Raw genomic sequence first — 45,711 nt, 5'->3', positions numbered from 1 at the left:
CTTTCATAACTCAATTCTACCGCTCGTAATTTAAATGAAGCATCGTAATGATTTTTTATTCCTTTCATAATTGTAAGATAAGTATTATATACCTTTTCTTACTCTGGAACTTTCGTTAGGATATCCAGCTTGTTTTTGGTTTGTTATGGAATGTGTTGTAAAAGAAGTAACCTTTTTTTGTTGCGAAAATTGTCAAGCCTGTAATTAAAACAATTCCGCTAATTAAAACAGGTAATGGATATGATTCTTGAATATTTTTAACAACTTCGTACGTATAAATTAAATAATCGACCGCAATAAAATTGAATCGACTTTTGAATTCGTCCCAAAATGTAATTTCGGCAAAAAATGTGAAATAAATGATTACCAAATACAATGTATAAACGAAATACACGAAAATTCGATCAAATAATGAATTGACGAATTTGTTGGGTAAAATCATAAAATAAAATGACAAGAATAACGTGAAACAGCTTACAACGCTAATATCGTACACTAATCCATAAAAAATAGTGTGCAATAACGAGCCAATATTCCAATCGAAATCACCTTTTACCCAAACCGCAAAAATTAGGCGTAAAATAAATGAAATTAGAATAAATAACGAACTGAAAAATAGTAAAATACTGTAACGTCCTTTTAAATTATTTGTAAACATTTTGCTTTTAAATTATTGTTCAAATGTCTTGATATTTAGTAAACTGTTGATGTGGTAAAGTGAATCTTAAGCGAATCTTAAGTTTGAGAATCTTGAATGAAAGATAGAAGCTGAAAACGTTAATAATTCGTGAAAAAATGGTTTTGATTAGAAATAGTTGTAAATTTGTATTTGGTTTATAAAGTAGGTATAATGGAAGAGATATTAATCAATGAAAAAGAAGAAAAGTTTTTAACATATTGGGAGAAAAGATTCTCTACAATTTTTAAAGACAATACAATTTGGACAACTTTGTTTATGACAGTTAACAAAGCTACTTTTCCAGATTCATTAAATATAGAAACATTTTGTAAAAAGTTTATGCAAGATTTTAATATGAAATTATCATATAAATATGATGAATCAGATAACGAATACGATTTGACAATTACAAGATAATTACGGAAAACGAAAAATCCTTATCAATTTTGATAAGGATTTTTTTTGTTGTAAAATGGGACATTTGATTGATAATCATGCTTAAATTTTAAGAAAAATATTTAACCAAAAAATTAAATAAAATATTGTTGATTTAGATTTGATTTTACTAATTAAAATGTTTAATTTTGCAGTTCACTTTTAAAGGTGATTTAGTTTTTAAAGTTTACAACATTTGTATAGCTCATAATAAGGTTGAGCGTCTCTACGGCAGACCATAAAAAATTGCCACTACAAATGAATTTTTTTTCTACAAAATGAGTCTTGAACCACTCTCGTTAGAAAATAGTTTGTTTGTTGATGTAGATGTAGATGATACAAATGGTTTAAACACATTAAACCAAATAGTACAGCAAACAATACAATGAACCAAAGACTTTTCATTCAGAAGAAATCGAATTTTGACGTTATCAGTCAGAAGACTACAATAGAACTCAAAAACCTTGTACCTACAATTGTGTGCAAGGTTTTTGTTATTTATGATCTATTTAATATAGAAGAAAGCCAATTACAAGAGGTTCAAAATAAGGTGTTTGTCGATCCTGTGACAGACGTTGTTTTCAAATACGTAGAAGACGCAGTTAACGAAAGCATTCCTTATACGAAAAACTATTTTGCAACCGAATTTTTACCTGGTCAATACAATCAACGCGATGATTCTTCGGAACAATGTTTAGTGTTGATGAATGTTGAAAATGTAACCGTAAAATCTGGTTTATTATATGTTTTCAATGATGATTTGTCTGCGGAAGATTTAAAGAAAGTAAAAGATTACTTAATCAATCCAATTGAGTCGCGCGAGAAAGATCTTTCGAAAATGGAAATTCCAGCAAATCCAGAAGCTACTGAAGTTCCAATTATTGAAGGTTTTATTTCTGCTGACGAAAATAAACTACAAGACATTTACAACCAATTTGGATTATCGTTAGAAATGGATGATTTAGTTTTTATTCAAGACTATTTCAAATCAATCAATCGTAATCCAACCGAAACTGAGTTAAAAGTTTTAGATACTTATTGGTCTGATCACTGTCGTCATACAACTTTTGAGACGGAGATTACAGATGTTCAATTTAATTCTAAATTTAACGAAACACTTCAAAAAACATTCGATTATTACCAACAAGTTCGTCAAGAATTAGGAACTACAAAACCAATTCGTTTGATGGATTTAGCAACTGTGATGGGGAAATATCTTTCTCGTACAGGAGTTGTAAAAAATATTGATGTTTCAGAAGAAATCAATGCATGTTCTATTGTCGTTCCAATCGATGTAGATGGTGTTGAAGAAGAATGGTTATTACAATTCAAAAACGAAACACATAATCACCCAACAGAAGTGGAACCATTTGGTGGAGCTTCGACATGTGTTGGTGGAGCAATTCGCGACCCTTTGAGTGGACGTTCTTATGTTTTCCAAGCGATGCGTATTACAGGAGCTGCAAATCCTTTAGAGAAAATTGAAGAAACGTTACCAGGTAAATTACCACAACGTAAAATCTCGAAAGAAGCAGCAAATGGATACAGTTCGTACGGAAATCAAATTGGTTTAGCGACAACTTTTGTGAAAGAAATTTATGACGAAGGGTACAAAGCAAAACGCATGGAAGTTGGTTTTGTGGCTGGAGCTGTAAAAAAAGAATATGTTCGCCGTGAAGAACCAGTTGCAGGTGACCAAATTATTTTATTAGGTGGAGCAACAGGTCGTGATGGAGTAGGAGGAGCTTCTGGTTCATCTAAAACACACGATGGTCTTAAATTAGACGATTTATCAGCAGAAGTTCAAAAAGGAAATGCAATTGTTGAACGTAAAATTCAACGTTTATTCCGTAATCCAGACGTTTTAGCATTAATCAAAAAATGTAATGACTTTGGAGCAGGAGGTGTTTCTGTTGCAATTGGTGAAATTGCACGCGGAATTAATGTTAATTTAGATTTAGTTCCATTGAAATATGCTGGATTAAACGGAACAGAATTAGCGATTTCTGAATCTCAGGAACGTATGGCTGTTGCGGTTGAGGCTAAAGATGTGGAAACATTTATCTCATTAGCAAAAGAAGAAAATCTTGATGCGACTTGTGTTGCAGAGGTAACGGGAGATGATACAATGACTTTGGTTTGGAAAGGAACAAAGATTGTTGAATTAGACCGTAAATTTTTAGATACAAATGGCGTTCGTAAACAAGCTAAAATCGAAGTTACGGACGAAGAATATACAAATCCTTTTGAGAATAAAGCCTTCAATAAAGAAGCGTTTATTGCAATGATGCAAGAGTTAAATCATGCGTCGCAAAAAGGTATGGTAGAAATGTTTGACAATAACGTTGGACGTTCTACTATTTTGAATGCTTTTGGTGGACAAACAATGGATACACCAGAAGATATTTCGGTACAAAAATTCCCGGCTGACGGATTTACAAATGCGGTTTCAATTGCTTCATTTGGTTACAATCCTACAATTTCGCGTTGGTCAAATTATCACGGAGCTTATTTTGCGGTAATTGATTCGATGACAAAAATTGTTGCTGCTGGTGGAAATTATGCTGATATTCGTTTAACTTTTCAAGAATATTTTGAAAAATTACGTGATGAGGCTACGCGTTGGGGAAAACCATTTGCGGCTTTATTAGGAACGATTGAAGCACAAAAACAGTTCGGAATTCCTGCAATTGGAGGTAAAGATTCGATGTCTGGTTCTTACCAAGATATTGATGTTCCGCCAACGTTGATTTCTTTTGCAGTTGCGCCTTCTTTGGCTGAAAAAATTGTACAAGGAACTTTAGTTGAAAAGAATTCTAAACTTTCAGTTTTTATTCCAACATTAACAGAAGATTATTTAATCGACGAAGCAAATACAAAAGCTATTTTTGATTTTATCGGAACAATTAATGCTGATGTAAAATCAATGATGACGGTTAAATTTGGTGGAATTGCAGAAACTGTAGCGAATATGGCTTTTGGTAATGAAATCGGATTTGAAATCAAAACTGATTTAGATGTAGCAAAATATTATCCAGCTTCGATTGTAATTGAACATTCAGATGATTTAAATATTCCTGCTGAAATCGCTCAAAATTATCATGTTTTAGGTCAGACAAATGATTCAACTTCGTTCAACTTTAATGGAGAAGAAATTAATTTGATTGAATTAAAACAACAATGGAAAGAAACATTCAATTCATTGTTTCCATATAAATCAACTACTGAAACTGTTGTTGAGGAAAAAGATTTAAAAGCAGAACAAATTTGTTTTGCCTTCGCCGATCATAAAGTAGAAAACCCAAAAGTTTTCATTCCAATTTTCCCAGGAACAAATTCAGAATATGATTCAGCAAAAGCGTTCCGTAGAGAAGGAGCAATCGTTTCGACTTTGCCTTTCCGTAATTTAACACAACAAGATGTTGAAGAATCAGTTGATGCTTTTGTAAATGAAATCAATCAAGCCAATATTTTCTTTGTACCAGGAGGTTTTTCAGCTGCTGATGAGCCAGATGGATCAGGTAAATTTATTGCAACGGTTTTACGCAATGAGAAAATCAAAAATGCAATTCACAATTTATTAGAGCGCGATGGTTTGGTTTTAGGAATCTGTAATGGTTTTCAAGCGTTGATTAAATCAGGATTATTGCCTTATGGACGTATTCAAGATTTAGAAGAAGATACACCAACATTAACGTTCAATGAAATTGGTCGTCACATTACACAATTAGCGAAAGTGAGAGTGAATAAATCGCACTCACCTTGGTTAAAAGGAATGGAAGGTCAAGAATTCTGGATTCCATTTTCGCATGGAGAAGGTCGTTTCGTAGCAAATGAGGTTGAATTAGAAAAGTTAATTGATAAAGGACAAATCGCAACTCAGTTTGTAGATTTGGATGGAAAATTAGCTGGAAAAATGCCTTATAATCCAAATGGATCTACGTTTGCGGTAGAAGGAATTGTATCGCCTTGTGGAAAAGTTTACGGGCGAATGGGACATCCAGAGCGTTACGAAGAAGGATTATTCAAGAACATTCCAGGAAATGGATATATGAATATCTTCAAAAATGCGGTGGAGTATTTTAGAGGGTAGATTATAGATATGAGATATTAGAAGTTAGATATGAGAAAATTTAACTTCTAAAAATTAAATAAAAAATGTCATTTAGAGTTTGTTGAGGAATCTAAAAAGATTTTTCATTACGCCAAGGCTTCATTCAGAATGACAATTGAAGAATAAAGTTTGAGTCATCCTGAACTTGTTTCAGGAACTCATCTTAAAAAAGTGAGAAGCTGAACTGAATTCAGCTTGACATTGAAAATAAAATAAGGAATTTTGAAGTTAGAAATAAGGTAGAAGAAAAAAAATCTAAATATTAAATATCTAACATCTAAATACTAAAAAAAGAAACAAACAACAAACTAATACCAATTTCGATCCTGAACCAATCGAAATTAATCTCGAAAGTTAACCTTGAACAAGTTAATTTTCAAAACAAACAACAAACACGAAGTGGACTTTTTCATTTCAAACAAAACAAAAAAACGATGTAATGAAGTTAGAAATAAGAAACTAGAAGTTAGATGAATTTTAACTTTGAATTTCGAAAATCGAGCTTCGAAAAAACAAACAACAACGATGAGCTTAACAAAAAAAGACTTCATTTACGAAGGGAAAGCAAAACAAGTTTACTCAACAGAGGAGGCAGACAAAGTAATTGTGTATTACAAAGATGACGCGACTGCATTTAATGCACAAAAGCGTGGAACTGTTGAGGACAAAGGAGAAATGAACAACAAAATTTCGACTTTAATTTTCAACTATTTGATTGAAAAAGGAGTTAAAACTCATTTCATCGAGCAGTTGAATGATCGTGAGCAATTGGTGAAAAAAGTATCAATTATTCCAATTGAAATGGTTGTGCGCAACTATGTAGCTGGGTCTATGGCTCAACGTTTAGGATTAGAAGAAGGAGCGAAATCTCCAGTTACAATTTTTGATATCTGTTATAAAAAAGATGAATTAGGAGATCCATTAATCAACGATCATCATGCGGTTTTATTAGGAGCTGCAACATATGATGAGTTAGATGAAATGTACACACAAACAGAAGTAATTAACGAAGCGTTGAAAGAATTGTTCTTAAAAGCTGGATTAATTTTAGCTGATTTTAAAATTGAATTTGGTAAAGATGTTGATGGTAATATCATTTTAGCTGACGAAATTTCTCCAGATACATGTCGTTTATGGGATGTTGAAACAGGAAAAAAATTAGATAAAGACCGTTTTCGTCGTGATTTAGGTGATGTTTCAGAAGCTTATCACGAAGTATATAATCGTTTGACAGAAGTTTTAAAATAAACATTTTTTTCATTCTATAATGATTGATAAAAAATTACATAAAAGCCAATTAAAAGCTGAATATTTAACGAATTTCTACGAAAGAAATTTATTAAAAAAATATGCAGCCGATACTGTGGATAGTGTAAACGAAGAATGTGGTGTTTTTGGGGTTTATTCGCCAAATAATATCAACACATATTCTATTGCACAGTTTGGTTTATTTGCGCTTCAACACCGTGGACAGGAAGCGTGTGGTGTTTCTTTCTTGAAAGATGGAAACATTAAAACGGTGAAAAAAACAGGATTGGTATTAGACGTTTTCAAAACAATGGAAGCCGAGATTGAAGAATACCAAGGAAATGCTGCGATTGGACATACACGCTACACAACTGCTGGAGGTGGAAGTCGTCGTAACATTCAGCCACTTTACACGTACAATATTTATGGAAAACCTCATTTCTCTATTGCTCATAACGGAAATTTAATTGAAGTTGAAGCATTGAGAGCTGAATTAGAAGCAGAAGGTTTACCATTTTTAGCAACTTCGGATACGGAGGTTTTATTACGTTCTATTCAAAAATATTCGCATTTAGATATTGTAGAAGCTATACAGAAAGGTACAGAAAAGGTAAAAGGAGCTTATTCGGTTTTGTTATTAGCGAATAATCAAATGGCAGCTTTTCGCGATCCAAATGGTATTCGTCCTTTATGTTTAGGAAAATTGGACGATGCCTATGTTTTCTGTTCAGAAACATGTGCATTAGACGCTGTCGGAGCTGAATTTATCCGTGATGTAGAGCCAGGTGAATTGATTGTTGTAAATGAACAAGGTTTGAAATCTTATTCATTAAATCAACCAACGCAGCGTAATATTTGTGCTTTTGAGTACATTTATTTTGCACGTCCTGACTCGAATATCGAAGGAAATGAAATCTACGATTTACGTGTAGAATCTGGTCGAAAATTATACGAACAATCTCCTGTTGCTGCCGATATTGTAATTGGTGTTCCAGATTCTGGGATCCCGTCTGCAATTGGTTATTCAGAAGCTTCGGGTATTCCTTACGAACCAATTTTGATTAAGAATCGTTATATGTCGCGTTCGTTTATCGTTCCTTCACAAGAAATGCGTGAACGTGTGGTCAACTTAAAATTGAATCCCATCAAAAATAAAATCAAAGGAAAACGTTTGGTTGTTTTAGATGATTCGATTGTACGTGGAACAACTTCGAAACTTTTAATCAAAATCTTAAAAGAAGCAGGAGCAAAAGAAATCCATTTCCGTTCTGCTTCGCCTCCAATTATTGCGCCTTGTTATTTAGGAATTGATATGCCTTCTAAAGCAGATTTAATTTCAGGAAATAAATCAATTAAAGAGGTTGAAGATTATTTGAATGTCGATTCGTTAGATTTCTTAACAGTTGATAATCTGATTGATTTATTAGGAAGTAAAGAACATTGTTTTGGATGTTTTACAGAAAAATATCCCGTAAATTATTCTAATGAAGAATGTAAAGAGGTGAAACCTTTGCATATAGATTAATAAGTTATACGAATTTCGAATCTCGTATTTCGAAAAACTAAATCATAATTAAAATGAGCAATACATATAAACAAGCCGGAGTAGATAAGGAAGAAGGTTATCAAACGGTATCGAAAATTAAAGATGCAGTTGCAGCAACACACAATTCAAACGTGTTGAATGGAATTGGAAGTTTTGGTGCATTTTACCAATTAGGAGGTTACAAAAATCCTGTTTTGGTATCAGGAACCGATGGTGTAGGAACTAAACTACGTGTGGCTTTAGATTCTAAAGTTTACGATACAGTTGGGATTGATTGTTTCGCGATGTGTGCAAATGATATTTTGTGTCATGGAGCAAAACCATTATTTTTCTTAGATTATTTAGCTTGTGGAAAATTAGATTCTGATATCGCAGCAGAAATTGTAGGTGGAATTGCACAAGCGTGTAAAGAAACTGGAACAGCATTAATTGGTGGAGAAACAGCAGAAATGCCAGGAATGTACCAAGTTGGTGATTATGATGTTGCTGGATTTTGTGTTGGAGTAGTAGAACGAGATGAAATTATCGATGGTTCTAAAATAAAAGCTGGACAAGTAATTATTGCGTTACCATCAAGTGGTTTCCATTCGAATGGATTCTCTTTGGTTCGTAAAGTTTTCCCAGATTTTAACGAAGAATTTGAAGGTAAACCTTTGTTCGAAACATTATTAGTTCCAACAAAATTATATCAAAATGATATTTTCAAAATCAAAGATGCTGGAATCGAAATGTCTGGAATTGCTCATATTACAGGAGGTGGATTAATCGAGAATGTTCCTCGTATTATAAATGACGGATTAACTGCTGTAATAGAAAAAGCAAAAATAAATGTACCAACAGTGATGCAAGAATTAGCTAAACGCGGAGGAATTGCAGAAAACGAAATGTTTGGAACATTTAATATGGGTATTGGAATGGTTGTCATCGTTGACCAAACTGATGCTGAAAAAGTATTGAATATTATTGATGGAAGTGCGTTGATTGGAGAAATTCAAGAAGGTGCTGACAAAATTATATTGAAATAGTAGATTAAATAGTTTAAAAAAGCCGGATAAGATTTCTTATCCGGTTTTTTTATTTTTTGGGATTATTTGTTTTTGATTAAGATTGATCCTTGTTATAAAATTTTGTAGTTTTTTTCTTAAATAAAAAAGCTTAATTAAAATACAATAGCTTTTAAAGTTAATTCATTTTCTTTTTTTTAATTTATTAAGCATTTCCTCACCTCATTCAATCTTCGTATCTTTGCATTTCATTCAAAAAACTCCAAATTCACTCATAAGTTATGCAACAATCAAAGGCTTTGGCAATTCTAAAATCTGGTCGAAATGTATTTTTAACAGGTTCTGCGGGTGCCGGAAAAACTTATGTGTTAAATCAATACATTCAATATCTTAAACAACATGGCGTTCCTGTTGCTATAACGGCTTCTACGGGAATTGCTGCGACGCACATGAATGGTCAAACGATACATTCTTGGGCTGGAATTGGAATAAAAGATTATGTTTCTGATCGATATTTGGCTTCGCTTCGCGACAAGAAATATTTCCGAGATAAAATGGACAAAGTAAAAGTCTTAATTATTGATGAAATCTCGATGCTGCACCGAAATCAGTTGGATGCGGTTGATTATGTTTTGAAGTTTTTCAAACAAAACGATGAACCTTTTGGAGGTGTTCAAGTAATTTTTTCGGGTGATTTTTTCCAGTTACCGCCGATTGGTGAAGAGTGGGAAGAATCGAAAGATAAATTCTGTTTTATGTCCGATGCTTGGGTTCAAGCAAAAGTGCATATTTGTTATTTGACAGAGCAATATCGTCAAACAAATAATGCATTGAATGATATTTTGAATGAAATTCGTTCGGGGAATATTTCGCAAAAAACAGTTGATTTATTAGAAACTCGAATCGAATATTTTCCAGATGAAATAGATTCACAAACTCGTTTGTATACACATAATATGGATGTGGACCGAATTAATAAAGGTCAATTGATTAATATTGATTCATCTTCCAAAACATTTGAAGCAAAAGTTGCGGGAAATCCAGCTTTGGTTGAGGTTCTTAAAAAATCTGTTTTAGCAGAAGAAGTTTTAGAATTGAAGATAGGAGCGAAAGTGATGTTTGTTCGTAACAATTTCGAAGTTGGTTTTGTAAACGGAACGCTTGGAAATGTTTCGGGGTATACTGAAAAAGACGAGCCAATTATCAAAACATTAGATGGAGAATTTTACATTGCAAAACCAGAAACGTGGGCAATAGAGGACGAAAGCGGAAAAGCATTGGCTTCATTTACACAAGTTCCGTTGCGTTTGGCTTGGGCGATTACGATTCATAAATCACAAGGAATGACGTTAGATTCTGCGTTTATTGATTTATCAAAAGCGTTCGAAAAAGGACAAGGGTATGTTGCACTTTCACGTTTACGAGATTTAAATTCGTTGATGTTACATGGTCTTAATCAAACGGCTTTAGAAATTGATTCACTTGCAATGAAGGCTGATAGACGTTTTCAGGTTTTATCGAATGAAATGGATGAGTTTCTAGATGAAAAAGAATTGCAAAACTCTTGGGCTGCTTTTATCCGATATTCTGGTGGAACTTTGGATAAAAAACAAATTGCAAAAAATATCGAAAAGAATAAAACCAAAGAAAAAGGACAAAAGAAATCGACTTACGAAATTACATTAGAATATGTGAAAGAAGGTTTGTCTTTAGATCAAATCGCAGAGAAAAGAGGTTTAACTACTTCAGCAATTGTCGATCATATTGGTAAAATCAAAGAAAGTGAGCCTGATTTGGATTATTCAAAATTTAAACCTTCTGATAAAATTATTGATAAAGTTCGATTAGCGTATAGTGAAATCGAATTTGAAGAGAATAAAGTTTTAAAACCAATTTATGATTATTTCAATGGTGAAATTGGTTATGAAGACATCAAAAAAGCATTACTTTTTATAGATTAAATAAAAATTGTCAGTTCAAAAATCTAAATAACTGACAAAATTGGTCAAATTATTCGAAAGGAATAGTTGTTGTTAAAAGATAAGTATTAAAAATGAACGCTTTTTAAAAGCATCCATAATTTACAATTTATGTCAATAGAAAACAATAATGTAGTTTCAGTAAACTACTCATTACATACCATCGAAGCGAATGGTGAAAAAGTATTTGTAGAACAATCAAATGCAGAAGAGCCATTAACTTTTTTATTTGGAGCTGGAATGATGATTCCAAAATTTGAAGAAGAATTAAAAGAATTAACAATTGGTGATAAAAAATCATTCGTAATTACTCCAGCAGAAGGATACGGTGAAAGAGTAGAAGAAGCTGTTGCTCAATTACCTTTAGATATGTTCAAAGAATCTGGATTGCCACCAGTTGGAGCAATTTTACCTTTGACTGATGATGCAGGAAATCAATTCCGTGCTTCAGTTGTAGAAGTGACAGAAGAGGCTGTAATTGCAGATTTGAATCCTCCAATGGCAGGAAAAACATTAGAATTTGAAGTTGAAATTCTTAATGTTCGTCCAGCAACTGAGGAAGAATTATCTCACGGACACGCACATGGAGTTGACGGAACTCAAGGGCACTAAAAAATATTTTCAAAAGGCTATTTCAATTTGAGATAGCCTTTCTTGTTTTTAATTGTGAATAAATCATTAATAAATAGATTAAATCCACGTTATATTTTTCGACTTGCATCAACTAAAATCTTATCTTTGTAAAACAAACAAGATTACTTACAAACAAACATGAAAATAGCTGTATTTGTTTCCGGTGGCGGAACAAATCTTCAAAATATTATTGATGCAGTTGAAGACGGAACGTTACCAAATGTCGAGATTTCGATGGTAATGGCAGACCGAGACTGTTATGCAATAGAACGATCGTTGGATAAAGATATCCGAACGTATGTCTTAGACCGAAAAACTTTTTCGGAAGATGCTGAACATAATTTAGAAGGAGAAGAAATCGACTTAATTGTTTTGGCAGGTTTTTTAACCATATTATCTCCAGAATTTACCTCGAAATGGGGCTCGAAAATGATTAATATTCATCCTGCATTATTACCAAAATTTGGTGGAAAAGGAATGTATGGCGCAAAAGTTCACAAAGCAGTTTTAGAAGCTGGCGAAAAAACATCAGGAGCAACCGTACATTTTGTGACGGCTGGTGTAGATGAAGGGCAAATCATTTGTCAAGGAACTTTTGAGATCGAAGAAGGTGATGAAGTAGCAGATTTACAGCGTAAAGTTGCTGAGGTAGAAAGTGAAATCTACATCAAGGCAATCAAGCAAATCAGCGAAGCATAAAATATAGAATGCCTCAATGTCTTGTACATTGAGGTTTTTCATTTCCAATAAAATAGTAAACAAACAATAAACTTTAAAAACTAAACACAATGCAAAAACAAGCGCTAATCAGTGTTTCGGACAAGTCGAACTTGTTAGAATTTGCAAAATTCTTGGTTGAACAAGACTACAAAATCTTATCAACTGGAGGAACATTCAAACATTTACAAGACAACGGAATCGAAGTTACAGAAGTAAAAGATGTAACTGGTTTTCCTGAGATTTTGGATGGTCGCGTAAAATCTTTACATCCTGCAATTCATGGTGGTATTATGGCGCGTCGTTCGGACGAAAACCATATGGCAACAATTGCAGAACACGGAATTAACCCAATCGATATTGTTATTGTAAATCTTTATCCATTCTTCGAAAAGATGAACACAGGTCTTTCTGAAGCTGAAATGATTGAATTTATTGACATCGGTGGACCATCAATGTTACGTTCTTCTGCAAAGAATTTTTATGATGTAACAGTTGTGACAGATGTGAATGATTATGAAGTAGTAATGAATGAAATTCGTGAGAATGGTTCAACTTCTATCGAAACGCGTAAATTATGTGCTGGTAAAGTGTTCAACTTAACTTCTGCTTACGATGCGGCGATTTCTACTTACATTTTAGGTGAAGATTTCCCTCAATTTTTAGAGTCTTCTTACGAGAAAGTGATGGATTTACGTTACGGAGAAAATCCACATCAAAAAGCGGCTTATTATGTTGATAAAACAAAAAATGGTGCAATGAAAGATTTCGAATATTTACAAGGAAAAGAACTTTCTTTCAATAATATTCGTGATATGGATTTGGCTTATAAAGTGGTTTCAGAATTTGAGGAAACAACTTGTTGTGCAGTGAAACATTCAACACCTTGTGGAGTGGCGATTGGAGATAATGTTTTAGAAGCTTATGAAAAAGCGTATGAATGTGATCCAATGTCAATTTTCGGTGGAATCATCGCTTTCAATAGAGAAGTTGATGGAAAAACTGCAGTTGAATTAAATAAAATTTTCTTAGAAATTGTGATTGCGCCTTCATTTACAGAAGAAGCGTTTGAAATTTTTAAACAAAAGAAAAATTTACGAATCATCAAAGTGAAGAATCCTGTTTCGGATAAAGTAACTTATGTAAAAGTTGATGGAGGATTAATTGTTCAGTCTACAGATAATCAGTTTTCAACAGATTTTAAAGTTGTAACAGAAGCTCAACCGACTGATCGTCAAATGATGGATTTAGTTTTTGCTCAAAAAATTGTAAAATGGGTAAAATCTAACGCGATTGTTGTAGCGACAAATGGTCAAGCTTACGGAATTGGAGGTGGTCAAACAAACCGCATTTGGGCAGCTCAACAAGCGATTGCACGTGCAAAAGAAAAAGTGGAAGAAGATTTAGTTTTAGCTTCAGATGCATTTTTCCCTTTCCGTGATGTAGCTGATTTTGCAGCAGAAAATGGAATTAAAGCAATTATTCAACCAGGAGGATCAATCAAAGATCAAGAATCTATCGATGCTTGTAATGAACGCGAAATTCCGATGGTTTTCACAGGAATGAGACATTTTATGCACTAATAAATAATTAGTTAATATGCTAGTTTGAAAATTCGTCAATTCGAGTGTTTTCGTAGAAAATGTATCGAGAATAGAATTTTCGTTTATCATTATTCATTTTTTATTAAAAGATTAAAACAAATGACAAAAATATTAGTAATCGGTTCAGGTGGTCGTGAACACGCAATCGGATGGAAATTTGCTGAAGACTTCAAACAAAAAGGTCAAGAAGTAGAATTATTCTTTATTCCAGGAAATGCAGGAACAGCTCAAATCGGAACAAATGTTTCGGCTTCTTCGATTGAAGAAATGAAAAATTTCGCGAAAGAAAATCAAATCGATTTAACTTTTGTAGGACCAGAAGCTGAATTAGCAGAAGGTATTGTGGATATTTTTCAAAAAGAGAATTTAATTGTTTTCGGACCTCATAAAGCTGCTGCGCAATTGGAAGCTTCTAAAGCTTTTGCGAAGGATTTTATGGATAAATACGGTGTGAAAACAGCAAAATATAAGAATTTTCAAGGACCAATGTTGGCGATTGATTATTTGAAAACACAAGAGTATCCAATTGTAGTGAAAGCCTCTGGTTTAGCGGCTGGAAAAGGAGTGATTATCTGCCAAGATTTTGAAGAAGCTAAACAAGCTGTTTTAGAAATTATGGAAGATAAAACCTTTGGTGATGCAGGAAACGAAGTGGTTATCGAAGAATATTTAGAAGGTTTTGAAGCTTCTATTTTGTCTTTCTTTAACGGGAAAAAAATCGTTCCATTTGTTTCGGCAAAAGATCACAAGAAGATTGGTGAAGGTGAAACTGGTTTGAATACTGGTGGAATGGGCGTTATCGCTCCAAATCCATTGTTTACAGACGAGCATTTCAAAATGTTCGAAGAAGAAATTATGGAGCCAACAAAATGTGGTTTAATTAAGGAAAGATTAGAGTTTGCTGGTGTTATTTTCTTTGGATTGATGATTACAACAAAAGGTGTTTATTTGTTGGAATATAACCTAAGAATGGGCGATCCAGAAACGCAAACAACTTTACCTTTGTTAGAAAATGATTTGGCTGAGGTTGTAAATAAAGCAATCAAAGGAGAAGATTTTGACTTGACTTTCAAAAATCAACATGCGTGTTGTGTGGTGATGGTTTCGGGAGGATATCCAGGAAATTACGACAAAGGTTTTGAGATTCGTGGTTTAGAAAATATAACTTGTCCTAATTTTATTGCTGGTGCAAAATTATCAGGTGAACAAATTGTTACTTCTGGTGGACGCGTAATTAACATAGTTGGATTAGGAAATACATTAGAAGAAGCACGTGTAACTGCCTACGAAAACATCAAAAAAGCACATTTTGATTACGAATATTATCGAAATGATATTGGAGTAATTCAATAAAAAATACAGTTTATATTATTAAAAAATGCGTTTCATTTGAAACGCATTTTTTAATTTATTCTGAAAATTCGACGTGATAAACATCGCTTTTATTTCGATTTATTTTTCGATATTCAAATCCTCCAGCTTGTGGAATAATTTCGACTAAATCAAATGATTGACAACTTTTTGGCAAACCATTAAAAATTAAAGTGAAATTAAGAGACGAACCTTCTTCGATATACGTCCAATTTGGATACATTGTAATTCCGTCCGCAAAAACCAATTGACAACGTTTTCCTGATTGATTATCAATAATAAAAGTAGAAGGCCAAATACGTGCAGCATTTGCATATTCATCTGCCGCCATACAACAATGTATAATAACCTGACTTTCTTCTTCGATATTGGTTAAGAGCTCAGAATCAATAAAAATCTTTTCTTCAAGAATAGTTGCACTCATTATTTTGCAATTTTCTTAATGTACAATTCTTCTACTTTTGCACGTGCCCAATCTGTTTTTCGAAGAAATTTCAACGATGATTTCAAACTTGGATTATCATTAAAACATCTGATGTTAATTTGATTTCCCAAGCCTTCCCAACCGCCGTAATAAATTACTAATTCTTCGATAATATCGTCTAAACGTTTTCCGTGTAATGGATTATTTTTTTGACTTTCCATTTTGCAAATTTACGAAAATGTTTTTGGTGAATTTAGAATAGTTCAAGCTTTCTAAAATTCATATTTTTCTTCCAATTGTTCTGCTAAATGTAAAATATCATTCACTCGCGCTAATTGCTCAATCCAATTGGTCGGAATTGTTTCTGCATCATAATAAATCCCTGCAATTCCACCAGCAATACAAGCAATTGTATCGGTATCATGTCCTAAATTCACCGCTTTCAAAACACAATCTTTATACGAACTTGTATGTAGCAAACACCAAATAGAAGCTTCTAAACTATCCATGACATAACCAGTTGATTTAATTTCATCTTCTTTTAAATCAATTAGTTTTCCACTTAAAATTCGTTCGAAATATGTAAATTCATTTTTATAAATTTCATTTTCTTCTAAGAATAATTTTAACCAAAAATTTGTGTTCAGATAAGCTTCTTCTAGATTTTCGGCATCTAAAACGTTCAACGCAAATTCAATATAATAAATACACGCCAAAACAGAACGATTGTGCGCATGCGTGATAGAAGAAACTTCTTTGACGATTTCACAGCGTTCATCAATCGATAATTCTTTCGTGAAAATTGCTAAAGGAAGAATACGCATTAACGATCCATTTCCATTATCAGATTCGGATGTAGAACCAGCCTCAATTGGATTTTTTACAACTCGTAAACGATTTATTGCTTTTCGTGTAGAAATTCCAACATCAAAGACTTCTCCGTCAGCCGTCCAATAACCTTCGTGCATCCACATCTGAAATTTTTCTGCAATATCATTCACATTATAACCATTACACAACGATTCAGCCAAGCAAAACATCATCGAACTATCGTCAGAAAAAGTGCCAGGAGGCATATTGTATGTTCCATAACCCATCATATCTGTGACAGGATTTTGTTGTAAATATTGCCTACTTTTAAACTCAACTGGAACTCCTAATGCGTCACCAACCGCCGATCCAATTAATATATTTTTCGAAAAATTTTTTCTATTCATAACTTTCTTTTATAAATGAAAAATAATTGATTTTTTTGAATATATCCAAATTATTTTTGAAAATTTATGAATTAATCATAATAAATTTATCTTTTTCGGATAAAATATTAAAAGGTTTAAAATAGATAAAAAAGAATAAGTCGTATTGTCAGTTTTGAAAAAATTGGAACTGATTTTGATTAAATTACCACACAAACTTATTATTACTATGGCTTTTATAGATTATTATACAACATTAGGTCTGCAAAAGACCGCATCACAAGATGAGATAAAAAAAGCTTATCGGAAATTGGCACGTAAGTATCATCCCGATCTTAATCCAAATAACGATGAAGCTGCACAGAAATTTAAAGAATTAAATGAAGCAAACGAAGTGTTGAGCGATCCAGAAAAACGTAAAAAATACGATAAATATGGAGAAAATTGGCAACATGGTGAAGAATATGAAAAAGCTCGTCAGCAACAACAACAGCAACAATATCAATATAGTAATAGCGATTTTGATGGAGCTGAAGGTTTTGGTGATTTTGATGGCTATTCAGATTTTTTCAGTTCGATGTTTGGACGCGAAGGAAGGAGTAGATCAACAGGTTATAAAGGGCAAGATGTTAATGCCAGTTTGACACTAAATTTGACAGATACATTGACTTCGCATAAACAAACTTTTGCTGTGAATGGTAAAAATATACGAATTACAATTCCAGCTGGAGTAGAAGATGGGCAAACGATTAAGATAAAAGGTCACGGTGGAAAAGGTTATAACAATGGTCCAAATGGAGATTTGTATATCACGTTTCATATCGAAAATAATACGTCTTTTGAAGTTAATGGAGCAGATTTATCTACAATTGTTGAAATCGACTTATACGATGCAATTTTGGGTGGAGAAGCGATGATTGATACACTTTCTGGAAAAGTGAAAGTTCCAATAAAAGAAGGAACAGAGAATAATAAAAAGGTTAAATTGAAAGGAAAAGGTTTACCAATTTATAAGAAAGATGATCAATTTGGAGATTTGTATGTGACATTTTCAGTAAAAACTCCAACTAATTTATCAGCAGAAGAAAAAGAATTATTCGAGAAATTACGTTCACTTAAAAAAGCTTAAAACCATGAAAAATATAACGATATCTGTTATTCAGTTTAGTAAATATCATCAGATTGAACCTCAATTTGTGATTGATTTGTACAAAAATGATTTGGTTGTTTTGCACGAGCGTAACCAAGAATATTTTATCGAAGAAAATGATTTGAAATTAATCGAACGATTTATTGAATTTCATTATAATTTGGGCGTTAATATAGAAGGTTTAGAAGTGATTCATCATCTTTTGAAACAAATCGAAACGCTACAAAAACAATTAAAATAAACGAATTCAAAAACAACCTTTGCAGAAAACTGCAAAGGTTGTCTTATTTTTGCATAAATATTTTTGTATGAATACTCCCGAAAAGAAGAGTAAATTAAAAAAATTACATTCGCGCAATCGTCATTTAGCGCCTTATAATTTCGAAAAATTGTGTGCGATTTATTCCCCACTTTCCAAATATATCAAACCCAATAAAGAGAACGAACCAACGATTAATTTCTCGGATAGAGAAGCTGTAAAAGCGTTGAATAAAGCGTTGTTGAAAACATATTATGATATTGATTATTGGGAATTGCCAAAAGATAATTTGTGTCCACCAATTCCTGGTCGCGCCGATTATATTCATTATGTTGCCGATATTTTGGGTGAAAGTTTTGATGGTGTAATTCCGCGTGGAAAAGATGTAAAAGTCTTGGATGTTGGTGTTGGAGCGAATTGTATTTATCCGATTATTGGAAATTACGAATACGACTGGAACTTTGTTGGCGCAGAGTTGGATTATGCTTCTTTCAAAAATGCGGAAGAAATTGTCAAGAAAAATGCTCGATTACGTAACAAAGTTGAGATTAGAATGCAATTTAATCCAAACAATATTTTCAAAAAAATCATCAAACAAGGCGAAAAATTTGATATTACAATTTGTAATCCTCCATTTTTTAGATCGAATCAAGAAGTGATGGAGCAAACAATGCGTAAACTGAAAAACTTAGGTCAAAAATCTGATCAAAAACCAATTCAAAACTTTGGTGGGAATAATTCTGAGCTTTGGTGTAGAGGAGGAGAGCGTCTGTTTATCACGAAAATGATAAAAGAAAGTGCGGATTATAAACATCAAGTAAAATGGTTTACAACATTGGTTTCTAAGAAAGAAAATGTTCGAATTTTGGAAGGTATTTTGAAACGTGAAAAAGTAAGAGATTACCGAATTGTAAATATGCAACAAGGGAATAAAATTTCGCGTTTACTAGTTTGGAGATTTTAATTGATTTATTTTTAATTCATTAAAGGTTTTATTTAAAATTATTCCAAATTTTTCTGAAGGGTTTATTCAGTTTAAGATTTGTTTTACCTTTTATAAACAAAATTATTACAAATGAAAACAAATAGAATAATGGTTTCTTTGGTAGTTGTAGCGTTGATGTTTAGTATTTTTTCGTTTACGACTTCTCGTCAAATTGACACAGGAAAAGCAATTTCAAGTTCAGAATGGAAAAATCTAAAAGTGTTACCACAAAACATTTCGGAAGATAGTTTGAAAGGTTTGATGCGCGGATACAACGCTGCTTTAGGAGTGAAATGTAATTTTTGCCACGCCGAAAATCCAGATACGAAAAAGATGGATTTTGCAAGTGATGCAAAAAAAGAAAAGGAATTTGCACGTCATATGATTGTAATGACACGTGATATTAACGCGAAAAATTTCAATTGGGAAAATGCAAAAAATCCTGAAATGATCAATGTTGTAACATGTGTAATGTGTCACAGAGGAAATGAAAGTCCTACAAAATCATTGATTGAGCCTGTAAACGCTGAGTTAAAAAACGTGAAAGATGTTGCAAAAGAAAAATTAGCTCCGGCATCTGGTTCAACGAAAGTTGAGAAAAAATAAAGAATAGAAATATAAGCTCCATTTTTGGAGCTTTTTTTATTTTCAAAATTCAATAAATCGTATAACTTTGCTTTCATAATTTAAAGAAATAAAATGTTTAAATTTATTCGTAAGGTTGTACTTTATCTTTTTGTAGCTCATCTTGTATACATTGTTGTGTTAAAGTGGATTAATCCGCCGTTCACGATTACGCAAGTTCAGCAAGGTTTTGAACAAGGAAAATTTAAGCGCGATTATATTTCCTATGACGAAATGGGACGAAATATAAAATTGGCTGTAATTGGTTCCGAAGATCAAAAGTTTCCTGTACACAATGGATTTGATATGGATGGAATACAGGAAGCGATCGAAAAAAATAAAGAAGGTAAAAAACTTCGTGGAGGTTCTACGATTTCTCAACAAGTAGCGAAAAATGTGTTTTTGTGGCAAGGTCGTTCTTGGTTGAGAAAAGGATTGGAAGTTTATTTTACGTTTATGATCGAAAAAATTTGGGGCAAACAACGTATTTTAGAAATGTATTTGAACACTTCAGAAATGGGAATTGGTGTTTTTGGAGTTGAAGCAGCTTCAGAATATTATTTTAATAAACCAGCTAAAGATTTAACTAAAAATGAAGCGGCTCGAATTGCAGCAGCTTTGCCTTTGCCACGAAAATATAATGTGAATCCGCCTTCGTCTTTTATCAGTAGACGCGCCAATCATATTGAGCGACAAATGCGAAATATACAAGGAAGCACTGATTTGGAAAAGGTTTTAGGAGAATAAAATAGAAAAGAGAAGTTAATAAGCTTCTCTTTTTTTATTTTTATTACTCTCTCCAATTAATTTTAACCGCAGAAATTTTATCCAATTCCAAACGGATTTCAGGAAGTAATTTGAAATCATTTTTTATGTAAAAAGCCAAAGGAGAACGATAAGGCTCTCCATTCGCTTTTGTATCTTTTTCGTGGTCGATTACCCAACCATTTAGTTCTGTCGAAAATGTTTTTAATCGATTAAGAATTTTACGTCCTAAACCAATTTGATGCAACTCGCTATCCACAATTATTGCAAACCATTTTTCATAATCTCTTTCAAAAATAACCGCCCAAGCTCGCATTTGATTGTTTTCATCTACAGCAAAAAAATGTTTCGCTTCAATCAAACTATTCAAATAATTTTCGGTGTCCTGTAAACTCTCAAAAGCCAAATTAATAGGATATTCGTTGTTCCAAATTTTAAAAATATAGTCTTTATGAATTTGGTTTAATGTTGTAAATGAATAGATTTCGAATGAGTTAAGTTGAGACATAAAATGATTTCTTATTCCGCTAAATATACTAATTTATTTAGTCAAAATTTCTTTTAAAATCAAAGGTTTATCAGTTGTAATATAATCAGCTTTCATATCAATCATTTCTTGCATCACTTTTGGGTCGTTAACTGTCCAAACATTAACCAATAAGCCCAAATCTTTTGCTTCTTTCACCCAAGTAGGATTTTTCTGAAAAATGCTGTAATGATAATCAATTCCATTCCAATTTCTCTCTTTTACTTCTTGAGGAGACAAATCTCCGGCTAAATAAGAAACGTGAAATTTTGGTGCTAATTTCTTAAATTCATCACAAATATTTTTACTAAATGAAATGATTTCAACTTGTTTTTCTACTTTATGTTTTTTGATGATTTCAATCGCTTTTTTTACTGCACGATCTTCATTTTCTTTTGATGAGTGAGGTTTTAATTCGAAAATTAATTTGACATTCTTATTCTTTTTTCCTTGTTCAAAATATTCTTCTAAAGTTGGCATATTTTCGTTGTTAGCTAATTTCAACGTTTTTAAAAGAGAAGAATTTGTAGTTTCGATTGTATGACCTTGGTAATGATCATCATGATTCACCATCAAAACATCATCAGCACTAATTAATACATCAAATTCAGAACCATAAGCACCAATTTCTTGTGCAGATTTTAATGATTTAATCGAATTTTTTGCGTTGTTTTCGGTGTCCCAATAACCACGATGAGCAATAATTTTTTGAGCATTTGCCATGTTTGTAAGCATAAAGGTTGTTAAGGCAGTAAATATAATTTTTTTCATGATGAATTGTTTTTTCAAGGTAAAATTATTTCGATTAATCGGTTTTAAAGTTATGAAAATATTAAGTTCTTGGAAAACTATAAAAATCTGCCCAAAAGAATGAAAAATGACGTGAATAAAATTGTGATTGCGCCGAATTTCACTTAATTTTGCACAAAGACAAACACAATGACGCAAGGAATTATTATTTTAGATTTTGGCTCGCAATACAATCAATTAATCGCGCGCCGAATTCGAGAATTTGGAGTTTATACAGAAATTATTCCCTACAACACTTCGATCGAAGAAATCAAAAAACACAATCCAAAAGGAATTATTTTATCAGGAGGACCTTCTTCAGTTTTTGGAGATGAAGCCGCTTTGGTAGAAAAAGAATTATTCGAAATGGGCGTTCCTGTTTTAGGAATTTGCTACGGAATGCAATTGATTTCGCATTTATTAGGTGGAGAAGTTAAGAAAGGAGAAAAAGGAGAATATGGAAAATCTGAATTAACAGTTTTAGCTCAAAACAGTTTATTCGCAGGAGTTCCAGAACAATCTACAGTTTGGATGAGTCACTTCGATGAAGTGATGACAGCGCCAATAGGATTTACAATTTCAGGAAAATCAAATATAGATATTGCGGCAATCGCAAACGAAGATAAAAAGATTTTTGCGGTACAATTTCACCCAGAAGTTACACATTCAGAATATGGTTCAACAATGTTAGAAAACTTTGTTTTCAATATTTGTCAGGCTGAAAAGAATTGGGTTTTAAAAGATTTTATCGAAACAGAAATTGCTCGTATAAAAGAAGTAGTTGGTGATAAAAAAGTGATTTTAGGACTTTCAGGAGGTGTTGATTCTTCTGTTGCAGCGGTTTTAATTCATCGTGCAATTGGCGATCAATTAACGTGTATTTTTGTTGATACTGGTTTATTGAGAAAAGATGAAGGAAAAAAAGTAATGGAAAATTACGGAAAACACTTCAACATGAACATTAAAATGGTAGATGCTTCAGAACGTTTCTTAACAAACTTGAAAGGTATCGATGAACCAGAAGCAAAACGTAAATCAATTGGTAAAGATTTCGTGGCTGTTTTTGATGAAGAATCAAATAAATTTGAAGATGCAGCATTCTTAGCACAAGGAACTATTTATCCTGATGTAATCGAATCGCAATCGGTAAAAGGACCTTCTGCAACTATTAAATCTCACCACAATGTTGGTGGATTACCAGAAGATATGAAACTTCAATTATTAGAACCATTACGCGAATTATTCAAAGATGAAGTACGTAAAGTTGGAGTAGAATTAGGTATTCCTCGTGAATTAGTTTACCGCCATCCTTTCCCAGGACCAGGTTTAGGAATCCGTGTTTTAGGTGAAGTAGACGAAGAAAAAGTACGTATTTTACAAGAAGCAGATCAAATTTTTATTGACGAGCTTTATGCACATAATTTATACGACGAAGTTTCTCAAGCTTTCGTGGTTTTATTACCTGTAAAATCTGTTGGAGTAATGGGAGACGAGCGTACGTACGAATATACGGCGGTTGTTCGTTCTGCAAATACGATCGATTTTATGACAGCAACGTGGTCAAAATTACCTTACGAATTCTTAGAATTAGTTTCGAATAGAATTATCAATGAGGTAAAAGGAATTAACCGTGTAGCTTACGATATCAGCTCAAAACCACCAGCAACTATCGAGTGGGAATAAGCTGAAAAATATATCAAAGCCAGCCAATGTGCTGGCTTTTTTTCTATGTAAACTTTAAAAAACTAAATATTAAATGGAACTTTTAAAAGAAAGAATTCTGAAGGATGGAAAAAGTTTCGATGGTGGAATTCTAAAAGTTGATAGTTTTATCAACCACCAAATGGATCCTGTTCTGATGAAAGCAATTGCGTCGGAATTTGTCCAGCGATTTTCGGATTTAAACATTAATAAAATCATTACAATCGAAGCAAGCGGCATTGCTCCAGCGATTATGGTTGGATTAGAATTGAATTTGCCTGTTGTTTTTGTGAAGAAAGCAAAGCCTAAAACAATGACAGATTTTTATGCGTCGCAAGTGTATTCATTCACGAAAGACCGAACGTACGATGTTTGCGTAAGTAGTCAATTTTTGAATGAAAATGATCATGTTATTTTTATTGATGATTTTTTAGCGAATGGAAATGCAGCGTTGGGTGTTGAAAATTTGATTAAACAATCTGGCGCAAACCTTTTGGGAATGGGCTTTATAATTGAGAAATCATTTCAAGAAGGACGCGATCGCTTATTGAATGAAAATATCAGAGTTGAATCTTTAGTAAGATTAAAATCTTTGGGAGACAACTCAATTATTTTTGAAGAATAAAAAATATCAACCAAAAGCCAATTTATATTGGCTTTCTTTTTACTTTTAAAAAACAAAAAACTTACCTTGATAATATGAAAATAAAATTACTTGCCTTAACGCTCTCTTTACTATTCTTTACAAATTGTAATTCGTACAAATCGGCGAATTCAGCATTGGTTTCTGGTAATTTTCAGCAAGCTTTTGAACAATCTACGCAAGCTTATTTCAAAAATCCATCGGAGAAAAATGGAATCAAATATGTTCCATTAATTTTTGAAGCTTATAACAAAGGACAGCAAGAAGATTAAAATAGATTGAAACAAATCGAAACGTTGACTAATCCTTCTAAATATCAGGAAGCGTATCAAATTATTAATCGTTTGCAAGAAAGACAAAAAACGATTGCTGGAATTGATGGAAGATCGATTAGCGGGAAAACGTATAATTTCAAAACAAAAGATTATTCAGTAGCTTATAAAACGATTCAAGAAAAGTATGCGCAATTTTTGTACGATGAAGGAAAATCTTTTCTAAATCAAGGAGGAAAACTGAATGCACAAACGGCTTATCAAAAGTTTCAAGTTTTAGAAAGTGTTTATTCAAATTATAAAGATACTCGTAGTTTGATGAATACGGCTCGTACAAACGGAATGTATAAAGTTTTGGTGCAATTGGTGAACAACACAGAAGTTGTTATTCCTAAACTATTAGAGAAAGATTTGTTAGATTTTAATTCGTATGGATTGGATTCTAATTGGACTGAATTTTACACGGGAAAATTAAATAGTTCTTATGATTATGTAATTCAATTAAGTTTTGAGACGATAAATGTTTCACCTGAACGAGAAAAAATTGAGGTGCATAATTTTGAGAAAAAAATTGTTGATGGTAAAGAAGAATTGGTGCAAAATGGAGTAGTGGTAAAAGATAAAGACGGAAAACCCGTGATGGTAGATCGTTATATTACAGTAAAAAGTCGTTTTGAAGAAGTACAACGCATCAAGGAAGCTGCAATTACGGCAAAATATTATTTGATCGATAATCAAAAAGAGCAAGCCATCGATTCTAAAAATTTAGCAAGTCAGTTTATTTTTAGAGATTCTTACGGAACTTACAAAGGTGATCGACGTTCTTTGGATCGAGATTATATAAATATGATTGGTAGAAGACCAGCTCCATTTCCATCAAATGAGCAAATGATTTTTGATTGTGGGCAAGATTTGAAACGTAAATTCAAGAACGAAATCATCCGTATGAAGCTTTGATAAAAAAAATGTAAAAAATTTAATCATTTTTTAAAATTCATTTTCAATAGCTTATCACATAAAACGTCTGTTTTAGCTAAAAACTTGTAAAATTAGTTTTGGTGAATTAAAAAACCTTTCTATATTTGCACAGCAATTAAGACATAGACCCATGGTGTAACGGTAGCACATCGGTTTTTGGTGCCGCTAGTTGGGGTTCGAATCCCTGTGGGTCTACAAAAGTCTTATGCCTCGATAAGCAATTGTTGAGGCATTTTTATCTAACCTAGTTAAGAGAAAAGTTGCAAAAATTGAAATAAAATTTAGTCAGACCCATGGTGTAACGGTAGCACATCGGTTTTTGGTGCCGCTAGTTGGGGTTCGAATCCCTGTGGGTCTACAATTTTTTCTTTTCAATTTTAACATAATAATCATGGACAGACCCATGGTGTAACGGTAGCACATCGGTTTTTGGTGCCGCTAGTTGGGGTTCGAATCCCTGTGGGTCTACAGATTTTAAGCTTCAATATTTTTATTGAAGCTTTTTTTATACTATATATTTTGTTATATTTATCATAATTGATTTAGTAAATGACATTAGAGGACATAATTTTAGAAGCTAAAAAAGGGAAACGAAATGCTCAGAACGCAGTGATAGAGGTTTTGTGGAACAAAGTTTATCATTATGTATTTTCTAAGATTAGAAACGAAGAAGAAGCCGAAGATATCGCTATAGAAACGTTTACGAAGGTTTTTACAAAATTGAAATTATATAACGAAGATTTTGACTTTACGACTTGGGTAATTTCTATCGCACATAATACGATGATTGATCATATCAGAAGATCTCCAAAACTGAATATTTCTCTTGATGATGAAACCAATTTTTTAGAAATTTTAGAAGATCATCCTTCGCCAGAAGAACATTTGATTTTAAAACAAGATAATGACACGCTGATAAAAGCTATTGCAAAATTGAGAGAACCTTATCAAAAAATTATAGAATTGCGTTATATCGAAGATAAAACATACAAAGAGATTGCTGAAGAACTCAATTTGACCTTACCAAATGTTAAAGTTCGTCTTTTAAGAGCCAAACAATTGTTAACAGAGGTGATGCAAGATAATATTTAGTAAATTTATTCGTTGAAAATTTGTTGAAGAAAACTGGATCGAAAATGAAGAAGCACATATACCTTACAACAATTATTATCGCAAGTTTATTCTTGACGTCTTGTGGAAGTAGTAAAGTAACTTCGTATAAGAAAACTGGTTCTAAAAAAGTTTATACTTCTTCCAAAAAAAACGAATCTACAGAGGTTTTTCGTTCTAAAAATGCTGATGATAGTGCGCCTCGTGATATAAATAAAATTCTAAAAACGGCAAAATCTTACTTAGGAACACCTTACAAATATGGTGGAGTTACGAAAACAGGTTTAGATTGTTCGGGACTGGTTTATGTAAGTTTCAAGGAAATGAATTTAGAATTGCCTCGTCGTTCGAGTGATCAAGCTGAATATGGAAAAGAAATTACAATCGAAAATGTTAAAATAGGTGATTTAATATTTTTTAATACTTCAGGAAATTCAATCTCTCATGTAGGTATTGTAGAAAGTATTAATCATGACGGATCAATCAGTTTTGTACATTCTTCAACTTCGAAAGGTGTCATCATTTCTTCCCTTGATGAAAATTATTGGAAAACTAGATTTGTAAAAGCGGTTAGACTTTTATAACTTGACGTGTGCTTAAAAAAAGAACTATATTATTAACTTTTTTTGGATTACTATTTTTTAGTTTATCCATAGTTGTTAATGCTCAAGAAGATAGTGTCAAAATTGATACAGTTAGAATTGAGAATAAAAATCATTCTAAGTTTAGAAAGTTTTACCAAAAATTATTATTCAAGAAAAAACCAACGAGTTTTCCTATTCAGCCCAATAATAATGTAGGTGATGGAAAATATCAAGGAAAAATTATTCGAAATATTTACTACAAAACACAAGACCCTTTCGGATATTCTTTGCAGGACACGACAAGAAAACCGACAAAATGGATTGAAAGAACTGGAAATACACTACATGGGAAATCTAAGCAATTTGTGTTGCGTCAAAATATGTTGCTGAAACTAGGAGATAAATATGATTCTGTAAAAGCAGCTGAATCTGAGCGTTTAATACGTACCAATCGTTCTATTCGTCGAGTAGAGATTAAGGAAGAAGCTGTCGGGAATGATTCGGTTGATTTATATGTCAATTCAATTGACTCTTGGAGTATGTTTATTACAGGTTCGGTTTCGAGTTCGAAAGCTGGGATTCTAGTTAGAGAGCGAAATTTTTTAGGTTTAGGACATGTGTTTGATAATCGTTATCGTCACAATTACAAAACAGAAAATTCCTTATATCAATTTAATTATACGGTTCCAAATATTGCCCAAACTCGAATTATTGGGAATGTACGTTATTTCAAAAATGAAGATAATCATTATACAAAATCAATCAGTTTTGTACGACCTTTTTATTCGCCATTAGCACATTATGCAGGTGGAGTTTCGGTTGGACAAGTGTATTTTAAAGATTCATTAGATTTCGAAAAACCTATTTTGGTTGATAACCATTTCAAATATAATTACCAAGATTATTGGTTGGCAAGAGCGTTTAGAATTGATGATGGTCATTCAGAAAATATTACCAATTTTATTGTTTCAGGGCGATTTTATGATCGATCTTATACCGAAACACCAACTCCAGAAAACGATCCTGTGAACTTTTTTTCTGACCAAACGAATTATTTAGTAGGGATAGGAATTTCTTCAAAACGATATATCAAAACAAAATATATTTTCAATTATGATATTGAAGAAGATATTGCGATAGGGAAATCATTGGGCATTATAGGAGGAATTCAAAATATTCGTCAAACTGATCGTTATTATCTTGGCGGAAAAGCTTCTGCTGGAGGTTTTTTAAATACCGGTTTTTGGGGATTTGGAGTTGAGTTTGGAGGATTTTTTAATAAAGGAAAATTTGAACAAAAAACGCTGTCTGTAGAATTACAATATATGGCAAAGTTGATAAATTGGGGAAAATGGAAGTTCAGAAACTTCATGAAAACTAATTATCTTTTGGGACATGATCTTTTAGATTCTCCTGCGGATCAACTTTCGCTTCATGAACATGATTATTTGGGAATGGCAGGTTTCAAATCGGATAGAGGATTAACAGGTCAACAGAAATTAATGTTCGAGTATCAATTGCAATCTTATACGCCTTACGAGTTTTTAGGATTTCGTATTTCGCCATTTTTCAATGCGATGGTTGCGGCAATTGGAGATAACAAAAAATTTATACTGAATAATAACCCAATTTATTCGCGTTTTAGTTTGGGTGTGATGTTGACAAATGATTATTTTGTGTTTAATAATATTCGTTTTTCATTGTCGTATTATCCTTCAATTCCTGGACAAGGTGATAATCTAATCAAGACAAATTTATTAGATAATAGAGATTTCCAAATTATGGATTTCGACTTCTCAAAACCAAATTATATTCGTTGGAATAGGTGGGATTAAAGTATAAAAAAAGCTTGAAGATTTCTTCAAGCTTTTTTTATGTCTTAATATTTTTTATTTCACTTGTCTGGAAACGATCCACGAAACCAAGCTTCCCAAACCTAAAACAGTTACAATAACTGCAACAAAGTTTTCGACAGAAAAGATAAATGGAAACGGAACAGTTGGCGAAGCCATAACCAAACCAAAATCTATTTGTAATAATCCAATAACAGAGGCGATTAATAAACCTGTTGTCATCGCAATAAAGGTGATAATAAAACCAGTTTGGAAGAAAATATTACGAATATTTTTTCGTGATAATCCAAAACTATACATCGTCTGAATTTCTTTCTTTTTATCCAAAATCAAGATAATAATTGTTCCTGCCAAATTGAAACATGCAATGATAATGACTAACGTAAAAATCAAGTAACTGATTAAGTTTTCCATATTCATTACTTTTAAGAAAGCTGAATCTAAATCTTGTCTGGTTTCGATTTTATAATGAGAACCTAATATTTTTTGAAGTTGAATTTTTACTTCGTTAAACGATTTTTTTCCAGTCGTTTTTACCTCAATCGAATAACATTGATTTTCGTTTAACAACAATAATTCTTGCGCCAAACCTAAAGTTGTAAATATGTGTTTGTCGTATTGTTCGTTCAAAATAAACACGCCAACACTGTACGCATCTTTGCGTGTAAAAGCATCGCTTTCTTGTTTTATTAGACCTGTTCCAGCTTTTGGCATCATCAAATCTGCTGGCGTTATCGGATCGATATAAAGTTGCAAACGCTCTGCAATTCCATTCGAAACAATAAAATTATCATCGCGATTAAAGTCTAAATATTGTCCACCATAAATTACCGTATCTAAACGTGTAATTTTGGTGAAATTTTCGTCAACACCTTTCAAATAGGCAATATCTTGCTTTCCTTTGTAATCGATGTAGACTTTTTCTTCGATGATTTTAGAAAAAGCTTTGACATCTTTTTGTTGCTTTAATTGATCCACAACAAAAGTTAAACTGTCCAATACTTTTCCTTTCGAAGGTGATATTTTAATTTCAGGATTTACATTGCTATAATACTTTAAATTCATTTTTTCTAATCCCGAAAAAACGGATAAAATAATAAATAAAGCCGCTGTAGCAACCAGAATAGCACCAACAGCAATCGATGTAATAATGTTTACGGCGTTTGTATTCGTTTTCGAAAAAATGTAGCGTTTCGCAATGTAAAGTGAAATGTTTCTCATTATAAGATTGGATTATTTCCTTCTCCTCTTAGCGCTTTGTCGATTTTATCCATTTCGTCTAACGAATTATCTAAAATGAAAATTAATTCTGGTGTAATACGCATTTGTTTAGAAGCACTTTTTGATAAAATTCCTCTAAATAATGGTGTATTAACTCTAATTTCTTTAAAAATTTCGTCTTTTTGAGTACTTGGAAAAATACTTACATAGATTTTAGAAACGCTTAAATCTGGTGTTACTTTTACTTCTGTAACACTAATCAAATTTCCAGGGAATTCCTTTACAGCCCATTTTCTAAAAGCTTCTGCTAATTCTTCTTGAAATAATTTACTTACTTTTTGTTGTCTATTGCTATCCAATTTTATTCATTTTTATGAGACTGTAAAATTACTGCATTTTTTCGTGATTAAAAACATTGATGAATTGAATTAAGTTCTTTGTAAATTTGTTTTAATGAAAAAAGATATCGAAACTTCAGAAGATGTTGCTTTATTGGTAAATACGTTTTACGATAAAGTGCAAAAAGATGATGTCATTGGTTACTTTTTTTCGGAAGTTGCAAAGGTAAATTGGGACGAACATTTGCCGCATATGATTCAGTTTTGGGAAACTGTTTTATTAGGAAAAGCAACTTTTGAAGGTTGGCCAATGCGAACACATTTGGTTTTGAGTCAGAAAGAGAAATTAAAACCGCATCATTTCGAGCGTTGGATTGAATTGTGGTACGGAATAATTGACGAAAAATTTGAAGGAGAAATAGCAAATGAAGCAAAAAATAGAGCAAAAATTATGCGTGATTTAATTCTTTTCAAAATTGACCAAATGGAACAAAAACAAGGGTTTATTCAATAAAAAAAATGCAGCTTCATAAAAGTTGCATTTTTTTTGTATAATTTGATTAATGATTGAAAAATTATTTCGCAATCATGATTAATTTTTTATTGATAAACTCCATAATTCCAGCTTTAGAAAGTTCGCGTCCGTAACCCGAATGTTTCACACCACCGAAAGGTAAATCTGGGCTTGAAGAAACTTGTTTGTTTACGTAAACCATTCCCGAATCTATTCTACGAGCGATTTTCTCCGCATTCGGAACATCTTCTGTATAAATAGAAGCACCTAATCCGTAAGGCGTATCATTCGCAATTTTGATTGCTTCTTCTACATCCTTCACTTTCCAAATACAAACTACAGGTCCAAAAACTTCTTCGTCATAGGCCTTCATTCCAGGTTTTAAATCTGTTAAAATTGTTGGTTGTAAAAAGAACCCATCACGATCAATACGTTTTCCTCCCGAAACAATTGTTGCTCCTTTATTCGCTGAATCATTAATTTGATCCAATAATTTTTCTAATGCACTTTCCGAACTTACAGGTCCCATATTGGTGTCAGCATGTGTAGGGTCGCCAACTTTCATTCCGTTTATATAGTCCGTAATTTTTTTCAAATATTCATCGTAAATACCTTCTTGTACTATAATACGTTTCGAAGAAGTACAAGCTTGTCCAGCATTACGTAAACGACCGTTAATGGTTCCGTTCATCACTTTTTCGATATCCGCATCATTCAAAACGATCATTGGATCAGAACCACCAAGTTCTAAAACCGAAGGTTTTACATTTTTACCAGCGATACTTGCAACCTCTGCACCAGCAGCTTCTGAACCAGTTAAAGATACACCAACAATTTTTGGATTATTAATAATCGAATCTGTGTCTTTTCCTGACATCAATAAGTTTTTGTACAAACCTTTTGGAGCGCCAGCAGCAGTAAACATTTCTTCGAAAGCGATTCCACATTGCGGAATATTAGAAGCCGTTTTCAAAACAACTGTGTTACCAGCCATAATGTGAGGCCCAGCAAAACGTGCAATTTGAGAAAAAGGGAAATTCCAAGGCATAACACCTAACAACACACCAATAGGTTCTGAAACCACATAAGCGTCACCTTTTTCTGTTTGTATAGGAACATTTGCCAAGAATTCTTCTGCATTATCAGCATAATATTCGATGATATTTGCACTATAATCAATTTCGATTTCGCTCTCATACAATGGTTTTCCCATTTCTGTTGTAATCAAAGCAGCTAATCGAGCTTTTTGCTTACGCATTTCGTTTGCGACACGTTTCATTACAGCTTTTCTTTCTTCGAAAGATTCGAATCGCCATGTTTGATATAATTCGTTTGCGTCGTCTATATATTGATTGATTTCTTCGCTTGTGTAGGCTTGAAATTCTTTTTCGATTTTACCTGTAGCAGGATTTAATGTTCTGATTGAACTTGCCATTTCACTCTTTATTTAATGTATACAAAGTTGTAGCAATTCTCGTTCCTAACAAAACTTTTAGGATAAATAAAACTGATAGTTGATGAGATTTTAGAAGGTTTGAACAATAAAGTAAGTATAAATGAACAATAGAAATTAGAAGAATGATTATTTATCTAAATCAGTTGCTGAATTTGTTCGTGATAAAAACCAAATTGTTCCGTTTTTACTTTTCATTTTTTTATTTGCTAAAATAATTCCTAATATTAATCCTGTTAGAATGAAGATAGAACCAATAATTAAATTAGAAATTGATTTATTTTGAAAATAAATCAACAATCCAATTATGAAGCCAATAATAAAGGGTGATATAAAGATTTGAATCCAACCATAAAGTTCTGCAATAAATTCTAGATTCTTTTTCATAAAGTAAATATTTATGATTGATTAAAATTATCAAATCTTAATAGAACAATTCGTTCAAAATAAAATCATTCTTTTAAAACGGTAAATTATCGTCGTCGTTGTTCATCGAACTTGTGAATTCTCCGCCGAAATCTCCAAAAGCATCAGAAGGATCGATAGCAGATAAATTCATGGTACTTCCCATTTCTTGAGAACCATCATTCATCGAGCTTTGAATTTCGAAATCTCCACCAAATGAAGTTTCTAAATCGGTAAATTTAGCTTGCTCATTAATGAATCGTAGACGCACATTTTCTAACGCACCATTACGGTGTTTAGCAATGATAAATTCGGCTTGACCAGCGCAAGGTTCACTTTCATCATCCCAATATTCTAACTTATAATATTCGGGACGATAAATAAACGAAACGATATCGGCATCTTGCTCAATCGCTCCAGATTCACGTAAATCCGATAATAATGGACGCTTGCTTCCTCCACGAGTTTCTACCGAACGAGATAACTGCGAAAGTGCAATAACAGGAATACTTAACTCTTTTGCGATTGCTTTTAAGGAGCGCGAAATCATCGAAATTTCTTGCTCACGGTTTCCATTTGCTTTTCCACCAGCAGTCATTAACTGTAAGTAGTCAATCAAAATCATTTTTACACCATGTTGAGAAACCAAACGACGCGCTTTTGCTCTTAAATCGAAGATAGAAAGGGCAGGCGTATCGTCAATGTAAAGCGGTGCATTTTCAAGACCTTTTACTTTTGTATATAATTGTTTCCATTCGTGATCGGCTAATTTTGCTTTACGCAATTTTTCACCCGAAATTCCAGTTTCACCCGAAATCATACGCGTAATCAACTGAACAGAAGACATCTCTAATGAAAAAACAGCAACTGGAATATTTTTGTCCACCGTCATATTTTTCGCCATCGAAAGGATAAAAGCGGTTTTCCCCATACCAGGACGAGCGGCTAAGATAATCAAATCCGATTCTTGCCAACCCGAAGTAATTTTATCAATTTCTGTAAATCCAGAAGATAAACCAGACATTCCTTCTTTGGTAGATTGGGCTTTAATTTTGTCAATCGCTTCTGTAACTAAATCTCTTGCTTCCGAATAACTACGCTTGATTCCACCTTCTGTAATTTCGAATAATTTCGATTCAGAATAATCCAGTAAATCAAATACATCGGCAGTATCATCGTATGATTTTTCAATGACTTGATTCGAAATTTCAATTAAACGACGAAGAATATATTTTTCTTGAATGACACGAGCATAATACTCCACGTGTGCAGAAGAAGAAACTTTTTGCGTTAATTGAATCAAATAATAATCACCGCCAACACGATCTAATTTGCCTTCACTTTTCAACTCATTCGAAACCGTTAATAAATCAATTGGTTCTGAATCGTTAAATAATTTTTGAATGACAGCATAAATCGCCTGATGCTCTGGACGATAAAAAACTTGCGGCGTAAGAATGTCTATGACTTCATCCAACCCTTTTTTATCAATCATCATCGCGCCAAGTACAGCTTGCTCTAAATCAACAGCTTGAGGAGGAAGTTTACCTTTCTCTAAACCAATGACATTGTGCTTGTTAGCTGGTATTTCGGGATTATAATTTGCTTGTTCCATAAGAGTTCCAAAATTAAATAAAAAAACGAGATATAACTAATTTTATATCTCGTTTTAAAATCGTATATTCTACAATAAGTATTATTGTAAAACAATATTTTATCCTGAAAATTCTCCGAATTTAATGTAGCGTTCTTGACGTTGTTGTTGTAATTCTTTTGGAGAAAGTTTTTTCAATTCGTTGTAAGTATCTAAAACTTTATTTTTCAAGTTTGTGTATGCAACTTCTGGTTTGTAGTGTGCTCCACCAAGTGGTTCTTGAATGATATCTTCAATTAATCCTAATTCTAACATATCAGGACCAGTTAATTTCATTTGCGAAGCAGCTTGCTCTTTGTAATCCCAACTTCTCCATAAAATTGTAGAACAGTTTTCTGGTGAAATTACAGAATACCAAGTGTTTTCTAACATGAAAACTTTGTTTCCAACTCCAATTCCTAATGCTCCACCTGAAGCTCCTTCACCAATTACAATTGTAATGATAGGAACTGTAAGTTTCAACATTTCGTAGATGTTTTTAGCAATAGCTTCTCCTTGACCTCTTTCTTCAGCTTCTAAACCAGGATATGCACCAGGAGTGTCGACTAAAGTCAAGACAGGAATATTAAACTTTTCTGCTAACTTCATCAATCGTAAAGCTTTGCGGTAACCATCTGGATTAGACATTCCGAAACGACGATATTGTCTTTCTTTGGTATTTTTCCCTTTTTGTTGACCAATAATCATAAAAGTTTGACCATTGATTTTTCCCATACCACCAACCATTGCTTTATCATCAGCAAAAGTTCTATCTCCGTGAATTTCGATAAACGTGTTATCTGTGATCGCGTAAGCGTAGTCTAAAGTATAAGGGCGAGAAGGATGACGAGACAATTGTACACGTTGCCATGGCGTTAAATTACCATAGATTTCCTTCTTTTTATTTTCAATTGCAATTTCAATTTCAACGCAAGCCTGTTTGATGTTAACACCGCTTCCTTCGCCGACGATTTGACAGCTTTGTAACTGTTCTTCTAAATCTTTGATAGGTTGTTCAAATTCTAAATATTCCATACAAAAGTGTTTGTTCAATCCAACAAATATAGAAAAGGTTTTTAAGCCAATTATAATAAATGTCGAATGTTTTTCAGATTTTTTACAAGTATTTTAATTTCAAAAGATAAAAAAGCGTCTACAGATTAGACGCTTTCATCGTGTATTTGATCTAAAATTAGATTTTTTCGATAATCATTGCAGATGCTCCACCGCCACCATTACAGATAGCTGCACCACCAATTTTTCCTCCGTTTTGCTCTAAAACATTTAATAATGTAACCAAAATTCTTGATCCAGAATTTCCAAGTGGATGACCAATAGAAACCGCACCACCATTTACATTGACTTTAGAAGCATCAAGGTTTAATAATTTAGTATTTGCAATTCCAACAACTGAAAACGCTTCGTTAAATTCCCAGAAATCAACATCAGCAGCTGTCATATTTGCTTTTTTCAATAATTTTTCAACCGCTTTAGCTGGTGCAGTTGTAAATTTTGAAGGTTCTTGAGAAGCATCAGCATAAGCAATAACTTTTGCAAGAGGTTTTAATCCTAATTCGTTTGCTTTATCTAAAGACATTAATACTAAAGCAGAAGCTCCATCATTAATTGTAGAAGCATTTGCAGCAGTTACAGTTCCGTCTTTAGAGAAAACAGCGCGCAAACCTGGAACTTTATCAAAGTTTACATTTTTATATTCTTCGTCTTCTTTAAAAATAACTGGTTCTCCTTTGCGTTGAGGAATTTCTACAGGAACAACTTCGTTGTCAAATTTTCCAGCAGCCCAAGCAGCAGCAGATTTTTTGTAAGAATTAATCGCAAACTCATCTTGCTCTTCACGAGAAATATTGAACTCAGTTGCACAAGTATCTCCGAAAAGTCCCATCATTTCTTTGCTGTAGTAATCTTGTAAACCATCGTTCACAATTCCATCTAACAAAACAGTATTTCCGTATTTATTTCCAGTTCTTGCATTTGGCGAATAAAAAGGAACCATCGACATGTTTTCCATTCCTCCAGCAACTACAACATCTGCGTCACCTAAACGAATCGCTTGTGTAGCAAACATTACAGCTTTCATACCAGAAGCACAAACTTTGTTTACCGTTGTTGCAGGAATTGTATTTGGTAAACCTGCTTTTATCATTGCTTGCTTAGCAGGTGCTTGTCCTTCACCAGCTTGCAATACATTTCCCATATATACTTCATCAACCAAAGATCCATCTAAGTTGATTTTATCTAAAGCTCCTTTAATAGCTGTTGCGCCTAAATCTGTAGCTGGAACGTTAGATAAACTTCCCAAAAAAGATCCCATTGCTGTACGAACAGCTGAAACTATTACGACTTCTTTCATTTAATTTGTGATTTGTTGTTTTTATTATGATAACTTAATAATGCAAGATATAAAATTTATAGTAGTATTAATTTGATTTACTTTTTAAAGATTTTTTAAATTTGTTATTGACTTAATACAGATAATTGATTTTTTTTGTTAAAATGATAATTATCTTAGAATAGAATATTTTTTGAAGAATAAAATGATTAAAATGCTGAAGATAAAAATGATATTATTTGGTTTGATTTCGTGTTTTGCAATTACAATCGGAAATGCGCAAACCTTTGATCAAAAATATTTTAAATCAATTTTAGATTCGCTTACGTCAAATTCGTTTGCTGGTAGAGGTTATGTAGAAAATGGAATGACAAATGCTGGAATTTATTTACAAAACGAATTTCAAAAAAATGGATTGAAGTCTTTTTCTAATCGTTATAATCAAACATTTACTTTTCCGATTAATATTATCAAAGATGCAAAACTGAAAATTAATGGAAAAGAATTAAAATATGGAATTGATTTTATTGTAAAGCCAAGTTCTAAATCAATTTCGAAAACCAATTCACCTTTTTATATTTTTGACACAAAAGCCTATGTGGAATCTTTTCAGTCGAAAGATAAAACGAGGGATTTTATTGTGAAAGATGATGAATCGCAAAAAGGAAAACATATTATTTTGCCGCCTTTAGTGACTTCTGTAGATTCTATTCAGAAATATTACAAACAATGGGCGAATATTTATGAGAAAAATGAAAATAAAAATCGAGCGATTTTTAGATTTACATCAGATAAATTGACTTCAAGTCTTAGTCAACGACAATCTTCTATTTCAGAATTTATTATTTCGGATAAATTTTATTCTAAAAATTTAAAAATAAACGATTATTTTATTGATTCAGAATTAAATAATTCATTCAAAGCAAATAATATAATTGGTTACATTGACGGAAAGAACAATGATAGTGTTGTCGTGATTTCGGCTCATTATGATCATTTAGGTAAAGTTGGACAAACTATTTTTCCTGGAGCGAGTGATAATGCGAGCGGAACAGCGATGATGATGACACTGATGAAGCATTATTCGAAACATCAACCTAATTACAGAACGGTTTTTATGACTTTTGCTGGTGAAGAAGCGGGAATTTTAGGTGCAGATTATTATGTCAATCATCCACTTTTTCCATTGAATCAAATCAAATTTCTGGTAAATTTAGATATTATGGGAGCAGGCGATCAAGGGATTCAAGTTGTGAATGGTAAAGTTTTTAAAAATCAATTTGAAAAATTAGTTGAATTAAATCAAACAAATAATTATCTAAAAGAAGTTAAAATTCGAGGAGAATCGTGTAATTCCGATCATTGTCCGTTTTATTTGAAAGGTGTTCCGTCGTTTTTTATTTACACATTAGGAGGAAAAGGTTTTTATCATGATCCCAATGATACAGCTGAAAGTTTGGATTTGAGTTCCTCTGAAAAAGTATATAATTTGTTGAAAGCTTTTATTGATAAGCTATAAAAAAATAATCCGTTCAAAGTGAACGGATTACTAACCAACCTAAACTACTATAAAAAACTCTAAAAAGTAAAAAGAGTGCGAGTAATTCCAAACTTCATAAATCAATTTCGTTATACTCGTTGTTACTCTTTGTCTTACTATCTATGAATAAATTATTTGACACTGCAAATGTCTAACTTTTATGTCTTATTTGGAGAAATTGTAAAAGATTTTATTTATAATAGTTATAGAAAATATTTATAACAAATTTTTGTTGTCGGATATTGATCTTTATATTAACTCATTAAAAATAAACAATAATAGTTAATATGTAATTACGTGAAAACGTACTTTAACACCTTTTTAACTATTTGTTTACGAAAATATGATGAAATGATAAGATTTGCAATCTTTTCAACTAAATTTGATTTTGAATCGTAAAGACTTCATAAATTTAAACAAATTTTAAACCAAAAACGCCAAAATGAGACTTTTTTTATTGGTTTTTTCCTTACATATTGTGTTATTTGTTGATGCGCAAAATGTTAACCCAAATCAAATTCGAACTAAAATATACGATACTATTTTACAAGATATCCAAAAACAAAGTTTAGAATTTCCGAACAAAAAAATTGTGGTAGATCCTACAATTAATAAGTTTGAAGATTATAAAATGGACGAATTTGGACTGAAATTGGATTCGGTAAAATATGTACAAGACACTTCAATTTGTTCTAAGTTAACAACCTACAAATGTGTTTCGAAATTTGAGATTGATAATTATTCGATTTCCAATGTTTACAAAGATGAATCAGATGCGCTATACCCAGACTTTTATGGGATTTATGCACCAATTGATTCGTGGTACAATTTGATTTATTATGCGGCTGTTAATCACTTCGAAAAAGATAGAAAATTTCAATTTAATGTCTTAATTCCAGTTCGAAATGTGCAAATGAAAAATAAAACGATGAAGGAAAAAATGTTCTTTTATAACGTTTTATTTGATGAGCAATTTAAGATTCTAAAATTTGAAAAATTATTCTTAAAACATTAAAATTCAATCAGAAAAATTGTAAATTAGCAAGACTCAAATTTTTAATTGATGTTAAACGTTAGCGCTTATATAGACGAGCTTTTGCAGTTATCAAAAGGTAATTTACGGATTTGCCGTATGAATTGGTGGCTTTTAAAATACGAAGATGAATTTGAGAAAGCAATAGAACAAACGTCTTGTAAAAAGTGGCAAAGATGGCTTTATAATGGCGAACATCCGTATCCGTGTGTTTGTCCAAAGCGCGAAAAATTATGCGTTTTTATTGATTTATATCGCGAATTGGATCGTTTGACACAAGTGCAACGTTTAGAGAATTTTTTTCAAGAATATTTTCAAAAATTTGAGTTGATTAAAGATTCAAAAGAATCTTTGAGGAATTGGATGAATGATATTCGACCAACGATTTCATCCATTTATTTATTATTGGATAAGAATGATAATCTAAAAATTAGATTTTATAATTCGGATCCAGTTTTGGAAGTGAATATCAATAAAAATGATTATAAATACACTTTGTTGTGTTTGGATATTTTTAACTACAACATGTATGTAAGAGGCATGTAAATGAAAAGAGAGTTGACAAAATCAACTCTCTTTTTTATGAAATAATAGATTAAATATGGCTTATTTAATTAAACCAATTTCTCTTAAACGCTGAGTTAAGAAATCCCCAGCTGTAATATCTTCAAATTGTTTTGGATTTTCTTCTGTTACACAATCTTCTAAAACAGATAAGTCCATTTCAGAAACTGGATGCATAAAGAATGGAATAGAAAAACGAGATGTTCCCCATAATTCTTTCTCTGGATTAACCACTTGGTGAATTGTTGATTTTAATCTGTTGTTTGTGTGACGAGATAACATATCACCAACATTAATCACCAATTCGTCGTCAGCAGCAATAGCATCAACCCAAGTTCCATCGTGACGTTGCACTTGTAATCCACGACCTTGCGCTCCCATTAACAATGTAATCAGGTTAATATCACCGTGGGCACCAGCACGAACTGCATCTTTAGGCTCTTCTGTGATAGGAGGATAGTGAATTGCTCTCAAAATAGAGTTTCCGTTTTTTACTTTATCATCAAAGTAAAACTCGTCTAAACCTAAGAATAAAGCCAAAGCACGTAAAACGTAAACTCCTGTTTTTTCTAATTGTTTGTATGTTTCTTCACCATAAGTGTTAAAACCTGGAACTTCATTTACATCAACATTTTCTGGATAGTTGTATTTCGCTTTATCTTCTTCAGATAAATACTGTCCAAAATGCCAAAATTCTTTCAAGTCACCAACAGTTCTACCTTTTGCATGTTCGTTACCGAAAGCTGTATAACCGCGTTGACCACCAATTCCTTCAACTACATAACTTTGTTTTGTTTCTGTAGGTAAAGCGTAAAATTCGCGAACGCTTTTATATAAATTTTCAACTAATTCGTCAGATAAAAAATGTCCTTTCAAAGCAACGAATCCTATTTCTTCGTATGCTTTACCAATTTCGTTGACAAATTTTTGTTTTCTTGCAGGATCATCAGATAAAAAGTCTGCTAAATTAACCGATGGAATTCCGTTTTGTGACATTTATATTTTGTTTTATAAAATTTCTTCAGCAAAGGTATAGAAAGATTTCTTTTGTGAATAATATTGTTAATAACTTTTTTAATCAACTGTTGGTTTGATGCAAAACTAAGTCGTTTAAATGGTTCTAATTGTTTAAAATATTAATTATAAGTAAAATATGATTTTAAACATAGGTTTTGATAATTTCTATCTTGATAAATATAATTTATTAAAATTACATTATAAATAGTTATTAATAATAGTTGTTTTAAATAATATGAATTAATTTTAAGAATATGAAGAAATATTTATTTGTATTTTTTGTTTGTATTAGCATAATGTTGTTTTCACAAGAGTCTATAAAAACTCCTTTGATATATCTAAGTTGTAAAAAAGTTGAACAGAAGGGAAATGAGGAGTTGAATAAATGTTTTAAACAAAATTTTAGAAAAGATTTTTATAAAATGGTAAGTACGGAATTAAGGTCGAGAAACTTAATTACAAATTATCTTCTTAAAGCTGAATTCAATTTTACTTTTGATGAAAATGGTGTAATTTCTATTTCTGATTTTGAAGGAAGTGAGGATACGAAAGATATCTTAGAAAAGTCTTTATTTAGATTAAATGAGAGAATTAAAGGAGGTAAATATAAAATTATTCCAGCAAAGAATAATGAAGGGAAATTTATAAAAACCACTATAAAAGTTCCATTTCAATATGCATTTGTGAGAAGTTAATTATTAATCTTCTTTCTAATCGTTATCAATCATTCTATATTTGCAAAAATATTTATGATGAAAGATCAATTTTTTCAATATATACAAGACTTACAAAATAAAATTATTACTAAACTTGAACAAGTTGATGGTAAAGCTAAATTTTTAAGAGATAGTTGGGAACGCGAAGAAGGCGGCGGAGGTCTTTCATGTGTTTTAACTGACGGAGCTGTTTTTGAGAAAGCTGGCGTTAATATTTCAAAAGTTTATGGAGAATTACCAGAAACAATGCAAAAAGCGTTAAATGTTTCGTCAGGTAAATTTTTTGCTTGTGGATTGAGTTTGGTTATTCATCCAACAAGTCCACATATTCCGACGACTCATGCAAATTGGAGATATTTCGAAATGTATGATAAAGATGGAAATATTGTCGATCAATGGTTTGGAGGAGGTCAAGATTTAACACCGTATTATTTGGATGAAGAAGATGTGATGCATTGGCATACAATCTGTAAAAAAAGTTGTGATGCGCATGATGTGGCTTTTTATCCGAAGTATAAAGAGGAATGTGATAAATATTTTTGGAATACTCATCGTGAAGAAGCCCGTGGAATAGGAGGTTTGTTTTTTGATTACTTGAAACCAACTTCAGAAAAAACAGTTGAACAATGGTATGATTTTGTAACGGAAGTAGGAAACTCATTTTTAGAAGCGTATATTCCGATTGTTGAAAAGCACAAAAATGATGAATTTTCTGATGAACAAAAGGAATGGCAAGAAATTAGAAGAGGTCGTTATGTGGAATTTAATCTAATTCATGATAGAGGAACTTTATTTGGTTTGAAAACAAATGGACGAATAGAATCTATTTTGATGAGTTTGCCAAAACATGTACAATGGCACTATAATCACCAACCAGAAGAAGGTTCGGAAGAATATAAATTAGTCGATGTTTTGAAACATCCAAAAGATTGGATTTAATCAATAAAATATAAAATGCCTGAACATTTGTTCAGGCATTTTTTTAATCTTCTCTCGATCCGTCATCTGCCATTCTGACCATTTTAGGTGTAAAAGTAGCCACAACATCAACCAGATCTTGTTGTGCAGCCATTACTTCGTGAATATCTTTATACGCCATCGGCGCTTCATCTTTTCCGCCTCCAATTAGTGTAATTCCAAAATCATTCAAATAATCGTTTATCTTATTTTGAGATAATGATTTAATCGCTTGTGTTCGGCTCATTTGACGACCAGCACCATGAGAAGCAGAATTAATCGAATTTTCTTCACCTTTTCCTCGAACCAAAAATCCTGGCGCAGTCATAGAACCTGGAATAATTCCCATTATATCTTTAGAAGCTGGCGTTGCACCTTTTCGATGGACAATTACTTCTTCGCCATTGTAAATTTCTTTCCAAGCAAAATTATGATGATTTTCTACTTTCGCTAAAACTTCAGCACCGATAGATTTTGCAATTTTTTGATGAATAATTTCGTGGCAAGCTGAAGCGTATTCACCAGCCAAATTCATTGCAATCCAATATTCTTGACCTTCGGCTGAATCTAAATCCAAGTAAGCCAAATTCTGCGCTTTGTACGGAAGTTTACAAATTTCTTTTGCAATTTTTGTATAATGTCCAGCGATTGTAGCACCGAAACCTCTCGATCCAGAATGCGTTAATAAAGCCAAATATGAACCTTTTTTGATGTTCAGTTTTTCATCATCTTCTTTGAAATCAATCAAACCAAATTCTACAAAATGATTTCCGCCACCAGAAGAACCTAATTGCGACCATGCTTTATCTTTTAAATTCTGAATAAATGAATTTGTCTCAAATTTTGCATCATCCAAAATCTGATGTTCAGCTTTGTATTGACCATGAAAACCATGTCCTGCACCAAACTTTGTATTTTTTATCAAAGTTTCTTTTAACGAATCGTGATGTTCAAAATAATGAGAAGCAGGTAAATCATAAATCGATAAAGCCATTCTACATCCAATATCAACGCCGACGCCATAAGGAATAATCGCATTTTTTGTCGCTAAAACTCCGCCAATTGGTAAACCATAACCTTGATGTGCATCTGGCATAATCGCGCCAGCAACGGTAACAGGAAGTTTCATTGCGATTTTCATTTGTTCTAAAGCGCCGTCCTCAATTTTTTCCGCACCATAAATTTTGAAATCGGTTGGATTTTCATTCAATTCAATCAAGTTTTCATCTTGTTGAGGTAAATGAATTCCATCGATAAAACCTTTTGCAAGTGTTTTGAAAATTTTATCTTCTAAAAAATCTTGTGGCGAAGAAAAAACTTGCGCATATTTATCAAGCATTTCAGCTTTTGTATAACCATTTCTTTTTCGGTTAATTTTTAAGGCAATTCCTAAAATTTCATTCTCAGGATAACCCAAGGCAATCAAATCATTTCCATTAATTGGTTTATTTTGTTGTTCAGTTGTTTTCATATAATTTGGTTAGAATATTATTTTGTAAACATTGTTTTTAGTTCATTTAATACATTCGACCCACCAGAAATTGAGATTTCTCCTACTTTATCAGCAATTTTTTCGATGTATTCCATCTCTTTCAATTTCCATAATGTTTCGTTTTCTTCCATTAATTTTGCTGTATTCAACAAGCTTCTTGTTGAAGCAGTTTCCTCACGACGCGTAATCGAATTAGCTTGAGCCGTTTTTTCGGCAATCAAAACACGGTTCATAATTTCTCTTATTTCTCCAGGAAGAATAATGTCTTTCATACCTGCGTCAATCAATTTTAGACCAATTTCTTGGAATTCAGCTTGATATTTTTGAATGATATAATTCGTTACCGAATTTTTATCTGACATCAAATCATCAAAATTCATGTTTCCAATAAATTCTCTCAAACCTAATTGAATCGCTTGATAAATCATTTTTTCGAAATCTTTGTTCGATTGATAAGCGTTTAACAAATCAGTAATTTGATAATTTACCATAAAATTGATTCGTAATTGCGCTTTATCTTTCGTCAAAATTTCTTGTCCCGAAATTTCAATTGTTTGCGGACGCATATCAAAAGATACCATCGAGATTTTAACTTCGTTGTTGTAAAATAGGTATTCACCAGCTTTTAAAACCGAATCAAATTCATTGTCTTTAAATAAAATTCCTTCGAAATATGGCGCAACAGAAATGATACGAATTGCACCAGCTTTTCTCAAAATATCAATTTCTCTTTTTGTTAAATTCTTAATTTCGTCAGTAGAATTCAAGTCAAATTTTATAGCTTTTAATTGAGTCGAATTTTTCCAAATCATCACGTTTTTATTGTAAAAAGAATCATAGATTTGATTGTTTTTGTAAATAATCAACACTTCGTTATGTAATACTTCGATAAAATCTACCATATTTTTTAATGTTTCATTTTCCAAAATCATTGCGTGGAATTTTTCATCAATTATTTCGTTGATGTTTAATTTTTCGATGTTTTTATTAAAGAAAATCCAATAATTTCCTTTTGAGTAAATTTTATCTACTTCGTTATTTTTGATATAGATTCCAATTTCTTGGTTGTTAATTGCTAATTTTTTCATTTTATTATTTTTTATAGGTTTTTACTATTTTTTTTGTCATTCTGAGCCTGTCGAAGAATCTTTATTATGAGATACTGAAACGAGTTCCTTTAGATTTGAAAATCTTAAATTGTAGTATAAAAAGAAGAGAAAAGAGTTTGAGTACACTATAACGAGTTCAGAGCTATATAATCTCATATTCTGATTAAGACTCAACTCTTT

At 32.2% G+C, this 45,711-nt stretch carries 44 protein-coding genes, 3 tRNA genes and 1 riboswitch; of the genes, 31 read left to right on the top strand and 16 right to left on the bottom strand.

Features of this window, described 5'->3' with window-relative positions; genetic code table 11:
* Positions 1–115: 115 nt before the first annotated feature.
* Entirely contained in the window at positions 116–658 is a 543-nt protein-coding gene (locus G0Q09_RS09780) for an LTA synthase family protein (protein ID WP_219034724.1), read from the bottom strand.
* Positions 659–850: 192 nt separating this feature from the next.
* Between G0Q09_RS09780 and G0Q09_RS09775 the strand changes: the two genes are divergently transcribed.
* From G0Q09_RS09775 to purD, 10 genes are all read left to right on the top strand, one after another.
* Positions 851–1,096, top strand: a complete 246-nt coding sequence (locus tag G0Q09_RS09775; RefSeq protein ID WP_219034723.1) for a hypothetical protein — start codon at positions 851–853, stop codon at positions 1,094–1,096.
* A 194-nt stretch (positions 1,097–1,290) separates the two neighbouring features.
* Positions 1,291–1,389: riboswitch (purine riboswitch) on the top strand.
* 110 nt (positions 1,390–1,499) lie between these two features.
* On the top strand, positions 1,500–5,207 hold the full coding sequence (locus G0Q09_RS09770) for a phosphoribosylformylglycinamidine synthase (RefSeq protein WP_219034722.1): 3,708 nt from the start codon (positions 1,500–1,502) through the stop codon (positions 5,205–5,207).
* A 546-nt stretch (positions 5,208–5,753) separates the two neighbouring features.
* A complete protein-coding gene (gene purC, locus G0Q09_RS09765; RefSeq protein WP_038332381.1) occupies positions 5,754–6,476 on the top strand; it encodes a phosphoribosylaminoimidazolesuccinocarboxamide synthase in 723 nt (240 codons plus the stop codon).
* 19 nt (positions 6,477–6,495) lie between these two features.
* Complete coding sequence (gene purF / locus G0Q09_RS09760) at positions 6,496–8,001, top strand: amidophosphoribosyltransferase (RefSeq protein WP_125349020.1); 1,506 nt, start codon at positions 6,496–6,498, stop codon at positions 7,999–8,001.
* Positions 8,002–8,054: 53 nt separating this feature from the next.
* Positions 8,055–9,047 (top strand): phosphoribosylformylglycinamidine cyclo-ligase, encoded by a 993-nt coding sequence (gene purM, locus G0Q09_RS09755; protein WP_219034721.1) that lies wholly within the window; start codon positions 8,055–8,057, stop codon positions 9,045–9,047.
* A gap of 260 nt (positions 9,048–9,307) precedes the next feature.
* On the top strand, positions 9,308–10,987 hold the full coding sequence (locus G0Q09_RS09750; protein ID WP_219034720.1) for a DEAD/DEAH box helicase: 1,680 nt from the start codon (positions 9,308–9,310) through the stop codon (positions 10,985–10,987).
* A 129-nt stretch (positions 10,988–11,116) separates the two neighbouring features.
* A complete protein-coding gene (locus tag G0Q09_RS09745) occupies positions 11,117–11,617 on the top strand; it encodes an FKBP-type peptidyl-prolyl cis-trans isomerase (RefSeq protein WP_219034719.1) in 501 nt (166 codons plus the stop codon).
* Positions 11,618–11,776: 159 nt separating this feature from the next.
* Positions 11,777–12,337 (top strand): phosphoribosylglycinamide formyltransferase, encoded by a 561-nt coding sequence (purN, locus tag G0Q09_RS09740; protein WP_219034718.1) that lies wholly within the window; start codon positions 11,777–11,779, stop codon positions 12,335–12,337.
* Positions 12,338–12,426: 89 nt separating this feature from the next.
* On the top strand, positions 12,427–13,938 hold the full coding sequence (gene purH, locus G0Q09_RS09735; RefSeq protein WP_219034717.1) for a bifunctional phosphoribosylaminoimidazolecarboxamide formyltransferase/IMP cyclohydrolase: 1,512 nt from the start codon (positions 12,427–12,429) through the stop codon (positions 13,936–13,938).
* Between the two features lie 120 nt (positions 13,939–14,058).
* On the top strand, positions 14,059–15,312 hold the full coding sequence (purD, locus tag G0Q09_RS09730) for a phosphoribosylamine--glycine ligase (protein WP_219034716.1): 1,254 nt from the start codon (positions 14,059–14,061) through the stop codon (positions 15,310–15,312).
* A gap of 55 nt (positions 15,313–15,367) precedes the next feature.
* On the opposite strand, the gene G0Q09_RS09725 is transcribed toward purD, so the two are convergent.
* Genes G0Q09_RS09725 through G0Q09_RS09715 form a run of 3 tightly spaced genes read right to left on the bottom strand, consistent with a single transcriptional unit; the run spans position 15,368 to position 16,971 of the window.
* Positions 15,368–15,754 (bottom strand): hypothetical protein, encoded by a 387-nt coding sequence (locus G0Q09_RS09725; RefSeq protein ID WP_219034715.1) that lies wholly within the window; start codon positions 15,752–15,754, stop codon positions 15,368–15,370.
* Positions 15,754–15,975 (bottom strand): VF530 family protein, encoded by a 222-nt coding sequence (locus G0Q09_RS09720; RefSeq protein WP_038332359.1) that lies wholly within the window; start codon positions 15,973–15,975, stop codon positions 15,754–15,756. Before G0Q09_RS09720 ends, G0Q09_RS09725 begins: the two co-directional genes overlap by 1 nt.
* 51 nt (positions 15,976–16,026) lie before the next feature.
* Entirely contained in the window at positions 16,027–16,971 is a 945-nt protein-coding gene (locus tag G0Q09_RS09715) for an ADP-ribosylglycohydrolase family protein (RefSeq protein ID WP_219034714.1), read from the bottom strand.
* Positions 16,972–17,179: 208 nt separating this feature from the next.
* On the opposite strand from G0Q09_RS09715, the gene G0Q09_RS09710 reads away from it, so the two are divergent.
* The 5 genes from G0Q09_RS09710 to mtgA all read left to right on the top strand — a co-directional run bounded on the left by G0Q09_RS09710 (position 17,180) and on the right by mtgA (position 20,715).
* Entirely contained in the window at positions 17,180–18,079 is a 900-nt protein-coding gene (locus tag G0Q09_RS09710) for a DnaJ C-terminal domain-containing protein (RefSeq protein ID WP_114999547.1), read from the top strand.
* A gap of 4 nt (positions 18,080–18,083) precedes the next feature.
* On the top strand, positions 18,084–18,341 hold the full coding sequence (locus tag G0Q09_RS09705) for a chaperone modulator CbpM (RefSeq protein WP_038332351.1): 258 nt from the start codon (positions 18,084–18,086) through the stop codon (positions 18,339–18,341).
* A 67-nt stretch (positions 18,342–18,408) separates the two neighbouring features.
* On the top strand, positions 18,409–19,323 hold the full coding sequence (rlmF, locus tag G0Q09_RS09700; protein WP_038332349.1) for a 23S rRNA (adenine(1618)-N(6))-methyltransferase RlmF: 915 nt from the start codon (positions 18,409–18,411) through the stop codon (positions 19,321–19,323).
* A gap of 111 nt (positions 19,324–19,434) precedes the next feature.
* Positions 19,435–19,950 (top strand): c-type cytochrome, encoded by a 516-nt coding sequence (locus tag G0Q09_RS09695; protein WP_219034713.1) that lies wholly within the window; start codon positions 19,435–19,437, stop codon positions 19,948–19,950.
* 93 nt (positions 19,951–20,043) lie between these two features.
* The gene (mtgA, locus tag G0Q09_RS09690) at positions 20,044–20,715 is read left to right on the top strand and encodes a monofunctional biosynthetic peptidoglycan transglycosylase (RefSeq protein ID WP_219034712.1); all 672 of its coding nucleotides are present in this window, start codon (positions 20,044–20,046) and stop codon (positions 20,713–20,715) included.
* Positions 20,716–20,758: 43 nt separating this feature from the next.
* Here mtgA and G0Q09_RS09685 read toward each other — a convergent pair whose 3' ends face one another.
* Together G0Q09_RS09685 and G0Q09_RS09680 are read right to left on the bottom strand one after the other, a co-directional pair.
* Positions 20,759–21,241, bottom strand: coding sequence for an N-acetyltransferase (locus G0Q09_RS09685; RefSeq protein WP_219034711.1), 483 nt, complete (start codon positions 21,239–21,241; stop codon positions 20,759–20,761).
* 33 nt (positions 21,242–21,274) lie between these two features.
* A complete protein-coding gene (locus G0Q09_RS09680; protein WP_219034710.1) occupies positions 21,275–22,030 on the bottom strand; it encodes a glycerophosphodiester phosphodiesterase in 756 nt (251 codons plus the stop codon).
* Positions 22,031–22,198: 168 nt separating this feature from the next.
* On the opposite strand from G0Q09_RS09680, the gene guaA reads away from it, so the two are divergent.
* From guaA to G0Q09_RS09630, 10 genes are all read left to right on the top strand, one after another.
* Positions 22,199–23,731: a glutamine-hydrolyzing GMP synthase gene (gene guaA, locus G0Q09_RS09675; RefSeq protein WP_125349033.1), complete on the top strand. Its 1,533-nt coding sequence runs from the start codon at positions 22,199–22,201 to the stop codon at positions 23,729–23,731.
* Between the two features lie 73 nt (positions 23,732–23,804).
* Positions 23,805–24,374, top strand: coding sequence for a xanthine phosphoribosyltransferase (gene xpt, locus G0Q09_RS09670; protein ID WP_219034709.1), 570 nt, complete (start codon positions 23,805–23,807; stop codon positions 24,372–24,374).
* A gap of 74 nt (positions 24,375–24,448) precedes the next feature.
* On the top strand, positions 24,449–24,664 hold the full coding sequence (locus G0Q09_RS09665; protein ID WP_219034708.1) for a hypothetical protein: 216 nt from the start codon (positions 24,449–24,451) through the stop codon (positions 24,662–24,664).
* A gap of 6 nt (positions 24,665–24,670) precedes the next feature.
* Entirely contained in the window at positions 24,671–25,621 is a 951-nt protein-coding gene (locus G0Q09_RS09660; RefSeq protein WP_219034707.1) for a hypothetical protein, read from the top strand.
* A gap of 145 nt (positions 25,622–25,766) precedes the next feature.
* Positions 25,767–25,837: transfer RNA gene (locus G0Q09_RS09655), tRNA-Gln, on the top strand.
* 92 nt (positions 25,838–25,929) lie between these two features.
* A tRNA-Gln gene (locus tag G0Q09_RS09650) sits at positions 25,930–26,000 on the top strand.
* A gap of 39 nt (positions 26,001–26,039) precedes the next feature.
* A tRNA-Gln gene (locus G0Q09_RS09645) sits at positions 26,040–26,110 on the top strand.
* Between the two features lie 81 nt (positions 26,111–26,191).
* Complete coding sequence (locus tag G0Q09_RS09640) at positions 26,192–26,734, top strand: RNA polymerase sigma factor (RefSeq protein ID WP_038334626.1); 543 nt, start codon at positions 26,192–26,194, stop codon at positions 26,732–26,734.
* A gap of 44 nt (positions 26,735–26,778) precedes the next feature.
* Positions 26,779–27,336 (top strand): C40 family peptidase, encoded by a 558-nt coding sequence (locus tag G0Q09_RS09635; RefSeq protein ID WP_219034706.1) that lies wholly within the window; start codon positions 26,779–26,781, stop codon positions 27,334–27,336.
* Positions 27,337–27,344: 8 nt separating this feature from the next.
* Positions 27,345–29,171, top strand: coding sequence for a BamA/TamA family outer membrane protein (locus tag G0Q09_RS09630; RefSeq protein ID WP_219034705.1), 1,827 nt, complete (start codon positions 27,345–27,347; stop codon positions 29,169–29,171).
* 54 nt (positions 29,172–29,225) lie between these two features.
* On the opposite strand, the gene G0Q09_RS09625 is transcribed toward G0Q09_RS09630, so the two are convergent.
* Complete coding sequence (locus G0Q09_RS09625; protein ID WP_219034704.1) at positions 29,226–30,410, bottom strand: ABC transporter permease; 1,185 nt, start codon at positions 30,408–30,410, stop codon at positions 29,226–29,228.
* Complete coding sequence (rbfA, locus tag G0Q09_RS09620; protein ID WP_038334637.1) at positions 30,410–30,769, bottom strand: 30S ribosome-binding factor RbfA; 360 nt, start codon at positions 30,767–30,769, stop codon at positions 30,410–30,412. Before rbfA ends, G0Q09_RS09625 begins: the two co-directional genes overlap by 1 nt.
* Before the next feature lie 94 nt (positions 30,770–30,863).
* Between rbfA and G0Q09_RS09615 the strand changes: the two genes are divergently transcribed.
* Positions 30,864–31,262, top strand: a complete 399-nt coding sequence (locus G0Q09_RS09615) for a group III truncated hemoglobin (RefSeq protein ID WP_019975256.1) — start codon at positions 30,864–30,866, stop codon at positions 31,260–31,262.
* A gap of 61 nt (positions 31,263–31,323) precedes the next feature.
* Here the strand turns inward: G0Q09_RS09615 and G0Q09_RS09610 are convergent, their stop codons facing one another.
* From G0Q09_RS09610 to G0Q09_RS09590, 5 genes are all read right to left on the bottom strand, one after another.
* Positions 31,324–32,697 (bottom strand): NAD-dependent succinate-semialdehyde dehydrogenase, encoded by a 1,374-nt coding sequence (locus G0Q09_RS09610; RefSeq protein ID WP_219034703.1) that lies wholly within the window; start codon positions 32,695–32,697, stop codon positions 31,324–31,326.
* A gap of 147 nt (positions 32,698–32,844) precedes the next feature.
* Entirely contained in the window at positions 32,845–33,102 is a 258-nt protein-coding gene (locus tag G0Q09_RS09605; protein ID WP_125349038.1) for a hypothetical protein, read from the bottom strand.
* 73 nt (positions 33,103–33,175) lie between these two features.
* Positions 33,176–34,735 carry a replicative DNA helicase gene (gene dnaB / locus G0Q09_RS09600; protein WP_125349039.1) on the bottom strand — a complete coding sequence of 520 codons (1,560 nt, stop codon included), beginning with the start codon at positions 34,733–34,735 and terminating at the stop codon, positions 33,176–33,178.
* A 99-nt stretch (positions 34,736–34,834) separates the two neighbouring features.
* Entirely contained in the window at positions 34,835–35,788 is a 954-nt protein-coding gene (locus tag G0Q09_RS09595; RefSeq protein WP_038334644.1) for an acetyl-CoA carboxylase carboxyltransferase subunit alpha, read from the bottom strand.
* A 157-nt stretch (positions 35,789–35,945) separates the two neighbouring features.
* Positions 35,946–37,124: a thiolase family protein gene (locus G0Q09_RS09590; RefSeq protein WP_115001279.1), complete on the bottom strand. Its 1,179-nt coding sequence runs from the start codon at positions 37,122–37,124 to the stop codon at positions 35,946–35,948.
* Positions 37,125–37,317: 193 nt separating this feature from the next.
* Here G0Q09_RS09590 and G0Q09_RS09585 point away from each other — a divergent pair, with 193 nt between their 5' ends.
* The 3 genes from G0Q09_RS09585 (at position 37,318) to G0Q09_RS09575 (ending at position 40,222) form a co-directional block, all read left to right on the top strand.
* Positions 37,318–38,622 (top strand): M28 family metallopeptidase, encoded by a 1,305-nt coding sequence (locus G0Q09_RS09585; protein ID WP_219034702.1) that lies wholly within the window; start codon positions 37,318–37,320, stop codon positions 38,620–38,622.
* A gap of 463 nt (positions 38,623–39,085) precedes the next feature.
* Positions 39,086–39,658, top strand: a complete 573-nt coding sequence (locus tag G0Q09_RS09580) for a hypothetical protein (protein ID WP_219034701.1) — start codon at positions 39,086–39,088, stop codon at positions 39,656–39,658.
* Positions 39,659–39,775: 117 nt separating this feature from the next.
* Positions 39,776–40,222 carry a hypothetical protein gene (locus G0Q09_RS09575; RefSeq protein ID WP_219034700.1) on the top strand — a complete coding sequence of 149 codons (447 nt, stop codon included), beginning with the start codon at positions 39,776–39,778 and terminating at the stop codon, positions 40,220–40,222.
* Between the two features lie 60 nt (positions 40,223–40,282).
* Here the strand turns inward: G0Q09_RS09575 and G0Q09_RS09570 are convergent, their stop codons facing one another.
* On the bottom strand, positions 40,283–41,236 hold the full coding sequence (locus G0Q09_RS09570; protein ID WP_125349043.1) for an isopenicillin N synthase family dioxygenase: 954 nt from the start codon (positions 41,234–41,236) through the stop codon (positions 40,283–40,285).
* A 275-nt stretch (positions 41,237–41,511) separates the two neighbouring features.
* On the opposite strand from G0Q09_RS09570, the gene G0Q09_RS09565 reads away from it, so the two are divergent.
* Positions 41,512–41,952: a hypothetical protein gene (locus G0Q09_RS09565; RefSeq protein WP_125349044.1), complete on the top strand. Its 441-nt coding sequence runs from the start codon at positions 41,512–41,514 to the stop codon at positions 41,950–41,952.
* 57 nt (positions 41,953–42,009) lie between these two features.
* A complete protein-coding gene (gene hemF / locus G0Q09_RS09560; protein WP_115001274.1) occupies positions 42,010–42,912 on the top strand; it encodes an oxygen-dependent coproporphyrinogen oxidase in 903 nt (300 codons plus the stop codon).
* Positions 42,913–42,955: 43 nt separating this feature from the next.
* Here the strand turns inward: hemF and G0Q09_RS09555 are convergent, their stop codons facing one another.
* Positions 42,956–44,401: an RtcB family protein gene (locus G0Q09_RS09555; RefSeq protein ID WP_219034699.1), complete on the bottom strand. Its 1,446-nt coding sequence runs from the start codon at positions 44,399–44,401 to the stop codon at positions 42,956–42,958.
* A 17-nt stretch (positions 44,402–44,418) separates the two neighbouring features.
* Complete coding sequence (locus G0Q09_RS09550) at positions 44,419–45,510, bottom strand: slipin family protein (protein ID WP_219034698.1); 1,092 nt, start codon at positions 45,508–45,510, stop codon at positions 44,419–44,421.
* Positions 45,511–45,711: the final 201 nt, after the last annotated feature.

The organism is Empedobacter falsenii (assembly GCF_019308355.1).
Lineage (GTDB): Bacteria > Bacteroidota > Bacteroidia > Flavobacteriales > Weeksellaceae > Empedobacter > Empedobacter falsenii_B.
This window is presented reverse-complemented; position numbering and strand designations above follow the sequence as displayed.

Bases quoted from the DNA above. Each gene is read 5' to 3' on its own strand.
- G0Q09_RS09635 (WP_219034706.1), top strand. From the start codon at position 26,779: ATGAAGAAGCACATATACCTTACAACAATTATTATCGCAAGTTTATTC.
- guaA (WP_125349033.1), top strand. From the start codon at position 22,199: ATGACGCAAGGAATTATTATTTTAGATTTTGGCTCGCAATACAATCAA.
- G0Q09_RS09570 (WP_125349043.1), bottom strand. From the start codon at position 41,236: ATGTCACAAAACGGAATTCCATCGGTTAATTTAGCAGACTTTTTATCT.
- G0Q09_RS09610 (WP_219034703.1), bottom strand. From the start codon at position 32,697: ATGGCAAGTTCAATCAGAACATTAAATCCTGCTACAGGTAAAATCGAA.
- G0Q09_RS09615 (WP_019975256.1), top strand. From the start codon at position 30,864: ATGAAAAAAGATATCGAAACTTCAGAAGATGTTGCTTTATTGGTAAAT.
- purH (WP_219034717.1), top strand. From the start codon at position 12,427: ATGCAAAAACAAGCGCTAATCAGTGTTTCGGACAAGTCGAACTTGTTA.
- purF (WP_125349020.1), top strand. From the start codon at position 6,496: ATGATTGATAAAAAATTACATAAAAGCCAATTAAAAGCTGAATATTTA.
- G0Q09_RS09585 (WP_219034702.1), top strand. From the start codon at position 37,318: ATGCTGAAGATAAAAATGATATTATTTGGTTTGATTTCGTGTTTTGCA.
- G0Q09_RS09775 (WP_219034723.1), top strand. From the start codon at position 851: ATGGAAGAGATATTAATCAATGAAAAAGAAGAAAAGTTTTTAACATAT.
- G0Q09_RS09665 (WP_219034708.1), top strand. From the start codon at position 24,449: ATGAAAATAAAATTACTTGCCTTAACGCTCTCTTTACTATTCTTTACA.
- G0Q09_RS09565 (WP_125349044.1), top strand. From the start codon at position 41,512: ATGAAGAAATATTTATTTGTATTTTTTGTTTGTATTAGCATAATGTTG.
- G0Q09_RS09780 (WP_219034724.1), bottom strand. From the start codon at position 658: ATGTTTACAAATAATTTAAAAGGACGTTACAGTATTTTACTATTTTTC.
- G0Q09_RS09595 (WP_038334644.1), bottom strand. From the start codon at position 35,788: ATGGAATATTTAGAATTTGAACAACCTATCAAAGATTTAGAAGAACAG.
- G0Q09_RS09605 (WP_125349038.1), bottom strand. From the start codon at position 33,102: ATGAAAAAGAATCTAGAATTTATTGCAGAACTTTATGGTTGGATTCAA.
- G0Q09_RS09575 (WP_219034700.1), top strand. From the start codon at position 39,776: ATGAATTGGTGGCTTTTAAAATACGAAGATGAATTTGAGAAAGCAATA.
- G0Q09_RS09680 (WP_219034710.1), bottom strand. From the start codon at position 22,030: ATGAAAAAAATTATATTTACTGCCTTAACAACCTTTATGCTTACAAAC.
- mtgA (WP_219034712.1), top strand. From the start codon at position 20,044: ATGTTTAAATTTATTCGTAAGGTTGTACTTTATCTTTTTGTAGCTCAT.
- G0Q09_RS09640 (WP_038334626.1), top strand. From the start codon at position 26,192: ATGACATTAGAGGACATAATTTTAGAAGCTAAAAAAGGGAAACGAAAT.
- G0Q09_RS09770 (WP_219034722.1), top strand. From the start codon at position 1,500: ATGAACCAAAGACTTTTCATTCAGAAGAAATCGAATTTTGACGTTATC.
- G0Q09_RS09725 (WP_219034715.1), bottom strand. From the start codon at position 15,754: ATGAGTGCAACTATTCTTGAAGAAAAGATTTTTATTGATTCTGAGCTC.
- G0Q09_RS09705 (WP_038332351.1), top strand. From the start codon at position 18,084: ATGAAAAATATAACGATATCTGTTATTCAGTTTAGTAAATATCATCAG.
- G0Q09_RS09685 (WP_219034711.1), bottom strand. From the start codon at position 21,241: ATGTCTCAACTTAACTCATTCGAAATCTATTCATTTACAACATTAAAC.
- purM (WP_219034721.1), top strand. From the start codon at position 8,055: ATGAGCAATACATATAAACAAGCCGGAGTAGATAAGGAAGAAGGTTAT.
- G0Q09_RS09590 (WP_115001279.1), bottom strand. From the start codon at position 37,124: ATGAAAGAAGTCGTAATAGTTTCAGCTGTTCGTACAGCAATGGGATCT.
- purN (WP_219034718.1), top strand. From the start codon at position 11,777: ATGAAAATAGCTGTATTTGTTTCCGGTGGCGGAACAAATCTTCAAAAT.
- dnaB (WP_125349039.1), bottom strand. From the start codon at position 34,735: ATGGAACAAGCAAATTATAATCCCGAAATACCAGCTAACAAGCACAAT.
- G0Q09_RS09750 (WP_219034720.1), top strand. From the start codon at position 9,308: ATGCAACAATCAAAGGCTTTGGCAATTCTAAAATCTGGTCGAAATGTA.
- hemF (WP_115001274.1), top strand. From the start codon at position 42,010: ATGAAAGATCAATTTTTTCAATATATACAAGACTTACAAAATAAAATT.
- G0Q09_RS09555 (WP_219034699.1), bottom strand. From the start codon at position 44,401: ATGAAAACAACTGAACAACAAAATAAACCAATTAATGGAAATGATTTG.
- purD (WP_219034716.1), top strand. From the start codon at position 14,059: ATGACAAAAATATTAGTAATCGGTTCAGGTGGTCGTGAACACGCAATC.
- G0Q09_RS09625 (WP_219034704.1), bottom strand. From the start codon at position 30,410: ATGAGAAACATTTCACTTTACATTGCGAAACGCTACATTTTTTCGAAA.
- G0Q09_RS09745 (WP_219034719.1), top strand. From the start codon at position 11,117: ATGTCAATAGAAAACAATAATGTAGTTTCAGTAAACTACTCATTACAT.
- purC (WP_038332381.1), top strand. From the start codon at position 5,754: ATGAGCTTAACAAAAAAAGACTTCATTTACGAAGGGAAAGCAAAACAA.
- xpt (WP_219034709.1), top strand. From the start codon at position 23,805: ATGGAACTTTTAAAAGAAAGAATTCTGAAGGATGGAAAAAGTTTCGAT.
- G0Q09_RS09550 (WP_219034698.1), bottom strand. From the start codon at position 45,510: ATGAAAAAATTAGCAATTAACAACCAAGAAATTGGAATCTATATCAAA.
- rlmF (WP_038332349.1), top strand. From the start codon at position 18,409: ATGAATACTCCCGAAAAGAAGAGTAAATTAAAAAAATTACATTCGCGC.
- G0Q09_RS09710 (WP_114999547.1), top strand. From the start codon at position 17,180: ATGGCTTTTATAGATTATTATACAACATTAGGTCTGCAAAAGACCGCA.
- G0Q09_RS09720 (WP_038332359.1), bottom strand. From the start codon at position 15,975: ATGGAAAGTCAAAAAAATAATCCATTACACGGAAAACGTTTAGACGAT.
- G0Q09_RS09695 (WP_219034713.1), top strand. From the start codon at position 19,435: ATGAAAACAAATAGAATAATGGTTTCTTTGGTAGTTGTAGCGTTGATG.
- G0Q09_RS09580 (WP_219034701.1), top strand. From the start codon at position 39,086: ATGAGACTTTTTTTATTGGTTTTTTCCTTACATATTGTGTTATTTGTT.
- G0Q09_RS09715 (WP_219034714.1), bottom strand. From the start codon at position 16,971: ATGAATAGAAAAAATTTTTCGAAAAATATATTAATTGGATCGGCGGTT.